This window comes from Facklamia sp. P12950, from assembly GCF_050409465.1.
Taxonomy (GTDB): Bacteria; Bacillota; Bacilli; order Lactobacillales; family Aerococcaceae; genus Facklamia.
The window spans coordinates 57,672-115,342 of sequence record NZ_JBNUPK010000006.1 but is presented as its reverse complement, the minus strand read 5'-3'; the positions used below and the strand labels follow the sequence as shown (position 1 = coordinate 115,342).

The 57,671-nt window shown below is 34.4% G+C and carries 44 protein-coding genes and 2 pseudogenes; 36 read left to right on the top strand and 10 right to left on the bottom strand.

Annotated elements, in window-relative coordinates:
- Positions 1–70: 70 nt before the first annotated feature.
- Positions 71–2,776: a cation-translocating P-type ATPase gene (locus tag ACQV2Q_RS06635; RefSeq protein ID WP_428875012.1), complete on the bottom strand. Its 2,706-nt coding sequence runs from the start codon at positions 2,774–2,776 to the stop codon at positions 71–73.
- Positions 2,777–3,191: 415 nt separating this feature from the next.
- On the opposite strand from ACQV2Q_RS06635, the gene ACQV2Q_RS06630 reads away from it, so the two are divergent.
- From ACQV2Q_RS06630 to ACQV2Q_RS06615, 4 genes are all read left to right on the top strand, one after another.
- Positions 3,192–5,951, top strand: coding sequence for a SpaA isopeptide-forming pilin-related protein (locus ACQV2Q_RS06630; protein ID WP_428882326.1), 2,760 nt, complete (start codon positions 3,192–3,194; stop codon positions 5,949–5,951).
- A 136-nt stretch (positions 5,952–6,087) separates the two neighbouring features.
- The gene (locus tag ACQV2Q_RS06625; protein ID WP_428882324.1) at positions 6,088–7,602 is read left to right on the top strand and encodes a helicase HerA-like domain-containing protein; all 1,515 of its coding nucleotides are present in this window, start codon (positions 6,088–6,090) and stop codon (positions 7,600–7,602) included.
- A gap of 119 nt (positions 7,603–7,721) precedes the next feature.
- The gene (locus tag ACQV2Q_RS06620; protein WP_428875014.1) at positions 7,722–8,570 is read left to right on the top strand and encodes an HAD-IIB family hydrolase; all 849 of its coding nucleotides are present in this window, start codon (positions 7,722–7,724) and stop codon (positions 8,568–8,570) included.
- A 12-nt stretch (positions 8,571–8,582) separates the two neighbouring features.
- Positions 8,583–8,939 (top strand): hypothetical protein, encoded by a 357-nt coding sequence (locus ACQV2Q_RS06615; protein WP_428873458.1) that lies wholly within the window; start codon positions 8,583–8,585, stop codon positions 8,937–8,939.
- A 19-nt stretch (positions 8,940–8,958) separates the two neighbouring features.
- On the opposite strand, the gene ACQV2Q_RS06610 is transcribed toward ACQV2Q_RS06615, so the two are convergent.
- A complete protein-coding gene (locus ACQV2Q_RS06610) occupies positions 8,959–9,972 on the bottom strand; it encodes a glycosyltransferase (RefSeq protein ID WP_428873459.1) in 1,014 nt (337 codons plus the stop codon).
- Positions 9,973–10,159: 187 nt separating this feature from the next.
- On the opposite strand from ACQV2Q_RS06610, the gene ACQV2Q_RS06605 reads away from it, so the two are divergent.
- The 8 genes from ACQV2Q_RS06605 (at position 10,160) to ACQV2Q_RS06570 (ending at position 21,200) form a co-directional block, all read left to right on the top strand.
- Positions 10,160–10,957: a hypothetical protein gene (locus tag ACQV2Q_RS06605; protein WP_428882322.1), complete on the top strand. Its 798-nt coding sequence runs from the start codon at positions 10,160–10,162 to the stop codon at positions 10,955–10,957.
- A 76-nt stretch (positions 10,958–11,033) separates the two neighbouring features.
- On the top strand, positions 11,034–12,674 hold the full coding sequence (gene rlmD, locus ACQV2Q_RS06600; protein WP_428882320.1) for a 23S rRNA (uracil(1939)-C(5))-methyltransferase RlmD: 1,641 nt from the start codon (positions 11,034–11,036) through the stop codon (positions 12,672–12,674).
- A 405-nt stretch (positions 12,675–13,079) separates the two neighbouring features.
- Positions 13,080–13,466: a hypothetical protein gene (locus ACQV2Q_RS06595; protein WP_428882318.1), complete on the top strand. Its 387-nt coding sequence runs from the start codon at positions 13,080–13,082 to the stop codon at positions 13,464–13,466.
- Positions 13,467–13,611: 145 nt separating this feature from the next.
- Entirely contained in the window at positions 13,612–13,827 is a 216-nt protein-coding gene (locus tag ACQV2Q_RS06590) for a helix-turn-helix domain-containing protein (protein WP_428882316.1), read from the top strand.
- Positions 13,828–13,866: 39 nt separating this feature from the next.
- Positions 13,867–14,709 (top strand): DNA-methyltransferase, encoded by an 843-nt coding sequence (locus tag ACQV2Q_RS06585; RefSeq protein ID WP_428882314.1) that lies wholly within the window; start codon positions 13,867–13,869, stop codon positions 14,707–14,709.
- Positions 14,696–17,446, top strand: a complete 2,751-nt coding sequence (locus tag ACQV2Q_RS06580) for an N-6 DNA methylase (RefSeq protein ID WP_428882312.1) — start codon at positions 14,696–14,698, stop codon at positions 17,444–17,446. Before ACQV2Q_RS06585 ends, ACQV2Q_RS06580 begins: the two co-directional genes overlap by 14 nt.
- A 17-nt stretch (positions 17,447–17,463) precedes the next feature.
- Positions 17,464–19,500 carry an ATP-dependent nuclease gene (locus tag ACQV2Q_RS06575; protein WP_428882310.1) on the top strand — a complete coding sequence of 679 codons (2,037 nt, stop codon included), beginning with the start codon at positions 17,464–17,466 and terminating at the stop codon, positions 19,498–19,500.
- Positions 19,497–21,200 carry a UvrD-helicase domain-containing protein gene (locus ACQV2Q_RS06570; RefSeq protein ID WP_428882308.1) on the top strand — a complete coding sequence of 568 codons (1,704 nt, stop codon included), beginning with the start codon at positions 19,497–19,499 and terminating at the stop codon, positions 21,198–21,200. The genes ACQV2Q_RS06575 and ACQV2Q_RS06570 overlap by 4 nt, the downstream gene beginning before the upstream one ends.
- Before the next feature lie 19 nt (positions 21,201–21,219).
- On the opposite strand, the pseudogene ACQV2Q_RS06565 reads toward ACQV2Q_RS06570, so the two are convergent.
- Positions 21,220–21,380, bottom strand: a pseudogene (locus tag ACQV2Q_RS06565) (mobilization protein); the annotation flags it as partial.
- Positions 21,381–21,589: 209 nt separating this feature from the next.
- On the opposite strand from ACQV2Q_RS06565, the gene ACQV2Q_RS06560 reads away from it, so the two are divergent.
- Positions 21,590–21,928, top strand: a complete 339-nt coding sequence (locus ACQV2Q_RS06560) for a hypothetical protein (RefSeq protein WP_428882306.1) — start codon at positions 21,590–21,592, stop codon at positions 21,926–21,928.
- A 72-nt stretch (positions 21,929–22,000) separates the two neighbouring features.
- On the opposite strand, the gene ACQV2Q_RS06555 is transcribed toward ACQV2Q_RS06560, so the two are convergent.
- Together ACQV2Q_RS06555 and ACQV2Q_RS06550 are read right to left on the bottom strand one after the other, a co-directional pair.
- Entirely contained in the window at positions 22,001–23,239 is a 1,239-nt protein-coding gene (locus tag ACQV2Q_RS06555) for a hypothetical protein (RefSeq protein WP_428882304.1), read from the bottom strand.
- A 377-nt stretch (positions 23,240–23,616) separates the two neighbouring features.
- On the bottom strand, positions 23,617–24,579 hold the full coding sequence (locus tag ACQV2Q_RS06550; RefSeq protein WP_428882302.1) for a phage integrase SAM-like domain-containing protein: 963 nt from the start codon (positions 24,577–24,579) through the stop codon (positions 23,617–23,619).
- Between the two features lie 971 nt (positions 24,580–25,550).
- Between ACQV2Q_RS06550 and ACQV2Q_RS06545 the strand changes: the two genes are divergently transcribed.
- The 17 genes from ACQV2Q_RS06545 to buk all read left to right on the top strand — a co-directional run bounded on the left by ACQV2Q_RS06545 (position 25,551) and on the right by buk (position 45,527).
- On the top strand, positions 25,551–27,230 hold the full coding sequence (locus ACQV2Q_RS06545; protein WP_428882300.1) for a recombinase family protein: 1,680 nt from the start codon (positions 25,551–25,553) through the stop codon (positions 27,228–27,230).
- Positions 27,231–27,441: 211 nt separating this feature from the next.
- Complete coding sequence (locus ACQV2Q_RS06540) at positions 27,442–28,158, top strand: cytochrome c biogenesis CcdA family protein (RefSeq protein ID WP_428873480.1); 717 nt, start codon at positions 27,442–27,444, stop codon at positions 28,156–28,158.
- Between the two features lie 11 nt (positions 28,159–28,169).
- On the top strand, positions 28,170–28,754 hold the full coding sequence (locus tag ACQV2Q_RS06535; protein WP_428873481.1) for a TlpA family protein disulfide reductase: 585 nt from the start codon (positions 28,170–28,172) through the stop codon (positions 28,752–28,754).
- A 1-nt stretch (position 28,755) separates the two neighbouring features.
- On the top strand, positions 28,756–29,871 hold the full coding sequence (gene msrB, locus ACQV2Q_RS06530; RefSeq protein ID WP_428873483.1) for a peptide-methionine (R)-S-oxide reductase MsrB: 1,116 nt from the start codon (positions 28,756–28,758) through the stop codon (positions 29,869–29,871).
- Positions 29,872–29,877: 6 nt separating this feature from the next.
- Positions 29,878–30,624, top strand: coding sequence for a response regulator transcription factor (locus ACQV2Q_RS06525; protein ID WP_428873485.1), 747 nt, complete (start codon positions 29,878–29,880; stop codon positions 30,622–30,624).
- Positions 30,621–32,306, top strand: coding sequence for a cache domain-containing sensor histidine kinase (locus ACQV2Q_RS06520; protein WP_428882298.1), 1,686 nt, complete (start codon positions 30,621–30,623; stop codon positions 32,304–32,306). Before ACQV2Q_RS06525 ends, ACQV2Q_RS06520 begins: the two co-directional genes overlap by 4 nt.
- A gap of 398 nt (positions 32,307–32,704) precedes the next feature.
- Complete coding sequence (locus ACQV2Q_RS06515) at positions 32,705–33,223, top strand: DNA-deoxyinosine glycosylase (protein WP_428873487.1); 519 nt, start codon at positions 32,705–32,707, stop codon at positions 33,221–33,223.
- A gap of 192 nt (positions 33,224–33,415) precedes the next feature.
- Positions 33,416–34,897 carry a 4-alpha-glucanotransferase gene (malQ, locus tag ACQV2Q_RS06510; RefSeq protein ID WP_428873488.1) on the top strand — a complete coding sequence of 494 codons (1,482 nt, stop codon included), beginning with the start codon at positions 33,416–33,418 and terminating at the stop codon, positions 34,895–34,897.
- Between the two features lie 1,028 nt (positions 34,898–35,925).
- Positions 35,926–36,921, top strand: a complete 996-nt coding sequence (locus ACQV2Q_RS06505; protein WP_428873490.1) for a D-2-hydroxyacid dehydrogenase — start codon at positions 35,926–35,928, stop codon at positions 36,919–36,921.
- Between the two features lie 61 nt (positions 36,922–36,982).
- Positions 36,983–37,444, top strand: coding sequence for a YopX family protein (locus ACQV2Q_RS06500; RefSeq protein WP_428882296.1), 462 nt, complete (start codon positions 36,983–36,985; stop codon positions 37,442–37,444).
- Between the two features lie 163 nt (positions 37,445–37,607).
- Positions 37,608–38,714: a pyruvate dehydrogenase (acetyl-transferring) E1 component subunit alpha gene (pdhA, locus tag ACQV2Q_RS06495; protein ID WP_428873493.1), complete on the top strand. Its 1,107-nt coding sequence runs from the start codon at positions 37,608–37,610 to the stop codon at positions 38,712–38,714.
- A 1-nt stretch (position 38,715) separates the two neighbouring features.
- Complete coding sequence (locus ACQV2Q_RS06490; protein WP_428873495.1) at positions 38,716–39,693, top strand: alpha-ketoacid dehydrogenase subunit beta; 978 nt, start codon at positions 38,716–38,718, stop codon at positions 39,691–39,693.
- Between the two features lie 14 nt (positions 39,694–39,707).
- On the top strand, positions 39,708–41,039 hold the full coding sequence (locus ACQV2Q_RS06485) for a dihydrolipoamide acetyltransferase family protein (protein WP_428876112.1): 1,332 nt from the start codon (positions 39,708–39,710) through the stop codon (positions 41,037–41,039).
- A gap of 7 nt (positions 41,040–41,046) precedes the next feature.
- Positions 41,047–42,459 carry a dihydrolipoyl dehydrogenase gene (gene lpdA / locus ACQV2Q_RS06480; protein WP_428882294.1) on the top strand — a complete coding sequence of 471 codons (1,413 nt, stop codon included), beginning with the start codon at positions 41,047–41,049 and terminating at the stop codon, positions 42,457–42,459.
- A 23-nt stretch (positions 42,460–42,482) separates the two neighbouring features.
- Positions 42,483–43,520, top strand: a complete 1,038-nt coding sequence (locus ACQV2Q_RS06475; RefSeq protein ID WP_428873552.1) for a PTS transporter subunit IIC — start codon at positions 42,483–42,485, stop codon at positions 43,518–43,520.
- 26 nt (positions 43,521–43,546) lie between these two features.
- Positions 43,547–44,455, top strand: coding sequence for a phosphate acyltransferase (locus ACQV2Q_RS06470; protein WP_428873499.1), 909 nt, complete (start codon positions 43,547–43,549; stop codon positions 44,453–44,455).
- Between the two features lies 1 nt (position 44,456).
- Positions 44,457–45,527, top strand: coding sequence for a butyrate kinase (gene buk / locus ACQV2Q_RS06465; protein ID WP_428873500.1), 1,071 nt, complete (start codon positions 44,457–44,459; stop codon positions 45,525–45,527).
- Here the strand turns inward: buk and ACQV2Q_RS06460 are convergent.
- The 4 genes from ACQV2Q_RS06460 to ACQV2Q_RS06445 all read right to left on the bottom strand — a co-directional run bounded on the left by ACQV2Q_RS06460 (position 45,524) and on the right by ACQV2Q_RS06445 (position 49,764).
- Entirely contained in the window at positions 45,524–46,408 is an 885-nt protein-coding gene (locus ACQV2Q_RS06460; protein WP_428873502.1) for a LysR family transcriptional regulator, read from the bottom strand. The genes buk and ACQV2Q_RS06460 overlap by 4 nt on opposite strands.
- Positions 46,409–46,619: 211 nt before the next feature.
- The gene (locus tag ACQV2Q_RS06455) at positions 46,620–47,492 is read right to left on the bottom strand and encodes a carbohydrate ABC transporter permease (protein WP_428873504.1); all 873 of its coding nucleotides are present in this window, start codon (positions 47,490–47,492) and stop codon (positions 46,620–46,622) included.
- Positions 47,492–48,418, bottom strand: coding sequence for a carbohydrate ABC transporter permease (locus tag ACQV2Q_RS06450; RefSeq protein WP_428873506.1), 927 nt, complete (start codon positions 48,416–48,418; stop codon positions 47,492–47,494). Before ACQV2Q_RS06450 ends, ACQV2Q_RS06455 begins: the two co-directional genes overlap by 1 nt.
- 74 nt (positions 48,419–48,492) lie before the next feature.
- The gene (locus ACQV2Q_RS06445) at positions 48,493–49,764 is read right to left on the bottom strand and encodes an ABC transporter substrate-binding protein (RefSeq protein ID WP_428873507.1); all 1,272 of its coding nucleotides are present in this window, start codon (positions 49,762–49,764) and stop codon (positions 48,493–48,495) included.
- Positions 49,765–49,874: 110 nt separating this feature from the next.
- Here ACQV2Q_RS06445 and ACQV2Q_RS06440 point away from each other — a divergent pair, with 110 nt between their 5' ends.
- The 5 genes and pseudogenes from ACQV2Q_RS06440 to mgtE all read left to right on the top strand — a co-directional run bounded on the left by ACQV2Q_RS06440 (position 49,875) and on the right by mgtE (position 54,636).
- Entirely contained in the window at positions 49,875–51,173 is a 1,299-nt protein-coding gene (locus ACQV2Q_RS06440; protein WP_428882292.1) for an alpha-amylase family glycosyl hydrolase, read from the top strand.
- Positions 51,174–51,305: 132 nt separating this feature from the next.
- A pseudogene (locus ACQV2Q_RS06435) lies at positions 51,306–51,560 on the top strand (ArsR/SmtB family transcription factor); the annotation flags it as partial.
- Between the two features lie 28 nt (positions 51,561–51,588).
- Positions 51,589–51,987 (top strand): arsenate reductase ArsC, encoded by a 399-nt coding sequence (locus ACQV2Q_RS06430; RefSeq protein WP_428873510.1) that lies wholly within the window; start codon positions 51,589–51,591, stop codon positions 51,985–51,987.
- A gap of 10 nt (positions 51,988–51,997) precedes the next feature.
- Positions 51,998–53,050, top strand: coding sequence for an ACR3 family arsenite efflux transporter (arsB, locus tag ACQV2Q_RS06425; protein ID WP_428873511.1), 1,053 nt, complete (start codon positions 51,998–52,000; stop codon positions 53,048–53,050).
- Between the two features lie 263 nt (positions 53,051–53,313).
- Positions 53,314–54,636 carry a magnesium transporter gene (gene mgtE, locus ACQV2Q_RS06420; RefSeq protein WP_428873512.1) on the top strand — a complete coding sequence of 441 codons (1,323 nt, stop codon included), beginning with the start codon at positions 53,314–53,316 and terminating at the stop codon, positions 54,634–54,636.
- Between the two features lie 211 nt (positions 54,637–54,847).
- On the opposite strand, the gene ACQV2Q_RS06415 is transcribed toward mgtE, so the two are convergent.
- Complete coding sequence (locus ACQV2Q_RS06415) at positions 54,848–56,185, bottom strand: MATE family efflux transporter (protein ID WP_428876111.1); 1,338 nt, start codon at positions 56,183–56,185, stop codon at positions 54,848–54,850.
- 189 nt (positions 56,186–56,374) lie between these two features.
- Here ACQV2Q_RS06415 and ACQV2Q_RS06410 point away from each other — a divergent pair, with 189 nt between their 5' ends.
- On the top strand, positions 56,375–57,610 hold the full coding sequence (locus ACQV2Q_RS06410) for a lipid II:glycine glycyltransferase FemX (protein ID WP_428873514.1): 1,236 nt from the start codon (positions 56,375–56,377) through the stop codon (positions 57,608–57,610).
- Positions 57,611–57,671 lie beyond the last annotated feature (61 nt).

Here is a 57,671-nt window from a genome sequence, read left to right as displayed (position 1 = left end):
TTCCAATCTAGGCTCGCTGTAAATTTTGAGGTAGCTGAGAGGTCCTTTTGTCCCAGCTTTTTTGATAGGCTTATTGATTATATTTGTCAGCGAACCCACTTAAACGCATAATAAATTTAACAATTTCTACCACCACCACAATTGAGAGGGCGGCTGCGACAACAATTCCCCATTGTCCAGCTGTTAAAGCATGAACATCAAAGAATTGACTGATACCAGGAATTAATACAACACCTAAAAGCATTGCTCCGGATACTAAGAAGGCTAAGTTTAGCCACTTGTTGTCAAAAGGATTACGGCTGAATAGGGAAGCGAAAACGGATTTGACGTTATATGAATGGAATAGTTGGATTAAACCAAGTGTAATGAAGGCCATAGTCTCAGCAAGAACGTGTCGTTCCTCTCCTATTAAGGATGTTTGCATTGGGCCTTCAGCAGCATACCAATATACGAATAGCGTAATTAAAGCTTCTAGAATCCCTTGATAAAGGATAGAGGGTGCCACCCCAAAGGATAAGAAAGAATCTTTTTTAGTACGTGGACGGTGTGACATTACATCAGACTCTGCTTTCTCCATACCTAATGCGATAGCAGGGAAGACATCCGTTACTAAGTTAATCCACAGGATATGAATTGGTTCTAAAATCACCCAACCGAATAAAGTGGCTGTAAATAAAGTGATCACCTCTCCAAGGTTAGCAGAAAGTAAGAACTGAACAGCTTTTTGGATATTAGCAAATACTTTTCGTCCTTCTTCGACTGCTACAACTATGGTTTGGAAATTATCATCAGCTAAGACCATGTCTGAAGCACCCTTAGAGACTTCTGTACCAGTGATACCCATACCGACACCAATATCGGCTTGTTTAAGAGATGGCGCATCATTAACTCCATCACCGGTCATTGAGACAACGGCATCATTGGCTTGCCAAGCACGGATAATACGCACTTTATGCTCTGGTGAAACCCTAGCATAAACTGAGTAATTTCCAACTTCTTTAGCTAACTGATCGTCTGTAATTTCATCTAATTGGGCTCCGGTCATTACGTGACGTTCATTTTCGCTGTCATTTGGGTCTAAGATAGTTAAACGTTCAGCAATGGCCTGAGCAGTCATTGCGTGGTCTCCTGTGATCATGACAGTACGAATACCAGCCATACGCGCTTTTTCAATAGAAGCTTTGGCTTCTGTTCTTTCTGGGTCAATCATACCGACTAAACCAGTGAAAACTAGGTCCTTTTCTAAGGTTTCCGTTGTAACTTCAGCGGGAATCTCATCAATTATTTTATAGGCACCTGCTAAAACTCTTAATGCTTGCCGACCTAATTTAGCATTGACTTCTATAATTTCTTCTCGATCAGCCGCAGTCATTGCAGTAACTTCTTGGGCTTTTTGAATAGAGCTTGAGCGCTTAATTAATTGATCAGGAGCTCCTTTAACAAAGACTAGATAACGGCCATCATCGGTCTCATGAATGGTTGACATTAATTTACGGCCTGAATCAAAAGGAATTTCCTCTACTCGAGGGAATTGTCTTAATTGTCCTTTGAGATCCATCCCATGGTCTAAGGCGTATTGAATGAGGGCTGTTTCAGTAGGGTCACCGTTGACATTTCCTTGAGCATCGACTTTAGAGTCATTAGGGAAAGCGAAAGAGCAAATAAATTTACCATTATTATCAAGTGGATCTTGAGCATAATGCAATTGACCATCATAATAAACCTTTTCAACAGTCATTTGATTCAGTGTTAAAGTACCGGTTTTGTCTGAACAAATAACCATAGTTGATCCTAAAGTTTCAACAGCAGGAAGAGTTCTTACCAAGGCATTTCTGGCAGCCATGGTTCGCGTGCCTAAAGATAGAATAATGGTTGAAATAGCAGGTAAGCCTTCTGGAATAGCGGCAACTGCCAATGAAATAGAAACTAATAACATTTGAATTGGCGAGAATCCTTTAAGAAAGACACCAACAATAAAAGTTATGATAGCGATTGCGATAATTAAATAGGTAAGTGTTTTACCCAATTTTTCTTGGTCTTTTTGAAGTGGAGTGAGCTGCTTTTCCGTCGAAGACAACATGGCTGCAATATGTCCAACTTCTGTATCCATCCCTGTGTGAGTGACGATTCCTAAAGCGCGCCCATAGGTAATATTGGTTGAAGAGAAAGCCATATTGGATCGATCACCAATCCCAGCTTCTTTTTCAATAACCGCTTCGGCATGTTTTTCAACCGGAACAGATTCGCCAGTTAGTGCCGCTTCTTCGACTTTTAAGGAATTGGTTTCAACTAAGCGTATGTCCGCAGGAACGATGTCACCAGCTTCTAAACTAACTACATCGCCAGGAACAAGTTCAGTTGATTTGATTTTCATATATTCTCCATCGCGTAATACGTTGGCTTCAGGTGAAGACATATCACGCAAGGCGTTAATGGCATCTTCGGCCTTAGCCTCTTGGAAAACTCCAAGCACTGCATTTAATAGGACAACAATCAGAATAATAATTGAATCAGTTGGTCCTTCTCCCTCCATATATCCAACAAATGCAGATATGACAGAAGCAACTAACAGAACAATGATCATAAAATCTTTAAATTGGTCCACAAATTTTTGTAGAAGAGACCTTGTTTCTTCTTCTTTCAAGGTGTTTTCACCGTATTGCTCCAAACGCTTTTTTACTTCTGTTTGACTTAATCCGCTCTTAATATCGGTATCTAATTCGCTTATAATCTCTTGATTTGATTTAGTATAAGCAACAAAATCTTTGCTAGACATCCACTTTCCCCCTTTAATTTAACGTGTTTATAAGATTGACTTCGAATAGAAAAAAGACTCATGCCACTTGGGCAACACAAAGCTGCGCTCAATGGCATAAGTCTCACTATTTCAGACTGTACCAGTAGTAAAACTACTTAACGTTGTTGATACAGCCAAGATATCATCTATCTTAAGTTACTCCCTTATGAACATCTAGCTAAATTATAATCAATAGCACATTTTTATGCAAATTTTTTTGTAAAGATAGTCAAAGTTTTAAATCAGGAGTAGTTGTCAAATTTGAAGAAAGATTGATGAAATTTAGTAAAAACCTTTATAAATTTTGATAATTAAGCATTCTAAGGTCGTTGGCTCTTGATTTATGGTAAAGTATAATTGTAGACGAAACATAGTATTTAAGGAGGTTATCAAGATGTTTAAGAGAAAAAATATTTTATCATTTGTTCTAGTGAGCAACCTATTGGCAGCACCAATATTTCAAACCCAAGAAGTTTTAGCTCAAGTTGAAACGCAAGCACAAGAAAATTTTGTAGAGCCTACTTTTAATATTTTTTTACAAGTAGATGAGAATGTCCCCCAAGCTCAAAAAGAGATTTCCTATGATATTATTGATATAGCAAGTCAAGAGGTTGTTTATTCTTATCGTAGTGACAATACTGAACAGCAACCAATTGAATTGACTGCTGGTGAATATATCTTCCGTTTATATGATGACGGGAAGTTTCAAAGGGGAGGACAATCAGTTCGACCTTATCAAGTTCAAATCGTTCAAGAAAAACAAGAGAAGGCTGATGAAATTGCTGAGGATTCAGGAGAAATTGTTGAGTTGGCCGATCAAACGATAGTATATGATTATGCCTTTACAATTGACGGCAATTATTTAGAAACACCTCCGATTTTTAACATTTATTTAGTCGGTGATCAAGTTCAAAACCCTCAAGTACCAAAGATTGAATCACCAACTGCAGACAGTAGTCAAGAAGCTGATAATAGTGAAGAAAACAGTCAAACAGAAGTTGCTGACGAATTAGGAAACGTTAATGTAATTCTTAAGGACAGTGTGGGTAATGTCGTTCCGAATGTAGGAATAGTGATCAATGAGCAGGAAGTTTTAACCGATGAACAAGGGATCGCTCAATTTCAAGAAGTTCCTACTGGTAACTATGTAATGAATTTTGGTCGATTACCAGAAGCAATGTCAGGATATGAAATTGAAGAAAATGTTGAGATTTACTCAGGTCAAACTTACGACTTTCCTTTGACATTGTCAGGTGTTATCGAAGATTCAACAACTTCTCAAACAACTGTAGAAGCTAAAGCTGATTTACAAATCGAAGTATATGATCAAGAGGAAGCACCGGTTGAAGGAGTTAAGATTGAATTGACCAAACGGGATGATCCTCAATTTAAACAAGAATTAGTATCCGACCAATTAGGTGTCGCTCAAGCTTCTGATATTCCCACTGGCAATTACCAATATCAAGTAATCGAAACACCGGAAACACATTCAGCTCAAGGAACATTATTAGAAACACAAGTTTCTGCTAATGAAGAAAATCGTCAAGTAATTGGTATTACCAAGTTAGACCAAGTTGGTCAACTGAATATCTTAGTTACCGATACTCAAGGTCAAGCAATTCCCCAAGCTGAAGTTCAAGTGTTAGACCAAGTTTATACGACTGATGACAATGGCTCTATCTTTATTGATTCATTGCCAGTGGGTGATTACGATGTTACCTTGGTGACGACTTCAGGAAATGCTGATTTAGAGTCCAATGTTCAAAGGGTTGAAGTTTCAGTTAATCAGCCTACTGATTTAACATTTGAAATAGAAGAGCCGACTACAACAATGGAACCGACTACAACTGCTGAACCTACTACAGAAGAGCCAACTACGACGACACAGGATCCCAAAGCGGTTTTGACGATTAAAGTTCAAGATCAAAAGGCTGAAGCGGTAGAAGGTGTGAGCATACGCTTAATCAATACTGAAGATGGCCAAGAACAGGAAATAACGACTGATAGTCAAGGTCTAGCCTCAGCTAGTGATCTTGCTCTAGGTAACTACCAATACCAAGTCAGTCAAACCCCTGAAGGATATGTAGCCCAAGGCAATCTAATAGATGTAGCTGTAGAAAATGAAGCGCCAGAGTTACAAGCTGTGACTATTCAAAAAGAAGCTGAGGTGGGTCAAGTTTCAATAGCTGTCAGCAATAGTCAAGGTCAAGCTGTTGCAAATGTGCAAATGCAAATTGGCGAGTTGACTGTTGAAACTAACAAGAATGGAATAGCTTTAATTGAAGAAGTGCCTGTAGGCAGTTATGAAGTCCAGTTTGTTTCTATTCCTGAAGTTTACCGTGCAGATCAATTCTCTCCAGAAACGATTGAAGTGGTTGCAAACCAAAAAGTTGAACTAGCTTATCAGTTGGAAGAAAATGTTACGACTGATGAGCCTTCAACTACGCCAGAGCCGACAACCACAACTGAAGAAGTGATTACATCAATAGAGCCAACAACTACGACACTAGCATCAACTACACAAGAGTCAACTACCACAACTGTTGAGGAAACGACTGTTACCGAAGAAGCGACCGTTCCTGAAATGGTCTTTAAGGACTTAGAAAATGGAGGACAAGTCCTCTTAACCAAGGCAGACGCTAAAAATGTGGAGAGGGTTCTTATTCAAAAAGTTGATTTAAATGCCGCTAATCTCCCTTCTGAATTGAAAGGTAAAGATTTTGTAGCTTATGAAATCAAAGCTTTTAATCAAAACGGTAGTGAAATAAAATTGGAAAATCCAACAATAATCAAACTTCCTACCCGTCCAATTAATAGTCAACTTTTAGCCATGAAAGTTATGGGCCAACAAGTTGAAGGATTAAAAGTACGCCTTAACCGAGAAACAGCCACTGTTGAAAGCAAAGGCCTTGGTATTGTAGCCTTAGTATACAAAGACGCCAAAACTGATCAATCAACAACCACTCAAACTCAAGAGGATAGGAAAGCAGTTGTTGTTAAAAAGTCAACCGATCGTAAAGAAGCTGAAAAAGGCAATTTACCAACAGCTGGTGAAACAACTTCAAAAGTGATTTACTTAGTCGCAGGCATTTTAGTAGTTGGGGGAGCACTACTGATTGCTCTAAGAAAAAGAAATCAATTTAAAGACAAATAGATTTTTGAAAACAATCCCTAATATTTTTAGGGGTTGTTTTTTGTGTCTAATAAATCTAATAAATGTTAGATAATTGGATGATGAGTAAATAAGAGTATGCTAAAATTGAGAGTGTGAATAGTAGAGGAGGCTTAACATGGATACACAACTTATGTTTGGATACGGCTCACAAGCGGTTGGATTAAGCTTAGACAAGTTAAATCGACATGGTCTTATAGCGGGAGCGACCGGAACGGGTAAAACGGTTACCTTAAAAGTTATAGCTGAACAGCTAAGTTTAGCTGGCATACCTGTATTTTTATCAGATATTAAAGGCGATTTGATATCTTTGGCTGAGATGGGTAGTTCTCAAGCATTTATTGAAAGATTACAAGCCACTCACTATGAAAATTATGATAATCAAGCTTTTCCTATCGAACTGTGGGATGCCCATGGGCAATCAGGGCTGCCACTGAGAGTTACTGTTTCCGAAATGGGACCCATTTTATTAGCCAACCTATTAGGTTTAAATGAGACACAAACTAGTATTTTGAATGTGGTTTTTTCGGTAGCAGACGAAAAAGGGCTTTTATTGATTGACTTAACAGATTTAAGAGCAATGCTAAATTTCGTAGGCGAACATGCCAAAGAATTAAGCGGTAGTTATGGGAATATTTCCAAAGCATCCATTGGTGTTATTTTGCGCAGTATTGTAGTTTTAGAACAGCAAGGAGCTGATGCTTTTTTTGCTGAGCCTAGTCTAGAGATTGAAGATTTATTAAGGGTAGATGAATCAGGAAAAGGCATTATAAACATTTTGAATGCCAGCAAGCTCTATCAAACTCCCACACTTTATGCCATGGTCTTGTTAGCACTCCTAGGAGAGCTCTTTGACAGTCTTCCGGAAGTGGGCGATTTAGCTAAACCTAAAATGGTTTTCTTTTTTGATGAAGCCCATGTTTTGTTTGATGGAACTCCGAAGGTGCTGGTTGAAAAGATAGAATTGATGGTTCGCTTAATTCGCTCCAAGGGGGTAGGCATCTTTTTTGTCACTCAAAACCCTATGGACCTTCCAGACAGTGTGTCTTCACAATTAGGCAATCGAATTCAACATGGCTTAAGAGCATTTACACCAAAGGAACTTAAAGTGGTCAAAGCAGTGAGCCAAACTTTCCGACAAGCAGAATCTTCAGCTGTTGATTTGGAAAAAGTGCTCCAAGCGTTAGCCACCGGAGAGGCTGTTGTTTCTACTCTAGATTCAAAAGGCACACCAAATGTTGCTGAACGAGTTATGATTTATCCTCCGATGAGTAAGTTGGGCCTTGTTGACCCTCAAACTATTTTGAAGACGATTAACCACTCACAACTCTTAGATAAATATAGTGAAACAATTAATCGTGAGTCTGCTCACGAACAATTAAATCAAGCTATGCAAGAAACACAAGAAGAAATGATTAAATCGATTGATGGCAAAGCAGAGGACCTCTCAACCAACCAACGCATTAAAGAGCTGGAAGCAGAATTAGCTAAACAGCTTAAGAAGTCAGGCAAAACAGCTTCAAGACGGACGGATTCAAATTTTGACCGCTTTACTAAAAATATGATGAGTCAGGTTGGTCGCGAGATAGGCCGAGTTATCACACGTTCGATATCTGGTATGTTCAAAAAGTAGACTTTAGCGATTAATAAAGGATGATGATTCTTAAAAAAATGTTATAATCAGTAGGGATGCAATATGATAAATGTTTAACACTTTATTCTAGCAATAATTAAAAAGGAGCATTAATTTCTATGACATTAAAACTCATCACTATTGACCTTGATGAAACACTCCTCAGGACTGACAAGACTTATGATCGGGATCGCTTTAACCGCGTTCTGAAACGGTTAAGAGAAGCAGGAGTGATCGTGGCAATTGCTACTGGTAATTCTTATCAGAAAATTGCAGATTACTTTGAAGAGTCTGTCTGGCCGGACTTATATTTTGCTTGTGATAATGGTAATTACATTGTCAAGAATGATCAGACCTTAAAGAAGATTGGCATTCCATATGAAGGTTTTACCCAAATTATCGACTTTTTAGATGAATTTCAAGCCTATTCTCCCGTTTTAGGATTAGGCGATGCGGCTTATTTTAGAGACACTAAGGGTCCATTATTTGATTTCATTTCACGCTACGCTAAAGATGTAAACTACATTCCTCAATTTTCTGAACTGCCTGAAGATTCTGTTGTAACAAAAATTGCGATTGCGACACAAGATACGCTTGACCGCAATAAAGTCTTAGCTCGTATAATCAACGAGCGTTATCAAGAAGTTACTGCAGTTACTTCAGGAGATGGATGGGTAGATGTATATAATAAAGAGGGTGGTAAAGGCAGCGCCTTGCTTTATTTACAAAACAAATACAATATTAAAGCTGAGGAATCGATGGCCTTTGGTGATTCTTTGAATGATGAAAGCATGATGGCTCAAGTCCACTACAGTATAGCAATGGATAATGCCGATAAAGACTTGGCTATGCAATGTCGCTATAAAATCGGAAATAATAATGACCAATCAGTTATTTGTGTGCTAGAAGATTATATACAATCATTTGAATTAGACTTTTTAGAAAAATACCGTACAATTAAAGAATAGTAGGTTGATTAAATGGTAAAGAGAACGCAAAAGAAAAACATCAAGAACAGAATGGACGAGATGGCTCAAATTGACGCTTTCTTAATTCCGGCTCATCAAGCAGAAATGTATAAAGTTTTAAGACAAGCAGTAGCCGAAGAAGCCATTGAATATTGGCGAGCAAAATATCCTCAGGTTTCTCGTATAAAGGATAATCCTGATGAAGGCGAGGCTATTCAAATTAAAAATGCTGAGGATCAAGAAGTTTTTCGTTTCTATCTTAATCCTTCTAATATTTCTCAAGCGCAAAAAGCAAGAGATAAAGATCAACTGGATAAGTTTTTAATCAAATTTGAAAATATAGACAAAAATTCCCCACCAATGGTTTAATCAACGGTGGGGTTTATTATTATACCTTCATTTTCAGAGCTTCTTGATAAATTGAAAATAGCTGTCGACCAATTTGAGGAAGGTCGCGTTCGATGGCAATTTCATAGGCTTTTTCTACTAATGAAGGGAGTTTGCCTTCATAGGCTAGTTGAATTTTTTCTTGAAAGGCTTTAAGGTCTATAGCTTTATGAACATTCACACCGTCTTCCAGCCAACCATCAAATACAGGGATATCACGCACAATAAAATCTGTTTTCATGGCGCAAGCTTCAATTGCAGGAATACCTTCAGTTTCTTCAAAAGTCGGGAAAATATAAAGATTGCTCGCTAACAAACCGGCTCGTATATCTTCATTAGGTACATAACCAGCAAATTTTAAGTTAGGTAATTTCGTAGTGACAGCCTTTTTTATTTCATCCGGTACATAGCGCAAGTCAAGATAGCCAAACCAAATAAATTGAATGTGAGGCATCCGTTTGGCTAATTCAACAAAGTCAAGAATCCCTTTGCGTTTTAAGTATAGTCCAATCCCCATTACAACAAAATCATCAGGCTGATAGTCGTACTTTTGACGGAAAACTTTCTTAAGTTTCTCAGTGTCTAGAGGTTGAAATCTAGATAGGTCTATCCCGTTAGAAACAGAATAAATCGGTTGATCGAGACCGTAATTTTCAAGCAGGCTCTTAGAATATGGAGTAGGGGTGATGAGAATATCACCCAAACGGTAACAAGTTAGCAGCCATTGTTTAAAACTAGGTGCTAGAAAATTTGAGAAACGGAAGGAGTTCTCAAAGTCCTCTTTAGTCGAGTGGGCATGATAAATGACTGGAATATTCTTGCGGCGACATTTGGCTGCTAAAAGATAGGATTTAGGGAAGTAGGTATTAATATGTAATAGGTCAAAAGAGTCCTTGGGATTCATGGTATAATCGATTCCCATATATTCCAATGCTTTTTGCTGATGATGAATGGCTTTGCCTAAGCCTGAGCGTTTGATTTGCTCGAGATTGCCTGAATAAAGTAAAACGCGCATCTACTTACCTACTTTCTCTTTTAAAAATCTTAAAAAACTTATTTTTAATGAATGTAATACTTATTTTATCGAACAGGCCCTATTTTAACAAGTTTTACTAAGTCTTGTTAAAGCAATTTAGTCTTTACCAATGATTTGATGTATAATCCAATAGATGAGCAAAGCGACTTTGAGAGGGGGCTTTTTAATGACAGGACATTTTGGTCAAATTTTCTTACTGCCTGGACGCTCGTTACTTGAAAAAGAAATTGAGAGGTTGCAAGTGGATTTATCGCAAGCTGTATTTGAGTATGATGAATTAATTTATAAGGATTGTTTTTATTTAGAAAAGCACTTTTATTTAAATTTTGGGAAAGAATGGCTCAATTTATTAAAAGCTCATTTTCAAGCTGTCTTCTTAGAAAGAAAGTATAGAATAATACGTCTTTATAAGGAAAAGAATCAAAAGCTAAAACTGCAACAGTTAGAAAAAGATTTATCTGTTTATCAGCAGTTAATTATTGAAACGGAAGAAAAGATACAATCAGCAGAACACTCTATCTACGAAGATACTTTAACAGAAGAAGAGGCGCGCTTGATGCGGGGAATGTACCGTCAAATAGTTTCTAATGTCCATCCTCTTCTATATCCTTTACAAACAAAACACCAAGAGTCACTTTATCAAAAAGCCTTGACTGCCTATAAAAGAGATAATAAAGAGATTCTTCAATTGATTTTAGATCATTTAAATGAAGATTATGCTCAAGCGTCTCCATTAAAATTAAGCCAACTAGTCGATGTGAGGAATGCCTTGTTAGTCTCTTTATATGAAAAGAGGAATCAATTGGCCTTAAGACGATCTGATTTTCCCTATCTCATTCGCGATTACGTTCTAAATGATGAATTAGGCGAGAAAATGCGACAAAGTCTGATGCAGAGACGAAGTCAATTTAAGCAAAAAATAAAACAATTGGAGTTAGAAATAGCTAAGTTAAAAGAGAGTTAATCCTCTATTTAGTCCTTTCACTTCAAGACCCAAACTTTTTAACCAAGACCTAAGGTAAATAACAGAGGAGCAATACATGGCAAATAATTTTGAAAAAAACCAACTCTTACAAGCAAGAGTAGAAGATTTAACTCATGAAGGGTTGGGTGTCGCTAAAATTGAGGGCTTTCCATTCTTTATTGAAGGAGCCTTACCGCAAGAAGACATTGAATTTAAAGTCATAAAAATCGGAAAAAAATATGGCTTTGGAAAGTTAGAAAAAGTCGTAAATAAAAGTCCTGACCGAGTAGCCATAACCGATGATATCGGGCGTCAAACGGGAACGATGACCTTACAACACTTGTCTTACGAGGCACAGTTAGCATTTAAAGAAAAGGTTGTGAGAGATGCTTTTGAACGTATTGGGCATTTTAAAGAATTGACCATTCAACCGACTATGGGTATGGATGATCCATGGGGATACCGTAATAAGGCTCAAATTCCAGTTCGGATGGTTAAAAGTAAGTTAGAAACGGGATTCTTTCGAAAAAATAGTCACGACCTCATTCCAGTTGAAGACTACCATATTCAAGATCCCGCTATTGATCAAGCGATTCTAATGGTTCGGGACCTTTTAAGAAAGTACCACATTCCGGCTTATGATGAGCAAGCTCACAAAGGCTGCATGCGTCATTTAATTGTAAGAAAAGGCCATTATAGTGGTCAATTAATGGTCATTTTAGTTTCTAAAGCTAAAAAAATTCCTCAACTTGAAGAATTAATGCAAGAGATGATTAAAAAAATTCCTCAGCTGGTATCAATTATTCAAAATATTAATCCCGCCAAAACAAATGTTATTATGGGAAAAGAGACTTATTGTTTATGGGGAAAAGAGTATTTTGAAGATCAGATGTTAGAGATGACTTTCCGAATATCACCACAATCTTTCTATCAAATTAATACTCCTCAAGCTGAGCGTTTATATCAGCTGGCTATTGCAGCAGCAGAACTAGATGGCAGTGAGACTGTATTGGACGCTTATTGTGGCATAGGCACCTTATCCTTAGCGCTTGCCAAACATGCTCAAGCGGTCTATGCCATGGAAGTAGTGGTTGAAGCTGTCGAAATGGCTGAGAAAAATGCCGAAATCAATCAGATAGATAATGTGCATTTTGAAGCGGGTTTAGCAGAAGATTGGCTAGCAAGATGGAATCAAGAAGCCATTCGTTTTGATGTGGTGACAGTGGATCCACCGCGCAAGGGATTGGATCCTCAGTTTATTGAAAGCTTAGTGGAACAAGATCCAGCTAAGATTGTCTATGTTTCTTGTAATCCAGCTACCCAAGCGCGTGATTGTCAACTACTTGCTCAAGCGGGCTATCAAGTCAAAAGTATTCAACCGGTTGATCTTTTCCCATTCACTAATCATGTGGAGGCGGTAGCACTTTTGTCCAAACTTGATACAGATCAACATATTGATATAGAAGTGAATGAAGAAGATTTAAAAGATATAAGGTTAAAAAAAGATGCAACATATGAAGATATTAAAAAATATGTACTAAATAAACATGGATTTAAAGTAAGTAATCTTTATATAGCCCAAGTTAAGAGAAAACTTGGTATAATAGAGAGAGAAAACTATAATAAATCGAAGAAAGAAGACCAAGTAGTACCAATATGTCCTGAGGACAAAGAGAAAGCTATTATAGAGGCTTTAGAGTGGTTTGGGATGATATAAATAATTTTAGACGATATAGCTTTGTACTATATCGTCTTTTTTAGTTACCTATATACTTGTTGTCCAAGAATTACATAATAAATATTTCGATTAATTAGATGAGTCTTGGAGAGCGGCTGATTTAAATTAATGAGATGGAAGAATCAACCGTCTAGGTAATGAGAATGACAAGGTGCATATTATAACTAAAAATACTTTTGATAGCTATTTATGATAGACGATTGAAAACAAGCAAAAATTTATATCTCAAATTATGACTTAGATATCTTATATGAGGAGTTTATGGACAATGATATACAAGGTTTATTAAGTGAAGAATTTGATTACTCAATAGAAAATCTTAAAGAACAATGATTACTACAAGAAGAAGCTATCATAAAGTAAGAAAGAGATGACCTGATAAATGTGGTAGGAAATCTTATCAAAAATCCAAAACTATTAGAGATAAAGGATAATAAAGTAGAGAAACTCAAGGTGGATAACTTTGCTTTGATTTCAAATGATAAGAAAGGAGGGAAGAAATACCACTCTTGTTCAGCATATGGGGAAAAAGCAAAAGGAATGGAAAATCTTAAACAGGGAGATTTTATCAAAGTCTTTGGGCAAACAAAGATAGGTCTTGGAGATGATGGTAAAAAATATACAAATATAAGAGTCTTATCATCAAAACTCTTAAAAGCAAAAGAGAAAGATCAGGATAAAAGTTCTAAAAAAGAATTAATCCTTGGATCAATAAAGAAATACAAGGCAGAGGATATGGGTAAAGATATGGATAAGGCAGACAAAAAATAGAAGCAGAAAGATAATATTGGCGGTGTGATCTTCGGATTCCATCGTTTTTTTGCATCAAATTCATTTAAGAGATGCTTTTTGTATTGAAAAGAAGAAGAATGTGATAGAATAAAATATATCAATTAATGATAGATGGGGGAAGAAAATGTCTTCAGATAGTTATTTTAGTTATAAAAAATTATTCAAAAAATTAATAGATGAAGAAATGAGTAATAAAGAATTAATGGACAGAGCTAATATTAGTAGGAGTACATTTTATAAAATTAAAAATTCAGAAAATGTTACTACAGATACTTTACTTAGAATTTGTGATTATTTTGATTGTGACATTTCTGATATTGTGGAAAGAGTAAAAAAATAAAGTATATTAAGGGAGTTAAATTTATAAATGGAATTTTCAATGAAAGATATTACAAATAGATTATTTGAAGGAGACTGCTTAGAAATAATGAAGAGTTTTCCTGACTATTCTATTGACATGATTCTATGTGATCTTCCATATGGTACAACACAGAATAAATGGGATTCAATAATTCCATTAGATGAATTATGGGAAGAGTATAGACGTATAATTAAAGATAATGGAGTGATTGTGTTAACTTCTCATGGATTATTTACGTCAAGATTGATGTTAAGTAATATAGATGATTTTAAATATAAATGGATATGGATAAAGTCGAAAGCAACAAACTTTTTAAACTCAAAAAAACAACCGTTGAGAAAATATGAAGAAGTTTGTGTGTTTTACAAAAAACAACCAACCTATAATCCTCAAATGATGAATGGAGAATCATACGATAAAGGCATCAGAAAAAATCAGCTAAGCGGTTCTTATGGAGATTTTGAGCCAGTTAGGGTAAAGAGTAATGGTGAAAGATATCCTGTAGATTTAATTTATTTTAAAACAGCTGAAAGTGAAGGGAGGGTTTATCATCCAACGCAAAAACCTGTGGAACTTGGGAAGTATTTGGTCAGAACATATACAAATAAAGGAGATTTAGTTTTAGATAATACTTTTGGAAGTGGTAGTTTTTTAGTCTCTGCTTTAGAAGAAGGTAGAAATTTTGTGGGGATTGAAATGAATGAGGATACTAATCAGTTTAAAAAACATAAATACGATTTAATAGAAGTAGCAACTAAACGATTAAAACAGTCTTGGGATAATAATTTATCTGATGAAGATAAAGAGTATATATGTGAAGAAAATCTAATAAAGGAGTTTATAGAATATGAGTCAAATTAAAATTAATGCTAATGAAAGAAGCTGGGCTATAAACTTAATCTCTTTGATTAATAAATTTGTTGATAATCATGACTTGTTAATTAAAAATGTAGGTGGTGAATCTACAATTCTCACCGGAACAGAACGTATGTTTCCAGATTTAATACTATATGGTGATTCAAATCAAACAATTTTTTTACAAGGCTGGGAACTAAAAATGCCTGATACCTCGATTACAGATGAAGTATTTATTAAAGATGCACAAAGAAAAGCTCACAATCTAGGTTTGAATAGTACTTTGATTTGGAATTTTACTTCTGCATTTTTATATGTTAGTGACAAAGCTGGGAATTGGTATATAAAAAAATCCTGGAATGAAAATAGTCATATAACATCGAGGTTAGATGTTATTAAATTTCAAGATGACTGGGAACAAACTTTAAAAGATGTGATATTACAAGTAAATGAATTTTTAGTTACTGGTGATATTTGTTCACAGAAAATAGATATGGTTGTTACAGATTCATTAATGGCAAATATCATAGAAAACAATAAGGAAAGCATAGGAAATGTATTAAGAAAAAAATCTAATAGTAATAGAGTTATAGAAGCATATATTATGCACTGGTGGGAAAAAGCAAGGACTGAATATGTTAATGATGAACAAGACCCATATATAGCATATGGTAAAATGATTATTTTAAATTGGTTAAACAAATTTTTGTTTGCTCATCTTATTAAAGTATACCAATCTTCTGCCAGACTAGTTGATTCTATTTCAGAAAATGAAGACATAAATTCAGTTATTGAAGTATTTGAAAAAATTACTGAAAAGTGTGACTTTTATAATATATTTTGCAAAATTGAATATAGTGAACTAATTGATTTAGATACTTGGAATCAAATTATAGAATATAATAATCTTTTAAAATCAATGAGAATTGACAAAATAGATCAAAATCAAATTCAAGATATCTTGGAGAATTCAGTTACATCATCAAAACGACTTATTAGAGGACAATTTACTACCCCGAAAATATTAGCTGATATATTGTGTAATATAACAATGTTAGATTCTGAAAAGGATTTTGTTGATTGTTGTTGTGGTACTGGAACAATAGCAAAAGCTGGTTATGATTTGAAATCAGATAAGATGAACGTTGAAGATGCTTTGAGTTCTACTTGGGCATCAGATAAAGATACTTTTCCACTACAATTAGCCACAATAGCTTTATCTTCAGTAGAAACAATGAATAAACCACTAAAGGTATTTAACAGAAATGCACTAAATTTAAAAGTAAGTGATGAAATCAATGTCACGGATCCGTCTAATGGTGAAATTATTAAATATAATCTTCCTAAAATGGGAACTATCTGTTCTAATTTACCTTTTATTGCTTTTGAGCGACTAGATGATAAAGATAAAAGATTAATAGAAAAAATAATTGTAAAAGTAAAAGATGAAACAAATATTGTTTTAAGTAAAAGAGGTGATATTTACACCTACATTCCTTTCGCCTTACATGATTTGTTAGATGATAATGGAAGATTAGGAATAATTACATCTAATTCATGGTTGGGAACAAAAAGTGGGAAAATATTTTATAGTGCTTTAAAAGAATATTATGAAATAGAACATTTGCATATCAGCGGGAATAAAAAATGGTTTAATAATGCTGATGTAATAACTGTAATATTAGTTTTAGAGAAAAAAGAAGTTTCATTATCAAGAAAAGATTATGATACTAGTTTTTTCATTTGGAATAAAAATTTAGAAGAATTGAGTGCTACAAAAGAATATAAAGATAATATAATTCAAAGTTCCATTCTTAAAATTGAACCTAAAGAAGAAGTAGCTAAAAAGACCATTTACAGTCAGTGTCAAATCGATAGTATTCTTGATTTGAATGTATCTCTTAATTCTCTTTTTCATGATAATAAATGGTTGATTAACACAAAGAATTATTTGCTACCAATTACTGATTTTTTTGATATATTTAGAGGAAGTCGACGTGGATGGGATCAATTATTTTATCCACAAGGTAACCATGGTATAGAAGAAATTTTTATTAAAAAGGTATTGAAGAATGCAAGAAACGTAAATTTTTTAAAAACGGAAGCACAGGATGATGTTTTTTGTTGTTCTAAAACTAAAAAGGAATTGCGTGAAAGCAATCATTTGGGTGCGTTAGCTTGGATTGAGAAGTTTGAAAATGAAGTTAATGGAGTAGGTAAGCCAATTCCAGAGGTTTTAAGTAGAAAAAATTTGCAATGGTATGAGATTGAAACTAGTGAGCTGGCTGATTTCTTTACTATGATGAATCCTGATAAAAGGCTCTTCTTTGGAAAATTTGAAGAAAAAAGCTTCATAAATCAGAGGTTAATTGGATTAAGAGTTCAGGATTTGAATATGGATCGTGAGTTATTGCATGCTTTATTAAATTCAATATTATCTATTTATTACATTGAGGCTTTAGGTTTTGGAAGGGGATTGGGAGTTTTAGATATTAATAAAGATAGTATAGCTTCAATGTATATACTCAATCCAAATAATCTTAATGAATGTCAAAAACAAAAAATTAAAGAATTGTTTTCTCCAATTCTTGAAAGAGAAATTTATGATTATGAACAAGAATTAAATAAGGAAGACAGAATTGCTTTTGATAAGTATGTATTAGACTGCTATGGATTGTCCAGTATATATGCAGATATAAAGAACTCATTTTTATCTATGCACAAATCTAGAAGAAATATATAAAGTTGAGGGCTAGTTGAATGTATATAAAGAATATTATTATAAAAAATTTTAGACTATTGAAGCACACTAAGATTTCATTAAGTCAAACAAAAACAATTTTTGTAGGGAAGAATAATACTGGTAAAACAACTGTGATGAATGTGTTTGACCTCATTACTAATTGCGTTAAAAGATTGAGATTTGATGATTATCCATTGAGCTGTAGAGCTAACCTATATAGTCAGATTAAAGGATATTTCAATAAAGAAATATCTGTAGAGGAGTTAAAATTAAAAGTTGAACTTACTCAGTTTCTTTTAGAGATTGAATATAGTGATAGAAATGAAAATGATTCGCTGGGAGAACTTTCAAATTTTATTATTGATTTAGACGAGACGATTACTGTAGCTAAAATTAAATGTATTTATGAATCGGTTTCTAATATAGAGACAGTATTATTAGATTTAAAGGAACAGTATGAGAATTTAATTACAAATATTGGATCTGATGATAATTTGCAAATATTACAACAAATTATAAAAAGAGAATTTCATCGACTATTTGAGTTAAAAATTTATGCTATAAATCCAACAAATGAAGATGATTTTCAGTTAAAAAGTTATGAAAATTTGAAGGGACTTTTCAATTTAAGGAAAATAACAGCTGAACGTAATTTAGGAGAATCAAATGAAGAACCTCAATTAAATCCATTAGGAAGAGTTTTAAATTCACTGTTTAACACAGAGATTTCAGAAGCAGAAAGTTCTATACAGCCTGCAATATTAAGCTTGAAGAAAACTATTAATTTGACTAAATATAATTTGCAGAATGATATTAGTGTCCATATGGATTCAATTGTTGATTCAATGTTACAGTTTGGATACCCATCAGACGAGGATTTGTTGTTAAAAGCTTACACTGATCTGGATATAGAAAATAGTATCATATCTGGAACAAAATTGAATTATAGGAGCCATGATAATATTGAAGAATTGCCTGACACATATAACGGTTTGGGATATAAAAATTTAATAAAAATTTCTTTGATTCTACAAGATTATTTGCGTTCTTTAAAACAAGGGGATTTAAGGATTCATCTATTGTTTATTGAGGAGCCAGAGGCACATATGCATCCACAATTACAAGCAACTTTTATAGAATATATAGAAAGCTTTCTTAAAGTAGAAGATAGTAAAGTTCCGATACAAATAATTATCACAACACATTCTTCTCATATTGCAAATACAGTACCTTTTTCACAAATAAGATATTTTAAAAAAGGTTCTCATAATGTTGTATGTAAAAATTTAGATACTTTTAAGTTAAAAGATGAAGATCCTTCTGAAAGAAGAACAACTATTGAATTTCTGCAACAATATATCAAGTTAAATCATTGTGATTTGTATTTTTGTGATAAAGCGATATTAGTTGAAGGTACATCGGAGAGGTTGCTTATTAAGGACATGATAATTAAATGCTTTGATTTAGATAAGTATGGAAATGAAAATCCTTCTTTACAATCACAGTATTATACAATTATTGAAGTTGGTGGTGCGTATGCTTTTAAGTTTTTTGACTTTTTAAACTTTATTGAAATCCCCACATTAATAATTACAGACATAGATTTTGTTGATAAAAATGGCAAAGCTTGTAGAAGGGCAGAAGCCAAAAGAAGTTCTAATGGAACAATAAACAGATGGTATAGAAATAAATTTGATTTAAATAAGAAAGACAAAGTGTTAATTAATAAAATAACAGATATGTTAGAAAATGAAGATGAATTAATAGATTGCAATTTAAGGTTAGCTTGTCAAGAACGTGAGAATGATATTCACCCACGAAGTTTTGAAGAGGCAATTATGAACGTGAATCGAGAATTATATGGGATTGAAGAGAATGTTAGTGAAATTGAGTTTGATTCTAATAAGGAGAGCAAAACAGATTTTGCATTTAATCTGCTTTTTAATAAAGACTTCTCTAATTACACTATCCCTTCATATATTTCAAAAGGTCTAGTATGGCTAAGCTCTCAAAAAAACACTGCTAATAATTTGGGGGTGGAAACGACTAAATGAAACAAATAAGTAATTATGAAAAAGCAAAAAAAATAGCAGATAGTATCGATAGGGAAATTATAGAAGTTCTGAAATCAAAAAGAAGTTTTTGTGTAGAAGCTGGGGCAGGTTCAGGTAAAACACACTCTTTGTTAAATGTTATTAATTGGTTAGAAGAAAATGCTAGTTCATTTGACAAGGCAGTAGCATGTATAACATATACGAATGTTGCTGTAGACGAAATAAAAGAAAGAATATCAACTTCTAGTGCAATAATCCCTTGTACAATTCACGCCTTTGCTTGGGAAGCTATAAAAAGATTTCAGAAAGATTTGATAGTTTCATTGAATTCACTGGAGTTATTTAACTGTTTCTCTCAAGAAGAAATAGAATCTATAAATAAAGTAAATTATACATTAGGAACACGTCATATTGAAGATTCTATTATGTATTTACACCATGATGATGTTATAGAAATAATTGCATTATTTTTAAATAAAATCAAATTTAGAAAATTATTAAGCCAGAAATACTCACTAATTCTAATTGATGAATATCAGGATTCATCAAGAATAATTATGGAGAAATTTTTAGAATTCTTTATAAATCAAAATAAAGGACCACAGTTTGGTCTATTTGGTGATTATTGGCAAACCATATATTCACTTGATAAGGTCTGTGGTGAAATTAAAAGTGAAAATATTGTGGAGATAAAGAAAAAATCTAACTTCCGTTCTCAGGAGATAATAGTAGAAGTACTTAATAATATCAGACCAGAATTACCACAAATATCTGCTATTAATGAAAATGATGGAGAAGTATTAGTTATCCTGACAAATAATTACTTAGGACCACGTATTCCAAAAGGATATTATAAAGACGAACTTCCAGATTTGATTCTACATGATTATATTCTTAATGTATCTGCAGAATTAAAAAAACGTGGGTGGGGAGCTAAGGAAGAGACAACAAAAATATTTATGTTGACTCATAAGATGTTATCTAAACAACAAGAGTATAGCAATTTGTTAGAAGTTTTAGAAAATGGTTTAAAAGAGCAAACTGATCCTCATGTTAATTTTTTTAACAATTACTTAGAACCAATTTATTATTCACTTAGTGAGAACAATGCTTCTTTACTATTTGAAATATTAGGGACTAATCGTCAACCTTTAGAAGCAAGAGGGAAAAAACTTGAATGGAAAAAACTTTACAAAGGTTTAGATGTATCAAGAAAAAAACAAATATATGATGTACTTAAATGTGCTTATGAAAGTAAACTAATACCTATTTCAGACAAGATACTATCTAATTTTATTTCATATGAGAAAGGAGAGGCGGACCCCAAAATTAATAGATTGTACCAAGTTAAGTACAGTGAGGTTATTAATGCATTATCTTTTTTTAATGAAAACTCAATATATGCAACAAACCATGGGGTTAAGGGTGCAGAATACGAAAATGTATTTATGGTAATGGGTAAAGGTTGGAACAATTATAGATTTGAAAACATCTTGTATAAGAAGGAAAATGAGTTATCTGGTAAACAATTAGAATCTTTTATTAGAAATAGAAATCTTTTTTATGTTGGATGCTCTCGAGCTAAGAAAAGATTGGCTATTATGATAACCATCCCCGTTGAAAAAGATTTTGTTGAATATTTACAGGATGTTTTTGGAAAAGAAAATATTGTAGAATATTCAGAGTTAGTTAAAATTTAAGGAATAAAAGAAGTAGATTTTATCTCTCTACTTCCTTATCCATATAGCTATTATAGTTCTTTTGATATAAAACAAGTTCAGAAAACTTCTCTTTATTAAGAGAATACTCTTTCATAAGGGTATTCTTTTTTTTTTTTGCAGTAAATAAAGTTTTTTAAAAATCTCTTTTGATTTAGGAATATTAAAAATGATAACAGTTAGCAAATAAAGAAAAATCATATAATGCTTATAATTTATCTTATCTAGAGTCATTAAAAAGATAAATAATTTTAATTAGAATATTTTATTATAATTCATACTTCTATTTTTATTATCTAAAAAAGTTTCTGACATATATATAATGACATCAAAAAAGATGTTCAAATTTAATAAATTAGGAGGAATTAAAGATGAATGAATTTGAAAAAAGAAATTTTTTGATTCTAAAAAAGATGCAAGAATTACTGGAGGTATGTGAGGAAAACAACAAAACAAAAAGTTTTAAATTCTTTAAGAAAAAAGACGAGGACCTTTATTTCCAAATAAACTGTTACAAACTTGAATTGAGTAACAGAAGGCTGGAAGTAAAATTATATGAAATTGGGAGATTATTTGTAATATATGAAAAGTATACAAATAAAGCATCTCAAAAGCATGATTACAACTTATCTAAGTATGAAATCAATGCTATTTCCAGTGTGTTAAATCAAATAATTAAAGATTTCAGAGAAAATGTTGTAAGATTATAGTAAAGCTACTTTAGCCCATAGAACAATGTGACTATGGGCTAAAGTATTTATTAAATAACATTTTTCTAGTATCTAATCTTTATTTACATCAAAATTAATGTATTTTCTAACAGTATTCCTTGATAATTTAAATTTTCTAGCAGTTTCAGATATATTACTATTTTCACGATAATATTCTTTGACTTTTAAAATAAGTTTTTCTTTTTCTTCTCTTTTTTGATTAACTATAGTCTCTTTTTTAGTATAAGGTTTTAGACACGACATAAACTGACTTTCTTCTTCTGAAATATCTAACCATTCCATTATTTTTATGTTTGTTAATTTCTTATATTTAGGAGCTACATTTTTTTGAGCACTATTCCACTTTGATTCTATATAACTTTCCTTTTCGAAGATTCCACCTATTAAACTTCCAATTTCATATAAAATATCTTTAGATAAATTTCCATTAAGAATTGTCCAAGCAGCCTGAATCATTATTTTGTCTCTACTGCCTACAAGTGTATCATTTTCTTTTCTAATTTTAATTAGTGTTTTATAATCAGCAATTCTTTTTAAACTTAGTTTTTCAATGCTTGTTTTATAGATATAATTATTTTCATTTACATTTTTTTCTGGCTTTAATTCATTTATCCACAAACCAAGATTATATCTAGGAAAATCTTTAATACTTATACATGTACCTTTTGCTATAGCTGATTTGTTATAGGATAAAGGTAATCTTATTATTTGCAGTACATTTGATCCAACATTTTTATCTAAATCAACATTTTTTAATGCATAGACATCTGCATTTTTTAATTCAGATATTTTTTCATATAAATTTTCTTTTAGATACATCGCACAATCTTGGTATAAACTTATTTGCTTTTCTTTTCTAGTTTTATCTTTATAGAAATACATAGGTTCAATTAAATAGAATAAATGTAATCCTCTACCTGAATTAAGGACTATATGAGGACAAAGGATATTATCAAAGACATTAAAAGTTTTTAATGCGTTATAAACAGTTTCTGCTTTTTTATAATTCCATTCAATATCTCTACTACAATCTATGTCAAATACAATGTATGAAATGCGTTTAATATTACCTAAGCCTATATTTGGTTTTTTCGTTTTATTGTTAAATGCAGGGAACCTTTCAGATACAGAAATATAAATATTTTTTATATTATAATATTGAAACCTTTCAAGTTCCATAAATTTTACGGTATGTTTTTTACTTTTTATTCTTATAGAAACAATTCTTTTTTCATCGTTTTTTGGATAGAGAAGATTTAGAATATCATCTCTAATTTTATTATCTGACATAATAATGCCTCCTTTTAATTTCTTAAAAGGTATATGTCAGAATTTTTTTTTAATAATAAAATAGTAGGTGGTAAAAATTTGTCCTATTACAGGGGTACTTTACTGATGCCATTGGCAGCTAGAAAGTTTATATGAGAGGTATATTAGTCTTAAGTTTAGAGTTAAGTATTTAGGGAGAAGGATATTTAGAACTTAAACACTAAAAACATGTTTAGAACAGATACATTGGGAATGGTTAGTTTATTTATAGAAAGAGTAATAAGGATTAAATTTAAGAGAAGGAATTGGATATTAATAAGCACTGTTTATTACTGAGAGAATATATTTATTTTTACTCTTAAGAGTTTCATTTTTTAATGAAATGTATTTTAAATTAGTTAAACTATATAATTCACTACGGTTACATCCAATCTCCAATGGCTTAGAGCCAACACTGAAACAGCCATTAAAGCTAAACGATTATAAACAACGGGTTTTCCATTTTGGATAGCTCGTTTTTTATTTTCTCCTCTTAGTATATAGGGGGAGTCATTCATATCGTTTTTAAAACGATTTAATTTAGCTTCATATTTTGATAGGTTGTCACTTTTCAAATCTCTATGACCATATTCAAAAAACCATATAAGTTTAGCTTTTAATTTTCTTTTGTATTCAATATTATTATCTAATCTTTCTTTAAAAAATTTATAACAATCCCATCCATGTTCTCTTCTTAAGGCATGTAAATGGATTTTGTTATTCATTTCTTCTGGGGTAAATATATTTTCTCCACCTGATTTTTCTAAGAAAATATTCTTAACAAGTTCTTCATCTTTAGGTAAAACAAGCTGATAAGTGGATTTTCCACCTTTACCTTTACGAACATGGACATAGATAGATCCATCCTTTTGTTTTATATCTTCACGTTTTAACTTCGCTAGCTCACTTCTTCTAATTCCTAAAACTTTTTGTAAAGATACTAATCTTTGAAATTGAGGAAGGTTGTTCTGTAACTTCCCGTATGGGTTGGCATCTTCTTTTCTACCTTTAGTTATCGTATTTGCTTTTCTTTTGGGCTTACTAATTTCTCTCATATTGACACCTATAGCTTTGCATATTGGTGCTAAATAGGTGTGAACAGTACTAGCAGAATAGGAAATAGGATCTTCTTGGAGATGATTTGAGTACTCTTGTATTAAATCTTTATCTATGTTCTCTATTTTTTTGAAGCCTTGTTCTTTAGCCCAAGATGCAAATTTTTTGCAAGCATATTTATATTGCTTTCTCGTTATATTTCCATGTAATCCTTCGGATGCTTTTTTGAATAAATCAAATTGTAAGCTATTTCTATTTCTTGCCATATTCATTCCCTCCATTTGTACTTAGAATTTCAATATTACTGTTAATTAGCCTCCTCATTTTTTTACGAGCTTAGGATGCTCAAAAAATCTAAATAATACAGGCTTAAATATTATTGTTATTTCACTTCAGTAAACACCGTTATGTCATAACTTTTAGATTTTGCCATTTGTTAAACCGTAAATTTTATTTTTTCTATTTCCTCATTTTTTTCTACATATTTTAAAAATTAATCATTAAACCGTAAATTTTTCGCCTAAACTGGTAATTTTCAAAGCTACGCTTTTTAAAAATTACCATTTAGGTTCTTTTAATTTCATTCAAAACAATTGTCAAGATTTTAAATTTTAATGGCGTCCATTTAAAACCTTCATTTATTAAGAAATAATAAAGTGACCGTATCCGGACTTTACTATTATCAAAATAGATGAGCCTAACAAGTAGGTCTACCATAATCGTGGTGCGATTTAGAGCTTTTGAATCCATCGCTTATAGTGATAAATCCTTTTTTATTCTTTTCTTTTTTCATTTTGTTTCCTCCTTTTTGTCGCTCTACATTAACTCCATATATTCAATCTTCTACTTTATGTATGTTAGAAAAGATCTTCAATAATAAAAAAGTATGAAAAATATGTAGATTTCTTTTTAATGATTTCAAAATATCCTTAAAAAAGTTTCTGACATATACATATTAGAAGGAAATTTTTAAAGGTGGAGGTTAATATATGAAGAAGAAAATACTACAAAATAACCTCCTAAAGCATTAGGAGGTTACCATTATGGACAATTCTATAGAGGATTTGGTTAAACTCCTAGAAGAATTTATTGAAAAATATGGAGATAAAATTGATTTAGATGAGCTTGAAGCACCACAAAGACCAACAGATGAAAAATGATCTGTTGGCTTTTTTATGTAAAAATATTATAATGATATACAGTCGAAATTATTTGTCCAAACTAAAAAAGGAGAACTATGAAAAAGAAAAAAGCTTATGTATATACTAGGGTCTCCACTTCGATGCAGGTCGATGGATATTCTCTGGAGGCTCAAGAAGAGCGAATCAAACAATACGCAAATGCATATAATATTGAAATTATAAATAGATATCAAGATGCAGGAAAGTCAGGAAAGTCTATTATAGGTAGAAATGAGTTTATGATGATGTTAAGTGATATTGAAGCAGAAAAAGACTCAGTTGATTATGTACTTGTATTTAAACTTTCAAGATTTGGTAGAAATGCAGCAGACACCTTAAAATCACTTGAAATAATGGAAAATCATGATGTAAACTTAATATGTGTAGATGATGGTTTAGATAGCTCTAAAGACTCTGGAAAGCTTGTTATTACTATTCTTTCAGCGGTAGCTGAAATGGAAAGAGAAAATATTTTATCTCAGACTATGGAAGGAAGAAAACAAAAAGCTAGAGAAGGAAAGTGGAATGGAGGATTTGCTCCTATTGGATACTCATTGAAAGATGGTAAACTCTATATTAATGAGGAAGAAGCTGAACCAATAAGAAAAATATTTGATATGTATGTCAATACGGATATGGGAGCAAATGGTATTGCTAAACACTTAGTTAATTTAAATATGAAAAAGCCTATAAGACAGAATGGAAATTCTCCCTATTTTTCAGCTTATTTGATAAGACAGATTTTAGATAATCCAGTTTATAATGGTAAGATTGCCTACGGTAGACGAAAAGGAAAAAGAGATAAGACAACGGGCAAAAACGTTATGATAAAATCGGATAACTATATTTTAAGTGAAGGAATACACGAGGCTTTGATTGATGATGAAACATGGGAAAAAGCACGATCTAAAAGAAAGTCACAAGCTAAAAGGTATGAGAAGGTGAATAAAGGGAAAGATGAAAAAGCTTATTTGCTTTCAAGTATTGTAAAGTGCCCTATTTGTGGAGCTGGATTATATGGAAATAAAAGTAGAAAGAAGAATAAAAACAAAGAGGGAGAGTATTATAAGGATTATTATTACTATGCTTGTAAACACCGTAAATTAATTGATGGACATAAATGTAATTTTAGTAAGCAGATTAAAATAGAATCATTGGATAGAGAAGTTCTTGCAATTATTAGTCAAATTGTTAGTAATCCCACTTTTGCTGATAGAATTGAAAAGAAAATTAATGTACAAACAGACACTAAAGAGATAGATAAAATTATTAAAAAATATGAATCTAAGCTTAGACAATTAAATGCTACAAAGATTAATTTAATTAAGCAAATTGATACTTTGGATTTTGAAGATAGAAATTATGAAAGCAAATATAAGGATTTAAATCTGAGATTAGATAATACTTATGATCAGTTAGCGGATATAGAAGACTTAATACGAGAAAATAAAAATAAAAGAGAGTTAATTTTAAAAGATAAAATGACTTCTGATAATGTATATAAAATTCTTATTAATTTTGATAGCTTACTTAATGTTATGGAAGATGTCGACAAGAAGAGATTATGTAGTTTATTAATTGATGAAATCCAATTATATGAAGAAAAACAAGAAAATGGGCAATGGATAAAATCCCTAAGTTTCAAGCTTCCTATCATAGAAGAGGATATTAATATTAGTTTGGACAACAAAAGCCATGTTGAGACGGTAGCTTTATTAACAAAACTCAATAAATAAGATTTTAAACCAATGAAATTAAGAGCTGGTCCAATTTTCTTCAATAAGGAATTGGAACAGCTCTTTTTTATATGAAAAGTATAAATTGTATTAAATAATAAATAATACAATCAAATTAAAGTTTTTTAAAACGATCTTCGATTATAATCCTTTCGTCTTACTTCTATAATTAAGCTATAAAGAAAAAATACATTTTTGAAAGGAAAACATTATGATAGGAGAAAACATTTTACTCAGTTCCGTGTTTGTTGCCGGATTATTGTCATTTTTTGCACCCTGTACCTTCCCCTTAATTCCAGTCTATATTGGTTTTATGACGGATGAAGCAGGAGAATATCAAAAATTAAAAATTGGCAAGTTCGAAATCAATAAGGGAGGCATTATTAAAACCATGTCCTTCGTATTAGGACTTTCAACCAGTTTTATTATTTTAGGTTTTGGCGCAGGATGGTTAGGCCAAGCCCTAAATAATTCTTCCATTTTAATCTTTGCAGGCTTTTTAGTTTTTTTACTGGGTGTCCACCAAATGGATATCATCCACTTTAAAAAACTGGATCGTATGCGTGGAATACAAGTGAATGTAAAACAGAAAAAAGCCTTAGGAACCTATCTGATGGGTGTTTCCTTTAGTCTTGGCTGGACACCTTGTGTAGGACCAATATTAGGAGCTGTTTTAGTCACTTCCGCCAGCGGAGACACTCAATTTTACGGAGCCTTCTTGATGTTAATTTACTCATTAGGGCTAATGATTCCCTTTTTGATTATGGCGATTCTATCCACTTATATGTTAGACCGTGTTAGCTTTTTCAAAAAACATCTGGTAACCATCAAACGAACAGGTGGCTTCTTGGTAATGATAATGGGAATCGTCCTAATGACCAATCAACTTCCCAACTTAGTCGCTTATTTTAATAACTTATTCAATTAGGAGGAAATGAAATGAAAAGATTTATATTATTACTAGCTGTCGCTTCAATCGCAAGTGGTTGTGCCTTAGCTTCCAACCAAGAGACTACAGATGGCGAATCGAACAATTCAGCCCAAGAGCTTAAAAAGACAAATAAAGTTTCAGAGGATTCAAGCATATCTTCAAAAAGAGAAAGTGCTTATGATTTCACCTTAAAAGATTTAAAGGGAAAAGATTATTCTTTAGCAGAACAAAAAGGCAAGCCAGTTTATGTCAAGTTTTGGGCATCCTGGTGTCCGGTTTGTTTAGCTGGCTTAGAAGATTTAAATACTTTAGCTGGTCAAGAAAATGACTTTGAAGTTGTAACGATTGTTTCTCCTGGTTATAACGGGGAGAAAAACAAAGAAGATTTTATGGAGTGGTTTAATTCGCTAGAATACAATAATATGAAAGTACTTTTAGATGAAGAGGGTCAGACCTTTGCTAATTATGGAGTACGTTCAATGCCAACTAATGCCTTGATTGATAGTCAAGGGGTGCCAGTAAAGATTATTCCAGGTGAAATTCGCAAAGAAACATTAACTCAATTGTTTGAAGCCTTAGCAAAGGAGAATTAAGATGAAAAAGATATTCGTTTTATTGGCGTTTGCCCTATTTTTAGTCGCTTGTTCACAAGTGAGTTCTAACAATAAAGTGAATGACAGTAAATTAGCTGAAATTGACGCCATATTGGATCAAGAGAAAGCTAAAAGCAAAGTGAACCCTAACAAAGACATCGATTATTCTTCTGCTGATTTGAAAAAAATTTATTTAGCCGGTGGCTGTTTCTGGGGTGTTGAAGCCTATATGGAAAGAGTCTACGGTGTTGCAGATGTAATCAGTGGCTATGCGAATGGAAACAAGAGGGAAGTAAGTTATGAAGAAGTGATTAAAGGATCGGGCCATGCCGAAACGGTTGAGGTGACCTATGATCCGGAGCGCATTTCTTTAGATGGACTGTTAGATTATTATCTAAAAGTAGTTGATCCAACGAGTAAGAACCGTCAAGGAAATGACCGCGGTGTTCAATACCGCACAGGTATTTATTTTACTGAAACTACTGATCAAGCGATCATTCAAGCTCGCTTAGATAAAGAACAGGCCAAATATCGTAAAACCATTCAAGTAGAAGTAGAAGAATTGAAAGATTTCTATCCAGCTGAAGAATATCATCAAGATTATTTAGAGAAAAACCCCAATGGCTATTGTCATATTGATTTGAATAAGGCTAATGAACCTTTAATTGATCCGGCTCTATATCCAAAGCCAAGTGATCAAGAGCTCAAAGATAAATTAACAGCCATACAATATAAAGTAACGCAAAAAAATGATACAGAGTCTTCTTTTTCTAACGAATATTGGGATAATGAAGCAGCGGGAATTTATGTCGATGTAGCTACGGGTGAACCTCTCTTTAGTTCAAAAGATAAGTTTGATTCTGGCTGTGGCTGGCCATCTTTTTCTCGCCCCATCGCTAAGGAAGTCGTAACATATAATGAAGATTTAAGTTATAATATGAGTAGAATCGAGGTTAGAAGCCGTGCAGGCGATTCACATTTAGGTCATGTGTTTGAAGATGGGCCTGAAGAATTAGGCGGTTTGAGGTACTGTATTAATAGTGCTTCAATTGATTTTATCCCATTAGAAGAAATGAAAGCTGCAGGCTATGAGTCCTTAATAAATTTTGTGAAGTAGGTTATTATGTTGAAATTATTGATAGCTGATGATGAATCAATCATTCGCAGGGGTATTAAACAATTAATTCCATTAGAAGATTTAGGCATTTCAGACGTTTATGAAGCAGAAGATGGTGAAGAAACTTTAAATGTGGTAGAAGACTTTCAACCTGATATTTTGCTTCTAGATATTAATATGCCTAAGCTGGATGGCTTGAGTGTGGCTGAATCTGTCAAGGCTAATTATCCCAAAATTTATATTATTATCTTAACAGGTTACGATTATTTTGAATACATGCAAAAGGCTATTCGAGCTAAAGTGGATGATTATATTTTGAAACCAGTATCCAAAAAAGACATTGAGTTCATCTTACAAACAGCGATTACTAAGATAAAAGAAAAACGTCAAAAAGATGAAATTCAGGCATTAGTTCCTGAAGAAGTCGATAGGGTTAAACGCTCAGATTTGATTGAAGACTATTTGGATAAACATATATTTCAAGCTGATTTGTCGCTTAGTCAGATGGCGGAAGCAATCGGCTATAATAGTAATTATTTGTCTGTTTTGATCAAAGATTACTATGGAATGAGCTTTCAGGACTATATCAATAAACGACGTATGGAGAAAGCAAAGCTACTTTTACTATCAAGCGATAAAAAGAACTATGAGATTGCGCATGAGATCGGAATCGAAGATGTCAATTATTTTATCACTAAGTTCAAAAAATATTATCAAATCACCCCCAAACAGTTTAGGCAGGCAAAAAAATGAAAACAATGCGCAACCGATTTGACCGAAAAATCAGTGTATACTTTTTCAGTATTTCAATGATGATCGTTTTAATATTATCTTATGCTAATTATAGGTCTTCAGTTAAAATTATTAAGCAAAATATCGAAATGGAAAACAGTCAGCAGTTGAAGACGGCTAGTTTATATATTGCTTCTTATCTTGAGAAGATGAAAAGTTTAAATAGTTTATTAGCCATGACCCCCGAATTAAATAGTGATCAGGAGCAAGCAATTGATGAGCGTGCTTTAAAAAGCACGCTTGATTTAATAAAATCGAGCGATAACATTATAAAAAATATTATGATAATTACTCAATCCGGTCAGTTAATTACTCAAACCGGAAGTGTAATGGAAAGTAAAGCGTCGGTGTTGAATGAAGACTGGTACCAAACAGCTTTAAAGTCGAATAACATGGCTCAAATTACTCGTGAAAATCATTCGGGCTTTACCATGAATAAAAGTGAACGAGTCATTTCCTTGAGTCATAAAATCGAAGATGCTAATAGACAATTTCAAGGACTTTCTATCATAGATGTCTCCTATAAGTTTATTGAAGATTATATTTCTACGGTAAATTTAGGGGAAAATGGTTTTGCCTTTATTGTAGATGAAAATAAGCAGCTGATTTTTGATTCTGAACAGATGAATGGTGATTCGCTAAAAGAAAAGGCCAATTACCTTGCTATTATTGAAGATTCGAGTGCTTTTAACAAAGAAGATTATATTATTTCATCAATCTATGTTCCGAATACAAATTGGCAATTGACGCAAGTTAGAAGTCCTGAAGAAATTTACATTCTAAATAGAAAGCTGATTACCGAAATGCTTATCTGGGCTTTTTTAATTCTACTTTCAAGTATTTTTCTTTCGATTTTCGTATCAAAAAAAGTCACCAATCCTATTGTGGACTTAATTGATGAGATGAAAAAAGTGAATCAAGAATTTTCGAATATCCCGGTAAACCAACAAGCTTCTCTAGAAATCAGAGAACTGACCTTGGAGTATAATTTGTTATTAAATCGGGTAAAAAAATTGACAGAGGCAATTGAAGAAAAGGAAAAAGCTAAGCGTACTTATGAATTAAAAGCCCTTCAAAGTCAAATTAACCCACATTTTATCTATAACACTTTGGATACTATTTTATGGCTGGTTGAACTAGGAGAAAAAGATCAAGCTGTCGAAGTTATTCAATCTTTAGGTAGTTTATTACGGACCACCTTGAGTGTGGATGAGGACGTTATTGAATTGAAGAGAGAAGTAGAGCAGGTTAAAAATTATATGAACATCCAAAAGATTAGGTATGATGATAAATTTGATTACGATATTTCGCTTGGAGCAAATACAGGTGAAATTTTAGTACCTAAGTTAATTATTCAACCGATTGTTGAAAATGCTATTTATCATGGTATTAAAACTAAAAAAGGCCAGTCGCATATCCAAATTACTTCCAGGATTGGAGCGAACGCTTTAATGATTCAAGTGGAAGATGATGGGATAGGATTTAAAGGTAAAGAGCATTCAAACAAGCCAAAGCCTAAACTAGGCGGTATAGGTATGGCTAATGTGGATCAAAGACTGAAAATCCTCTACGGAGAAGCTTATGGCCTAAGCTATACCAGTGATGATCAATTAACTAGGGTAACATTAAAGATAAAAATCTAAAAAGTATTTCTATCCTAAATTTCTACAAGACCGTTAAAAGAATTGAACCAGCGACACTGTAAAACGTTCCTGGTTCTTTTTGACTTGACAGTCCTAACCGTAAAATTTGTTATCAAACAATCAATCATTTAAAATGTAAATAAGAAAAGATAGCAATTTATTGACGCATTAAAAGTCAAAAATAGGATTAGTTAGAAGCTATTATGTATTTCATCAAAAAACAAATCCTGAGCTTACTCAAGTAAGTAGAAGGGAGAAGATCTGAAAGTAATTCAACAATAAGTCTTGTGCCTTTTTGCTAAAGGAAAGCCTTTTTGATTAAGTGAGAAAATGTGAGCTAGAAATGATAGACAGCAAGTTAGATGGATAATAAAGTCATCGAGAGGAGGAAATATTCAATGACTAAAGACAGCAAAAAGGATTATCAAACAATTATTCATCCCTTGAAGCCATTCTATAAAAAGGACTCTAAAATCTTAATCTTAGGCTCATTCCCTTCAGTGAAAACGAGAGAGTATGGTTTTTTCTATGGACATCCACAAAACCGTTTTTGGCCTTTAATGGAAAAACTATTTAATGAAGCATTAAGTTCCAATATAGAAGAAAGAAGAAAATTTTTAATGAATCATAAAATTGCCGTTTATGATTCGATATATCAATGCGATATTGTCGGTTCGAGTGACGCTAGCATTAAAAATGTAATTCCTTCTAATTTAAAAATGATTTTTGACAAAGCATCTATTCAGCAAGTTTTCTGTAATGGAACTACTTCTTATAAGTATTATCAAAAATATCATGCAAAAGATATGGGTATTAGGGGAATTAAATTATCTTCTACTAGTCCAGCCAATGCGCGATTTCGTTTAGATGATTTGTTTTTAGAATGGAAAAAAATAATCACCTATCTAGATGAATAAAGGATTAGTGAAAAATGGGCCAGAATGGGTATAATGAACATACTCTATTAAGGATGGGAGAAAATATAAAGTAGAGCAGACTCAAGATAATGGTATAAGTCATGGTTGACTATTACTAATAGATGAGTGGGGAAGGACTGAATGTAAAAGAACAAGCAATATAAACAAATGATTAAATCAAAGGAGGAAAAGATGGAACGTTCAAGTGGGGTTTTAATGCATATATCTTCGCTACCCAACGATTATGGAATTGGATCCTTTGGGCAAGCAGCTTATGATTTTGTTGATTTTCTATCGGATACTAAACAAAAATACTGGCAAATATTACCTCTAACAACGACTTCTTATGGAGATTCACCTTATCAATCTTTTTCAGCTTATGCCGGAAATCCTTATTTTATTGATTTAGACATACTGCAAAAAGAAGATTTATTAACGTTAGAAGATATAGAAGGAATCGACTTCGGTCAAGATAGAAAGTCAGTGGACTATGCTTTAATCTTTAAAAGTCGCCAAACTATCTTGGAAAGTGCCGTTCAACGTTTTAAAAACAAGAATCTAAGTGATAGCTACCAACAATTTATACAAGAAAATCAGGATTGGTTAAATCCTTTTGCTGAATATATGGCGATTAAAGAAACGTTTGATCTTAAAGCTTGGTATGAGTGGGATGAACCAGCAAGAAAACGGGAGGCTGATGCTATAGCTAGCTATCGTTTAGATTTAGCTGAACGACTTGATTATTATCGAATAACCCAATTCTTTTTTTACCAACAATGGCAATCCTTAAAAGCCTATGCCAATCAAAAAGGGATTGAGATTATTGGAGATATGCCGATCTATGTCTCGAGAGATAGCGTAGAAATGTGGACCCATCCAGAATTATTCAAAGTCGATAGAGAGGGCAATCCGACTCTAGTAGCAGGAACGCCACCTGACAACTTTTCCACCGATGGACAACTTTGGGGCAATCCAATTTATGACTGGGAATATCATCGTCAACAAAATTATAAATGGTGGGTCCAACGTTTTAAAGAGAGTTTTAAACTTTACGACTGGGTGCGAATCGACCATTTTAGAGGGTTTGAGTCTTTTTGGCAAGTTCCGCTTTCGGCTAAAACATCCGCTGAAGGAGCATGGTCTAAAGGACCAGGTTGTGATTTGTTTGCTGCTGTCAATGAAGCGTTAGGAGACTTAAATATTATCGCTGAAGATTTAGGTTTTATGACAGCTGACGTGATTGCTATGCGAGAAGCGACCGGTTTTCCTGGGATGAAAATCTTACAGTTTGGTTTTGAGGAAGTGGGTGACTCACCAGATCTCCCCCACCACTATCCACACAATTCAATAGCTTATGTTGGCACTCATGACAATGAAACAGCTAGGGGATGGGCACAAGATACAGCGAGTCCGGCGTCTTTAGATAAAATAAAAAATTATCTAGGAGAATTAAAAGACGAAAGTATAGCTGATTGTCTAAATCGTGGAATTGCTATGTCACGATCTTACTTAGCAATTTTTCGTATGCAAGATCTTTTGGACCTAGATAACCAATCACGAATGAACACTCCTGCAACATTAGGAGGAAACTGGAAATGGCGTATGACGAAAGAACAATTAACAGAAACTGTCAAGACTAAATTGTTGAAACTCACCCAAACTTATTATCGCTAAGGACAGTATTAATATTTCAACAGTAAAAGAAATGGCTATCCTGTTTCTTGCGGATGCTTATCATTGATTTTTTTCAGAAAGATTCTTGCTAATAGTTTCTGGCAATAATGCATTTCATGGATCAAAGAATTTAATTACTTTGCCTTTCAAAGATTTTAGAAGGGAGTCAATTTTATTATGATTTTCTTAGTGTCAAATTAATAGTGTAAGCTAGATCGCAAAATTATAATAAACAGACCAGCATTTTTACTCTTTTCTAATAGTCAGCTCGCATTTTGATGAGCTGTCGATTGCATTGATATGATTGAATATTTGCCTTGCAAGTATGCTCAGCTAAAAAGCGAGGGAAGCAAAGGGCGCTGACTCATCCATTCAAGCTACTTAGCGCATTGTTAGCTCTCTTTTTATTTTTTTGTGAACAGCTCCTTTTTGATCCACAAGGTGTTGAAGTTTGAAGCGGACTTTATCAAAGCTTCATGTATCCGATGTCTGAACTTTGCATCATACTCTGTGATATAACAAAAAATCGTTTTCTCCAGAGCTGCTGTATGAGGAAATTGTTCTTTCACTTTGCTGATTCGCTGGATTTGTTGATTAATTGCTTCTTTTGAATCATTTCCACGTATAATAGGAGCAAAAGCAGGGCCACAATGAAGACAAACATAATCTTTTTATGGGGTGTTTTTGTTAGCCTTCGGCTTCCTATTTTTTAAATTAAGAAGGATCGACCGCTCTTTCTTCAGCAAAAAGTTAATGGCATCTTCTAAGGCTAGGCGCAAAATTACTGAACAGACTCACCTTGTGCGAGTGCAGTCATTCGTTTTGTGTTAAATTTTTCTATAAGGGACCTCCTGTTTGTGATTGTTTTGTGGCCATCACAATCTTATAAAAGGAGGTTTTTTCTATTGAGACTTCGAGCTTAGACCAAAAATTTTAGGCTGTGGAGATACTTTGTAAAAAAAGAGTAATTGTTTGTATTTAAAAACGTTTATTTATAGAATAAGTGTGAAAAAGAAAGGAGAGTCATTATGACAAAAATAATCGCATTTGGTATCCGGGATGAAGAAAGACCGATAGTTGAGGCTTGGGCCAATAAAGCCAATGTAGAAGTTAAGATGTTGCAAGATATTTTAACTGAAAAGACAATTTACCAAGTAGAAGGGTATGATGGGGTCACCTTATCCCAAGTGGCTCCTTTAGAGCAATCGATTTATGCTAAGTTAGAGGCATTTGGCATTAAACAGATCGCTCAAAGAAGTGCTGGAGTGGATATGTATGATTTGGAAATGGCTAAACGTCATCATTTGATCGTTTCCAATGTCCCTACTTACTCACCAGAATCAATTGCAGAATGGTCAGCTTTGACGGCGATGAATCTTATTCGGCATTATGATGCTATTCAAGAACAAGTGAAGAAGCATAATTTTTCTTGGACACCAAATATTAGAGGTCGAGTAATCGGAAATATGACCGTTGCAATTATCGGTACCGGTCATATTGGCCAATGTGTCGCACAAATTTTTAAAGGGATGGGCGCTAAAATAGTTGGATATGATTTATACCCAAATGATGAACTGAAGGATTTATTAGAGTATCAATCTTCGATAGAACAGGCAGTAGAACAAGCAGATATTGTTTCTTTACACATACCTGCTATTGAGGAAAATCACCACTTATTTGATGAGAAGATGTTTAAGAAGTTTAAGCAAGGAGCAGTCTTATTAAATATGGCAAGAGGATCAGTAATTGATACGACGGCACTACTAAATGCTTTAGATGAGGGCATCCTATTAGGAGCTGGACTGGATACCTATGAACATGAAGCGCCTTATATTCCCAAAGATTTTTCAGACAAGGAAATTGAAGATGAAGTCTTTGTAAAAGTATTAGACCATCCTAAGGTGATTTATTCTCCTCATATTGCATTTTATACGGATGAATCAGTAAAAAACTTAGTAGAAGGCGGCCTAAACGCTACATTAGATGTCATTAAAACTGGAACAACCAAAAATCGAGTAAATTAAGATAAAAATTAGATATACAATTTTGTATATCTAATTTTTATATAGGGGGTAGGAAGGAAAAATGAAAGCAAGAGTTTGGTTTGATGAAAAACGTCAAATGAGTTATTTTGATCAAGTTATTGAGAAGGGGACAAATCAATTTGAGGGGGTATTAGCCGGTCAAAGTGAAGCAAATCTATGGAAATTATCAGAAGGTGACTGCTTGATGTATTCGACGGCTTTGTTTGAAAAGACAGCTAAAAAGAGTGGTAAACTGATCTATGAAGGAGACATTGTTAAGAGCCGATATATTCATGAACGATTAAATTGTGGAGGACTTAATACACCAGAAAATATCGGAGTGGTTGTTTTCAGACAAAATGAATGGCAATTGAAAGTTAAAGTAGGGAAAAATTTAGCTTATTTAAGGGATAACTATTTTTATTTTTCTTTGGATGATCCTTATAGCTATCGTCAAGTCATTGGAAATGAATTAGAAAATGATCTCGATCAATTAGTCGAGAAACACACCACCAAAATGTAAACCAAGAGAAGACAGCTCTTTGTCAATTATTTTAAGGGTTTTGTTTAGCTTGAGGATAAAATCAATAGCATCATAGATTTTATGTATTTTACCTTTATTGAAACAAAACTTATAATAAAATTGTAAGCGCTTAATAAAAAATATAATGGAAGGTAGTGAAAACATGGTGAAGAAGCTAAGTAGTGTTGACTTTAACCAAGTTGTTGATCAGTATGCCAAACCTTTTGAAATGGTTCAAGTTTTAGACGAAAATGGAAAAGTTGTTGATCCAGAAACATTGAAATCAATAACAGATGAAGAGTTAGTATCTTTGATGGAAGATATTGTTTGGGGTCGTGCTCTTGATGAGAGAACAATTATTTTAAATCGCCAAGGAGCCTTGGGAAATTATGCAACGGCAGGAGGGCAAGAAGCGAGTCAATTCGGCTCATTAGCTGCCTTAACTCGTGATGATTTCTTAGTTCCGACTTATAGAGATTTAGGAGTATTGATTCGTCACGGATTGCCTATGTATCAAGGGTTCCTATGGTATAAGGGCCATGTTGCAGGTAACCAATTTGAGCAGGATTTTAATGCATATGCTCCCCAAGTAATGGTAGGAGGAACTTTACCTCCAGCAGCGGGTGTAGCCATTGGTAAAAAATTCAACGATTCAAAATCAGTTGTACTGGCTCTTTGTGGAGATGGAGCAACGTCACAAGGTGACTTCTATGAAGGAATCAACTTCGCAGGAGCTTATCAAGCACCATTAATTACAGTTGTTCAAAACAATAGATATGGTATATCTGTTCCAGTGGCACAACAAACAGCTGCTCAAACCTTGGCTCAAAAAGCGGTTGCAGCAGGTATTACTGCTGTACAAGTAGACGGCATGGATCCAGTCGCAATGTATGCAACAGTCAAGAAAGCACGTGAATATGCGATAGCGGGTAACGGTCCTGTATTAATTGAAGCCTTGACTTATCGTTTTGGACCGCATACGATGTCGGATGATCCAAAACGTTATCGTGGAGACGATGAACTAGCAGAATGGATGGCAAAAGATCCACTTATTCGTCTTCGCAATTATTTAACAGAAAAAGGCTTATGGTCAGAAGAAAAAGAAAATCAAGTCATTGAAGATTTGAAGAGTGAAGTGAAAGAAGCGATGGCACGTATGGCACAAGAGCCTGCTCAAAAAGTTTCTGATTTCTTGAAGAACATGTTTGAAGTGACTCCGCCAAGTATTTTAGAACAAATTAAGAAGTATGAAGCAAAGGAGATGAGATAAGATGGCAGTATTAACACTAGCACAAGCAATTACAGCAGGACTTAAAGAAGTTTTAAGCCGTGACAACAAAACCTTAATATTTGGTGAAGATGTCGGTTTAAACGGAGGTGTTTTCAGAATTACCGATGGATTACAAGAAGAATTTGGGAAAAATCGTGTGTTTGACACACCGTTAGCAGAATCAGCTATCTTAGGCATGGCAACAGGTTTGGCTACAGAAGGTTTTCGTCCTATTCCAGAAATACAATTTTCTGGTTTTATCTTAGAAGCAATGGATCCTCTAGTGGCTCAAATTTCTCGTTTTCGCTTTCGTTATGGTGGAACTCGTCAAATGCCTGTAACCATTCGTGCTCCATATGGTGGGGGAGTTCACACACCTGAATTACACTCTGATTCATTGGAAGGAATGATGGCTCAAGTTCCTGGCTTACGTGTAGTTATTCCTTCTTCTGCTTATGACGCAAAAGGTTTACTCATTTCATCTGTTGAATCGAACGATCCAGTTGTTTTCTTAGAACATTTAAAATTATATCGCTCAGTTAAAGGCGAAGTACCTGAAGAATATTATACTGTACCGTTAGATAAGGCGAATGTAGTCCGTAAAGGAAAAGATATTACTTTAATTGGCTATGGACTAATGGTAGGGTTGGCAGTTAAGGCTGCTGACAAATTAGCACAAGAAGGAATTGAAGCAGAAGTAATCGATTTACGTACCGTAGCTCCTTATGACTTTGAAACAATTCAGTCTTCGATTGCAAAAACTCATCGTGCAGTTGTTTTACAAGAATCGCAACGACTTGCAGGAATTGCTGGTCAGATAGCTTCAGATATTAGTGAACGTTGCTTTATGGATTTAGATGCACCTGTTGCGCGTGTAACCTCACCTGATACTGTTTATACCTTTGGGGCAGCGGAGTCAGTTTGGATACCAGATGAGAATGATATCTATGAACAGGCTCTAGAAACATTTAAATTCTAAAAGGAGGCATTTTGATGTATCAATTTATATTACCTGATGCTGGTGAAGGTACTCATGAAGCAGAAGTGCTCACCTGGCATGTTAAAGTTGGAGATAAGGTTGAAGAAGACCAAATCATTTTGGAAATACAAAGTGATAAAGCTGCTGTTGAATTGCCTTCACCTGTATCCGGAACAATTTCTAAGCTATATGCTGAAGAAGGTGAAATTGCTTTAGTAGGCAAGCCTATTGCCGATATAGCTCTTGAAGGAGAGGAAGTGGGGAGCCAAGTAGAAAATGTTGCTCAACCAGATTCTCAAGATAATCTGGTTGAAGAAAACAGCTCCAATACATCAGATACAGTGGATCTAGTGGAAGAAAAAGATACTAATAGAACGGAAGCTGTATCGGATGATATTCGTAAGATGGCTATTCCTAGAGTACGTAAATATGCTCGTAGCAAGGGGGTTGACCTTTCGAAAGTAATCGGCACAGGAAATCACGGTAAGATTACGATAGAAGATATCGATCATTTCTTAGAAACAGGTCAAACTGTAGCCCCTAGCGAAGAAACTTCAAATAAACAAGTAAGTCAAGCAGTCGTTGAAAATCAAGTGTCTACTTCTAGCGCGACTCCAGTAGCTACTGAAGCAATGGCTGAAGATCGAGTGGAAAAACTGAGCATGATGCGTAGAGTAATTGCTAAAGCCATGGTTGAAAGTAAGCGAGTTTCACCTCACGTAACGGTATTTGATCAAGTAGAAGTTTCAGCTTTAGTGGAACATCGTAATCGAATGAAACAAATTGCTAAGAATAAAGATATTAAGTTAACCTATTCTGCATATTTTGTGAAAGTTCTAGTGGCTATGTTGAAACGTTTCCCAGAACTAAACGCTTCTATGAATCTTGAAAAGGGAGAAATATATTACCATAATTACTATCATATTGGCGTAGCTACCGACACTCCTAAAGGCTTATATGTTCCTATGATTCGTAACGCAGAAAGAAAGAGTCTATTTGAAATAGCTCAAGAAATCCAAACTCTAGCGGATAAAGCTCAAAATGGAGAGTTAGAAACAACAGATATGGATAATGGCTCTATGACTTTAACCAATGTGGGTGGCTTAGCAACAGGTGGAGTTTGGTCTACACCTATTATTAACCAACCTGAAGTAGCTATTTTGGGTGTAGGTCGAATTGAAGAACAATTCTTACCAGATGAAGAGAAGAATCCAGTATTAAAACCTGTGTTAAAATTATCTTTTGCTTTTGACCATCGAGTAGTGGATGGTGTAACCGCTCAAAAAGCAATTAATTTAATGAAAGAATACCTAAATAATCCAGATTTATTATTATCGGAAGGGTGATTGACAAATGGTAGTAGGAGATTTTGCAAAAGAAGCTGATACGATTGTAATTGGATCTGGACCGGGAGGATATGTTGCCGCCATTCGAGCGGCACAAACAGGTCAGAAAGTACTCATCATTGAGAAAGATCAAATAGGGGGAGTATGCTTAAATGTTGGTTGTATTCCTTCAAAAGCAATGATTACGGTCGGAAATGAATACGTTAAGACTAAAAACAAAACGCCTTATGGATTAGAATATGGAGACGCAAGTCTGGATTTTACGGCTCTACAAGATTGGAAGAATAATGAAGTAGTCAAAAAACTAACAGCTGGCGTTCAAGCCTTATTGAAAAAGAATAAAGTGGAAATAATCCATGGCGAAGCAATGTTTACTTCTGACCAGACTGTTCATGTTGTAAAAGAAGGAGAAATGGGCGAGACCTATCAGTTTAAGAATGTGATTATAGCTACTGGTAGTCGTCCAATTGAACTTTCAGGTCTACCATTTAGTGAAAACATTATTGATTCGACAGGACTACTTAATTTAAAAGAACTTCCAGCATCCTTAATTATAATTGGTGGCGGCTATATCGGAATGGAATTGGCCGGAGCCTATGCTAATTTAGGTACTAAGGTAACAGTCATTGAAGCAAGTGATCGAATTCTTAATGGTTTTGAAAGTGATTTGACCAAGCCAGTTATTAAACAGATGAAAAACAAGGGTATTGACATAATTACTAAAGCAACCGTTGAATCAGCAGTAGACAAAGAAGGAAAAGTGACCGTTTCATATTCTGTTAAAGAGAAAAAAGAAGACCTTTCAGCTGATAAAGTAGCGGTTTTAGTAGGAAGAGTTCCTAATACGGATCTCTTAAGTTTAGAGTTGGCCGGAGTTAAGGTTGATGATAAAGGTTTAATTCCAGTTAATGAGAAAGGACAAACCAATAAAAATAACATATACGCGATTGGCGATATTGTCGCAGGACCGGCTTTAGCTCATAAAGCGAGTTATGAAGCAAAAGTTGCAGCTGAAGCAATTGCTGGTCATGCAGGAGTAGCAGTTGATTATTCAGTTATTCCAACAGTCTGCTATACTTATCCAGAAATTGCGACAGTCGGATTAACTGAAAAACAAGCTAAGGATCAAGGAATCAATGTCAAAAAAGCAAAATTCATGTTCCAAAGCAATGGTCGTGCTCTATCAATGAATGAAAAAGAAGGATTTGTTCGTTTAATCTCCGATAAAGAAACAAATCGTTTGATAGGGGCTCAAATGGTTGGTCCAGAAGTAAGTGAATTAATTGGAGAAATCACCTTGGCAATTGAAAATTTAATGACAGCTGAAGATTTGGTATTAACAATTCATAACCACCCAAGCCTAACAGAAACCATAATGGATGCTGCTGAAATACTTTTAGATCAAGGAATTCACCAATAGCAAATTAAAAGGAGATTTATATGATGGAAAATAAAATGACCGGTAAACAATTTGCAATGAATATTCTTAATGGTTTAGCTCTAGGTACGGTAATCGTATTAATTCCTGGCGCCCTCTTAACAGAACTGGTTAGAGCTATCGCGCCGGGATCACCTTTATTAGGTGTTCTGGCCATGTCAAACTCTATGCTAGGATTAGTCAGTGGTGTCATGATTGGATTGAATTTTAAATTTAATCCAATCCAAGCTGCCTCAATTGGTCTAGCTGCAATGTATGGAGGGGGTGCGGTTCAATTCGTTGGTGGCGCCCTTACCCTGAATGGAACAGGGGACGTCATTAATGTCGGCTTAACATCTGCATTAGCTGCTTTTGTGATATTATTAATTGGAAACAAGCTAAAATCATACACAATTATTGTAATTCCCACTTTAATGTTAGCTTTAGTAGGGAGTATAGGCCATTGGATTTTGCCTTATGTCAAAGGTATTACTGTGCTAATTGGACAAGGCGTGGCTAGCTTATTAACACTTCAACCGATTATAATGTGTATTTTAATTGCTATTGTTTTTTCGATCTTGATAGTCTCTCCAATTACAACGGTAGGAATTGCTTTAGCTGTAGGACTTTCAGGTATAGGCTCGGGAGCTGGAAACCTTGGTATTTGTGCTTGTGGTTTTGGATTAGCTATTATGGGATGGAATGTAAATGGTTCAGGAACAGCCTTGGCCCACTTTATTGGTTCACCTAAGATGTCAATGCCCATTGTGGTTAAAAATCCTAAGACAATGATTCCGATTATATGTAATGCTGCAGTCTGTGGGATGATGGCTGCTTTGTTCAATATTCAAGGAACACCGATGAGTGCAGGATTTGGTTTTAGTGGACTGGTTGGTCCGATAAATCATCTGAACTTAGTAAGTGGTGGTTTCTCATTGATAAACCTCCTAATTACTTTTGTTGCTTTTGTGGTAGTTCCTGTTAGTTTAGGCTTCGTCTTTAAATACGTTTTTACCCAAGCGGTGCCATTAGTAACCGAGGAAGATTATCGTTTAGAATTATAAAAACAAAGTAAGAAAGAAGGAAAGTTATGTCGTTCATTTCACAAATTAAGTCCTTCAAACAAAAAGAAAGATCTAGCAAAAACAAATTCGTCCTAGCTGTAGTAAAAGCTGCAGACGATGAGGTAATGAAAAGTGCAAAAAAAGCCATTCAAGAAGAAGGCTTGAAGATGATCTTTATTGATGATAAGGAGCAATTAGAAAAAATCATTGCAAATTATCAACTATCAGCAGAAGATTACGAAATCATTGACGAATCCAACGACTCACAGGCAGCTTTTGAAGCAGTTCGTTTAGTCCGTGAAGGTAAAGCTGGTGCGATTATGAAAGGGAAGCTTTCCACCGGAAAGTTATTGAAACAAGTCGTTGCTAAAGAGACAGGAATTGTCAAAAGTGGCTTATTAACCCACATGGCCGTTTTATCCATTCCCAAACTTGATCGTTTGTTAGGCATAAGTGATGGTGGCATGGTTTTGCAACCGAATAAAGAAGAGTATAAAACAATTATCCAACATGGAGTGGAAGTATTTCACAAATTAGGTGTAGAAAAGCCTAAAGTAGCTCTGTTATCTGCAGCTGAAACCTTAATTCCTAAATTGCCATCTTCTGTTAACTTTGCTGAAATCGCTGAGGAGTCAGATAATTCGCAGGCAATTATAGAAGGCCCCTTATCTTTAGATATTAGTTTATCACCGACAAGTGCAGCAGAAAAAAATTGGTCTGGAGCAATTAGAGGAGATGCTGATTTAATCATTGCTTCAGATATTGTCGCTGGTAATAGTCTATCCAAGTCACTCTTGCTATTTGGTGACGGCGAGATGGCTGGTATTATAATGGGAGCGCGCGTACCGATTATCTTAACTTCGAGAAGTGCTTCGGCTAGTGAAAAATATGCCTCTATTCTATTAGCTCAGTTAATGATGGATAAGGGGGAATAAAATGAACAAAATTATTGTCATTAATCCGGGAGCTACATCAACTAAGATAGCTTATTTTGAAAACGATCAAGAAATCTGGAAAGATGAAATTCTCTATACTAATGAGGAAATCAGTCATTTTCCACATGTTTTTGATCAGTTTGAAATGCGTTCCCAAGATGTTTTATCATTATTAGAAGAGCATCATTTAACCAAAGACCTTGACACTGCCGTAGGCCGTGGAGGGGGCATTGGTCCAGTGAAGTCAGGGGCTATTCTAGTTGATAACGAGCTATTAGATCGTCTAGAATTCCATCCAGTTATTGAACATGCTTCAAACCTAGGTGCCAAATTAGCACAAGCCGTAATCAATCACTTTGGGAAACCGGGTACCAACGCATATATATATGATCCAATTACAGTCGACTCAATGTCAGACGTAGCTAGACTGACTGGCATAAAAGGAGTGAGTCGTAAAAGTATTGGACATCATTTGAATATGCGGGCGGTTGCTAGACGAGTAGCGAGTGATATGGGGAAAAGTTATCAAGAGGCTAAAATTATAGTGGTTCATATGGGAGGAGGCTGTTCAGCTAGTGCTCATCAAGGTGGTGAAATTGTTGATTTTATTTCAGACGATGAGGTAATGTTCTCAGCAGAACGCTCTGGTGGAATTGCTATTAAAAATTTAATCCCTCTAATCAAAGAAAGGGGAGTCGATGCGTTTTATAAATTTGCTAGAAACGAAGCAGGCTTATACTCTTATTTTCAAACAAAGGATTTAAGATTGATCGAGCAACGAGCTGTTGATGGAGATGAAGAAGCTAAGTTAGTACTTGAAGCTATGGCTTTAGGGATTGCGAAAACAATCGCTTGTTTGGCAGCTACGATAGGCGGTCCAGTTGATGCCGTTTCAATGACAGGTGGAATGGCTCATTCGGAATTTTTAAGAAATGAAGTCAAGAAAAGAACAGCATTTATTGGTCCGTTTATTCCATTCCCAGGAGAATTTGAAATGATTGCCTTAGCAAAAGGTGGTAACCGCGTCTTAAATCAAGAAGAGACCGCACATCGTTTAGCAGAAATGGGTTAATTTGATTTTATGATGGATATAAATTCATTCATCGCTGGTGTCAATGTATAATTATTTCGCAAAGCAATACCAATCGGATAATAGTTATTGCGATCTTCCAAGGGAACCCAAGCGAGTTCTTCTAATTTGCTTAAAGGCTTAAACTCACTCGGTAAAATGCAGATTGAGTTTAAGCTTTTTAAGCTATGAGTAAGCACTTCCCAATCATTGTTGACTAGAACAATATTTGGATCGAACCCAACCTTGCGACAGCGTTTAGGTAACATTTCACCTAGCATAAAATTATCAGTTAGATTACAGAAATTTTCGTCTCTTAAATCTTTAAATTCAAGCGAAGCACGACTAGAGAGTGGGTTGCTTTTAGGTAGAACAACACTGACCTTATATCCTTGAGTGGTCGTGTTTAAAGGTTCAATATGAATACCTTCTTCAATCTTAGGAAAAGAAACGAGGCCAATGTCAATTGTACCCTCAGCAAGCAATTGTTGAAGATGACGAGACCCATCTTGAACTAGGACCAATTCCAAGTTGGAATGGGTAGCAATAAATTTTGATATTTGAGGCATGAATTGAATGGCAAAGAGAGAAGTTAATCCGACTTTCATTATTTCAGCTGGATTATGATTATAGCCTTGAATTTCAAGAACTAGTTCATCGAAAGCTTCGGTCAAGTTTTTCCCCCTGTCATAAAGAATTTTACCGGTATGAGTAAGCGTCATTTCTTTTTCTGAATAAGTAAAAAGTTGTGTGTCTAGTTCCAGTTCAATTTTTTTAATTGCTTGGGAAAGTGTAGGTTGAGTAATAAAAAGACTTTTAGCAGCGTGAGAAATGTTTTTTGTTTCTGCTACAGCAATAAAATATTTAATCTGACGTATATCCAAGATAGACACCTCCTTTTAGATTTTTTAAATTCATTATATCAAATGACGGCTATTTCTACTAATAAAGCTAATTTTTGTTTAATAGATTGTTTTGTTCTTTGCATTATGATTGATTTTATGAGAGCTTGAATATTGTTATAGTTTCCTCAAAAGCTAATAAAAATAGAGATCCTTCTTTGATTTGTCTGGCAGGATCTCTATTTAGTTTGTTTTATTTAATTGCTCCATCAACCATGCCTTTAAGGATTTGTTTTTGAGCAAAGAGGAAAACAATAATGATTGGAATCATAATCATTAAGGATGAAGATAAAATCATATCCCACTGTTTAGTGTAGGAACCGGCAAAGTTTGAAATAGCAATCGGTAATGTTTGAATGTCATTACCGACACCTAACAATTGCATCGGCAGTAAGAAATCATTCCAGATCCAAATGCCATTTAAAATAATAATCGTAACATAGATTGGTTTCATAATGGGCATGACTACATAAAAGAAAGTTTGTAGTTTGTTAGCACCATCTATTTCGGCAGCTTCTTCAATCTCAAGTGGGACACCCTTTAAAAAACCATGAAACATAAAGACAGACATGCCCATTCCAAAGCCAATGTAGGCCAAGATTATCCCAGGATAAGATCTCAAGAGTGAGAAATTCATTAGGGGTTCAGTTACATTCATGGATAGGATTCTAAACCAAGTAATCAGTGGATACATGACGACTTGGAAAGGGATAACCATTGAAGCCACAAACATATAAAAAATGAGTGAAGAAGTTTTTGATTTGTATCTCACTAATCCCCAAGCAGCTAATGAACTGACCAGACTAATTAGAGCCAAGGAAGTGACAGTAATAATTACTGATGATAAAAAAGAACTAGGATAATCAATAGAGGGGTTGTTCCAAATAGTAAGGAAGTTTTCCCATATTTGTCCCCAATTTTCAGGCAGTGAGAGTGGATTGACTAATATTTCGCGAGAGGACTTGGCTGAGTTAATAAATATTAACAGTAAGGGGCTGATAAATAAGACAAAAACTAAGAGGGCGAACAACTCTAAGAAAAACTTTTTCCATTTGATAATTGACATTACATTTCGACCTCCTGACGTTTTGTAATATAAGTCTGACTAAGACTAATAATGACTAGAATAACAAAAAGAATTACTGCTCGAGCTTGACCATAAGCTAAATTATTTTCAACAGAAGCAGTATTATAAATATTCATAGTGATAAACTCAGTAGACTTGATGGCTTCACTATTCCACATCATAGAAGGGCCACCACCCGTCAAGGAGTAATTGACATCGAATATTTTAAAGGAATTATTAATGGTTAAAAATAAAGAAACAGTAAATGATGGCATAATCATTGGCAAAGTAATGTGGCGTAGCTTTCCCCACCAATTGGCTCCATCTAAGGAAGCAGATTCATACAATGAACGAGGAACGTTTTGCAAGCCCGCGTAATAAATCATCATAATATAACCGGCATATTGCCAAGTTGAAGTTAAAACCAAGGCAGAAACAGCTAGACGCGGAGAACCTAAGAAGAGATTTTCAACCAGCCAATCGAAAGCCAACAATTCTCCAACTTGAGGAAAAACATTATTATAGATAAATTGCCAAATATAACCCAAGACAATTCCACCAATTAGATTAGGAACAAAGAAGCCCGCACGATAAATATCTCTACCTTTAACTTGACTAGAAACAATCATAGCTAAAGTAAAAGCGACTAAATTAATAATAATTATATTAAAAAAAGCAAAAATAAAGGTAACCATCAGAGAATAACGAAAACGAGAATCGGCAAAACTTTCTTTATAATTACCCAAACCAATAAAATCTGCAACAGGCTTAATAATCCCGCCCCAATTCGTAAATGAATAATAAATGCCCATCACGAAGGGAATGAAAATCACTAAAGTAAGTGCAATAAAAGCAGGGGCCACTAAAAAAATAAAATTGCGACGCTGCCGTTTACTACGAGATTTTTTATGAGAGGCAGATGCCATAAGAACCCTCCTTATAAATGAAGGAACTAGAAGAAACCCTCTAGTCCCTTTAAGAACACTGCTAAATTAACCTTTTATTCTGAAAGTTGTGAAATTTCTTCAGACATTAGTTGAATGAATTCATCTTTGTCAATGTTACCTTGAGCAAATTGACCATAGATAGGGCCTAGGTTATTCATACCGAAACCATCAGGCATAAAATAAGTCGAATCAAAGGAGTAAACTGGCTTTTCATCAACAATCCATTGTGCTAAGAATGCAGACATTGGCGCTTGTGGTGTTTCTTCAGTGGTTGAGAAAGGTGAGATCATATTGGCTTGGTTTACAATATAGTCTTGACCTTCAGGAGTATCCACCATGTCTTGGAAGAATTTATTGATAGATTCCATTGCGCCAGATTCTTTATTCACAACATAATATGATGGAGCACCAATAAAGAGACCATCAGCATTTGCATCAGTTCCTAGTGTTTGATAAGGAATGAAGCCCATTTTGAAATCAGCCTCTAATTCTGCTAAGTTGGGATCTTTCCAGTTTCCTTGATGAAGGAAAGCTGCTTGCCCTGTAGCAAAAGCAATATCCATGTCTTCTTGTGTACCTACTGTTAACATTTGCTTGTCAGTATGTTGGAAGAGAAGCTCTACCCAATCCGCATAGTTTGCCATACGGTCTTCATCGACTTCACCTTTAAGGGTCATTTCTGTAACAGTACGGTCACCATTTTCTAAACCGGATCCAAGATAAGCGTTGAAGTCATGATTACCCATAATCCATGTTTCGCCTTCTTTAGTAGCATTTGCTACAACTGAAGTCAGTCCTAATTCTTCTTTACGATTTTCTAAATCTTCAAAAGCAGCTTTAACTGCTTCAAAAGAATCTAAACTAGCTGGATCAATGCCTGCTTTTTCTAAAAGGTCTGCATTATAAGCTAAACCATAACCTTCAACTGAAACAGGGAAACCATAGACTTCATCGCCTTGTTTAAATTCAAATTCAGTTTGATCAATCCAATCACCTTCAAGAGGAGTGAGGAAATCAGCCCAGATATCGTAGCCTCCTTGCCCTTCAATAACAAAGACATCAGGACCGTCACCCGCTGTGAAATCTGATTTCAATTGGTCACCTAGAGTACAAGAACCAGAACAGACTTTAACTGTAACATCCACTCCATTAGCCTCACCCCATGTTTTAGCATAGTTAGTTAAAGCCTCTTGAGTTTCACTTTTGTTAGAATAGAGCGTAAAAGCATCAGGACTGTCAGACGCAGCTGAAGCGCTCGGCAGAGATATGAGAGAACTAGCCGCTAAAATCAAGCTAGCCTTAGAAATTTTTGATAGAATTGTCATGGTATTCCTCCTATAATTTTAACTTTTGTTATAATAATTATAGCTTTAAGAATAAAGGTTTGCAATCGTTTGCAAAATTAATAAAAAAAGTTACAAACAGGAGGACTAGGATGGCTAAAGAAAGTGCATTAGAGTTAAGGAAGCTGGTAATTTACAGTATATTTACCCGTAACTTTTCAAAAGAAGGTAGTTTTAAAGAGGTGGAAGCTGAAATTCCACGTTTAAAAAAGTTAGGGGTTGATATGGTTTGGTTTTTGCCTCATTATCAGATCGGAAAGATTAAACGAAAGGGCACAAAAGGATCACCCTATGCCATAAAAGACTATCGCGGCATTCACTCAGAGTTAGGTAGTCGCGAGGATTTTATTCATTTAGTGGATCAAATTCATCAAGCGGGTATGAAAGTGATGATTGATATCGTTTATAATCATACCTCTCCAGACAGTCTTTTAAGCAATCAAAAATCTCAATGGTTTTATCAAAAACCAGACGGCAGTTTTAGTAATCAGATTGGTGATTGGACAGATATTATCGATTTGGATTATAATGACAATTTTGACTTATGGGATTATCAAATTGAGACTTTAATGGACTATGCCAAAATCGTTGATGGTTTTCGCTGTGATGTAGCTTCTTTAATTCCTTTAGATTTTTGGTTGGCTGCTCGTGAAGCAGTTAAAGAAGTTAATCCTGACTTAGTGTGGTTAGCAGAGAGCGTTGAGCCTTCATTTATTCTCGAAACAAGAAAACAAGCTATGACCGGACTGTCAGACTCCGAAGTCTATCAAGCTTTTGATTTGACCTATGATTATGATATTTTTAATGATTGGGTTGCTTATTTAGAAGAAAATCAACCTTTATCTGCTTACCTTACTAGTTTAAATCGACAAAATTGGATTTATCCTGCCAACTTCACTAAATTACGTTTTTTAGAAAATCATGATCAAAAACGTATTGCAGCAAGAATTAAGGATAAGCACTCGTTAGAACAAATAACAGCCTTTAACCTCTTTTTACGTGGTGCGCATTTAATCTATAATGGACAAGAGATTCAAGCTAATCATTTACCTAATCTTTTTGAAAAAGATCCAATCGACTGGTCTAATGAGTCGACTTTTTCAGAGTATTTAGCGGACTTAATCCAAATTAAAAAGGAGTATATTCCTTGTGAAGGAAGTTTTGAAGTGGGTGGCGATGATGACTTAGAAGCTGTTTGGGTTAAGTATCAAAACCATGAAGAATGTTTGATGGGGATCTTTGCTTTGAATAAAGAAAAACATGGTTCGATTAAAATACCACTTGCTGATGGAGCATATCGTCATCTATTAGAGGATAGATGGATAAAAGTTAATGATGGAGAAATAGCCTTATCCGATAGACCTCAATACCTCACTTATAAAGAAGATTAAAGCCAAGCCTCATATCAAAACAAATTGGTATAAGGGTACATTTGTTATATGCTGAAACATCAATAAGATTTGATGTGAGGTGATAAAATGGAAGATTTAAAGGTGATGGTTGATTAAGACAAAGCGTTAAGTGATGAGAATCGTTTAGTTATTTTGCAGCTTTTGAAGAAGGGGGAACAGTGTGCTTGTGTATTACTTGAGCAACTTGACCATTCTCAATCGGGATTGTCTTACCACATGAAAAAAATAGTTGGATCAGGCATTGTTAAAGAGCGTCAGGAAGGGAAATGGGTTTACGATCGTATTTCTAATCAAGGGCGAAATCGCTTTATGTCAAATCTCAATGTTTTAACTAAGCCTACTGATAGAGAAATCAACAAGTTTTAAGCAGTTAGCTATTTAAAGGAGTTGTAAAATGAAAAAAGTAGCATTTGTCTGTGTTCATAACTCATGTCGAAGCCAAATAGCAGAAGCGCTTGCCAAACGTTATGGTCAAGGTGTAATTGAGGCATATTCAGCTGGAACGGAAGAAAAAGATCAAATTAATCAAGAGGCTGTGCGTTTAATGAAAGATATCTACCAGATAGATATGGAAGCTAACCAGCAGCCTAAATTAATCACTGAACTAGCTGAAATCGACTATTTGATCACTATGGGCTGTAATGTGAATTGTCCGTTTCTTCCTTTTAATGATCGCAAAGAGGATTGGGGCTTAGAAGATCCCAGTGGTAAATCAGATGAAGCATTTAAAGAAGTGATTGCTTCGATTGATCAAAAAGTCAAAGAATTAGTTGCCGAAATTAGTCAATTATAGGAGGTTTTTTATGAATCAAGTTGAAATGAAATCGTTTGAAAAAAACTTAACCTTATGGGTGTTGGTTTGTATGATGATGGGTGTGTTAATTGGAAAATTCATTCCTCAAATACCAGTCTTTCTCGGGCAATTTGAATTCTATAATGTTTCCATTCCTACAACTATTCTCCTATGGATTATGATTTACCCTATGATGTTGAAAATAGATTTTAATAGTGTTAAGAATATTGGAAAAAATCCTAAGGGCTTATATATTACTTGGATGGTCAACTGGGTGATCAAACCACTTACCATGTATTTTATCGCTTATTTATTCTTTAATATTATCTATGGTCGTTTCTTATCAGCTGAATTAGCTTCTGAATATGTAGCGGGTGCCGTTCTCTTAGGAGCAGCTCCATGTACTGCTATGGTCTTTGTTTGGTCGAAATTGACTCGAGGAAACAGTGCTTATACTTTGGTTCAAGTGGCAACCAATGATTTGATCCTTTTAGTAGCTTATGTGCCAATTGTTAGTTTCTTATTAAAGATGGGGAATATTGCTATTCCTTGGGAGACGCTATTATTATCTATTGTACTTTTTATTGTTATTCCGCTTTTAATGAGTATGGTTACACGTCGCATTATTATCTCAAATAAAGGCAATGATTACTTAGAGAATACCTTTATTCCATCTTTTGATCGTTACACTTCTTTAGGCCTATTATTGACTTTGATTATTATTTTCTCTTTCCAAGGTAACCATATTATGAATCAGCCGCTTAATATTCTATTGATTTCTATTCCTTTGATTATTCAAACTTTACTAATCTTTGGAATTACTTTTGCTATAGCATATAAAGTCAACCTGCCATACTCAATAGCAGCACCTTGCGGCATGATTGGTGCTTCTAACTTTTTTGAATTAGCGGTAGCGGTAGCTATTTCACTTTTTGGACTTTCTTCTGGAGCTACTTTAACGACTGTTGTCGGTGTCTTAGTAGAGGTGCCTGTTATGTTAATGTTAGTTCGCTTTGCTAATAGTAAGCAACATTGTTTTAGAAAAGAAGAGCAATCCATTTAATAGATTGCTTTTTCAGCTAGCATTCGATTAAATAAATTGCTATGATATAATGAATATAAATAATTTCAAGGGGTGAGTAAGATGGATGCTGGAGAAGATGTTCGAGTCTGGAGTAACAAGAATTATAAAAAAAGACATTCACTATCAGCATCGCTTACTCGCCTTGCTTTTAGTGGGTGTTCTTTAATTGTTTAACTATAAAAATGACAGTGATTTGTAAAATCACATATAAATGAAAGAATTTTCATTTAGGAGGGAAACAAATGAAGAAATACCAAATCGATCAAATTAATCATTTACAAGAAAAAATCAATCGCATGGACCCAATTGATATTGCTGAACAATTTGATAACTTAACGGCCTATGAAATTGCTTTAAGGATTAAATTGTTGAGTAAAGATCTATTAGCGGATACTTTTGCCGAGCTGAGTAAAGAAAAGAAAATGGAAATCATTGAGATTCTATCTGATGAAGATACTGGTGAATTGATCAAAGAACTTGATGAAAATGAACTAGTTGACACTTTGCAAGAATTACCAGCCAATATGGTAAAAAAAATCATGCAATACTTTGTCACCGAAGATCGGCGACCAATTATTAATCAATTGTTGGGTTATCCAGAAGAAAGCGTCGGATCAGTGATGACCGTTAACTTTTTAGCTGCAAAAGAACGCTTGACCCTTAAAGAAATATATAATCTGGTACTCCAATCAGACCTAGATGCCAATAAATTAGAACAAATCTGGATTACAGATGGATCGCTACGCTTGTTAGGATTTATTCATTTGGGTGATTTAATTCGTTATCCTCAAGCTGAAGTATCTGACTTATTAAAGGGCTTAACACGCACAGTATCAGCTAAAGATGATCAAGAAGTGGTAGCTAAATTGGCTCAAAAATATGACTTGTCAGAAATACCGGTTGTCGATTCAGAAAATCGTTTAGTAGGTACTGTTCCTGTTGAATGGGCCATTGATATCTTAGCAGAAGAGTACCATGAAGACTTCGGAAACATTCACGGGATCAATGACGTGGAAGAAACGCATTATTTAAAACAATCTGATTTGTCGATAGCCCGCAGTCGAATTACCTGGTTAATCATTTGTTTAATTACTGCATCTGTCACGGGTTTTATAATTCAACGCTATGAAGTGACTTTAGCTACCAACGTAGCTTTAGCCATGTATATACCGATGTTAATGGATAGTGGGGGGAATGCAGGAAGTCAGTCCTCGACTACTATTATAAGAGCCCTATATTTAGGAGAATTACAAGGTGTTTCTTTTGTGAAAATTTTACTAAAAGAACTTAGGATAGGTTTTATTGTTGGACTTGCCTTGGTTGTGGTCAATATGTTAAGAATTTTAATTTTAGATTCTGTTTCATTCCAAGTGAATCTGGTCGTATCGATCACTTTATTAATGACCGTCATGTTATCCAAAGTAATCGGTGGTTTATTACCAATTTTGGCAGACAAATTAAAGATCGACCCTACTGTTATGGCAGGTCCTTTAATTACGACGATTGTTGATACTGCATCCTTACTAGTATATTTTGAAGTGGCTAGTCGTTTATTGAATATTTAATCCAGTGAAAACCATCTTGTTGCTAAAAGACACTGCACCCCATAAATGGGACAGAATAAAAACACCTTTCACACGAATTCTGAACGGCTCCTTGTTAAGTAGATAGGTAAAAAAAGTAAATTTTATGCACCTATGGATTTTATCCGTAGGTGTTTTTATGTTGGTCTCACTATTTGGGGTCAGTTCTAAAAACAACAAGATGGTTTTTATATTAAATACGAATTTGAGTCCATTTTCCTGCCTTAAATCGGTGGCGCATAAGAAGAAAGCGTGAAAATTGATCAGATAGTACACCGATCCAAATGCCAGCGAGTCCGAGCTTAAAAATATTGACCAAAATAAGAGTAACTGCGGTACGAATAATGGATGCTGAAATAATTCCTACGAATAAGGTATATTTAACATCACCACCTGATCTAAGACAACCTGCATAAATGATTTGTGAGATCTGTAATAGAACAATGACCATAGTGAATTGAATAACAATAATAGATTGGTCAATCAACTGAGGGTCCCTGAAGTAAATACCCATTAAATCGCGTCCGAAGAAGAATAAAAAGGCTGAGAGTATTATAGAAATAACAAGTCCTATTCGTTGGCAAATTTGACCAAATTCAATCGCTACTTTAGGTTTTTCTTCACCTAAGGCCTTACCTGCAAGAGCAACAGCCGCTACCTGCATTCCATCCGCAAAAGAAAATCCTAAACCCAAAATATTCATACCAGCATTATGGATTGCGAAAGTGTTTGTTCCTAAGCTAGCAGCAGTTAATGCAGTGGCTAAGAAACCAATCCGCATCGCTAAGTTTTCGATATACATAGATGATGAGAGCTTCCCAATCGTTTTAGCAACATTGAAATCAAAATGAACTTTGTTTTTCAAGAGATACCTAACTTGAATCAAACTATGAGGTTTAAATAATGAGCGTACACTCATAAACATTGCTACGACTGAACCGAGTACAGTCGCAATAGCCGCTCCTTTAATACCTAAAGCCGGGAAGCCAAACTTACCACCAATTAATAGGTAGTTAAAGAAGACGTTCAAGACAGAAGAAGTCAGGTTAGTGACAAAAGCTATTTTGGTATTACCACTTCCTCTTTGAGCGGCATTGATCGTCATAGCAATTAAGTTAAAGACCATGCCACCCATAATAATTTGATAATAAAGAACTGCAGAAGGGTGAGTATCTGGTTGACTACCTGCTAAGTGGATAATATCACTGGCAAAGAAAACAGTGATCAAACTAAAAAGTAAACATAATATAAGAGTTAGAATCATGGCGGTAAGAAAAACGCTATTAGCACCCATTTTATCTTTTTGACCTCGACGTCTAGCAACTAAAGACGAAACGGCTATATTAATCGAAATAAAAATTGCTAAGGCAATAAATTTTGGTTGAGTGGTTAAACCAACGGCTGCAATGGCATAGCTTCCTAAACTTCCTACCATCATGGTATCTATCATCCCCGCTAAGGCAATAAAAAAAGACTCCAAGACCGAAGGCCAAGCCATTTTTAAGGCTGTTAAATAATATTTTTTGTTCATTTTAAATCATCCTTTATTTAACTTTGTAAAAAAAGTATTCAACTACAATCCTATAACTTTGCTGTCTATATTACCAGAAAATTGCCCCCTTTGTTTCTACCAACGGAGTTTGAATATGTTTGAATTAATATCAGTAGAATAGCTACTTATGCTATAATGTTTGAGAATGGACGGAGAAGGAGTGCCACAATGATTCAAAATATTAAAATTAGTGACAAAGAACATGATCAATTTGTAAAAGAACATTCTAATGGCGATATGTGCCAACTATCCTCTTGGGGAAAAGTAAAACAAGCTTTTGGTTGGAAGTGGTCAAGAGTTAGTGTGGGAACTGATGCCCAAGTGACAGGCGCCGCTTCCTTATTATATAAAGAAATCCCATTGATCAAACGGTCTATCTGTTATGTTTCGAGGGGATTCGTGGTCGATTGGTTCGATGATGAATCGGTCAAAGCATTGTTAGAAGCGGTAAAAGAAGATGCTAAAAAACACCGCGCTTTTCTAATAAAAATAGATCCTGATATAGAAGAATCAACAGCTGGTCTATTAGAACAAATTGAATCCTTTGGCTTTAAGCATCAAGGGTTCACATTTGGCTTTAAAGAGGCGGCTCAACCGCGCTTTCATATGGTAACTGATATTAATAAGAATGAAAAAGAACTCTTAAAATCCTTTCAAGGTCGAACGCGAACTAATGTCAGAAAAGCCAATAAGTATGGCTTTGATTTAGAAGATGCTCCTGAGAGTAAGATGTCTATTTTCTATGACATCATGAAAGTTACTGGTGATCGAGATGGCTTTTTAATTCGTGATCTTTCATATTTTAAACGCATTTATCAAGAAATGAATCCTCCTCATGAAGCCAAGCTCTTTTTAGTAAAATTGAATCCAGACCAAGCAATCAAAGGGCTCGAACAAGATGTTAAAAACCGCCAAAAAGAACAGAAGAATTTGTCGAAGAAAGAAATCAGTGAAGGAATTCTGCAACAGTTAGAGCAAATCGAACAGTCGATTGCAAATACTTACGATTTAATAGAATCCTTAAAGCAGGCAGAAAACGAAAGTGAAGAAACCATCTATTTATCAGGAGCAATCTACGTTCAATGTGGACGCAAGGCCTATTATTTATATGGTGCATCTTCTAACCAATTCCGTGATTTATTACCTAATTACTTTATGCAATGGGAAATGATGCGTTATGCTCAAGAACAGGGGTGTTTATCGTATGATTTTGGAGGGGTGTCGGGTATGGAGGGGCATCCAGAGGATGACGCACCTGGTTTGTTTGAATTTAAAAAGCGATGGGGAGCTAATAAAAGAGCTCGAATCGGTGAGTTTGATTACGTACTTTCGCCAATACTTACTAAATTATATCGCTTTGCCTTTTCTTTAAGAGCGCGATTGATTCAGCTTAGAAATCGGTAACGGCTTTATTTTAACGAAAGTTAAAATGGATATTAGCAAGCTACTTCTAGGGGTTCAAATT

Excerpts from the sequence above, each read along its gene's own strand:
- ACQV2Q_RS06635 (WP_428875012.1), bottom strand. The coding sequence starts at position 2,776 with ATGTCTAGCAAAGATTTTGTTGCTTATACTAAATCAAATCAAGAGATT.
- ACQV2Q_RS06630 (WP_428882326.1), top strand. The coding sequence starts at position 3,192 with ATGTTTAAGAGAAAAAATATTTTATCATTTGTTCTAGTGAGCAACCTA.
- ACQV2Q_RS06625 (WP_428882324.1), top strand. The coding sequence starts at position 6,088 with ATGGATACACAACTTATGTTTGGATACGGCTCACAAGCGGTTGGATTA.
- ACQV2Q_RS06620 (WP_428875014.1), top strand. The coding sequence starts at position 7,722 with ATGACATTAAAACTCATCACTATTGACCTTGATGAAACACTCCTCAGG.
- ACQV2Q_RS06615 (WP_428873458.1), top strand. The coding sequence starts at position 8,583 with ATGGTAAAGAGAACGCAAAAGAAAAACATCAAGAACAGAATGGACGAG.
- ACQV2Q_RS06610 (WP_428873459.1), bottom strand. The coding sequence starts at position 9,972 with ATGCGCGTTTTACTTTATTCAGGCAATCTCGAGCAAATCAAACGCTCA.
- ACQV2Q_RS06605 (WP_428882322.1), top strand. The coding sequence starts at position 10,160 with ATGACAGGACATTTTGGTCAAATTTTCTTACTGCCTGGACGCTCGTTA.
- rlmD (WP_428882320.1), top strand. The coding sequence starts at position 11,034 with ATGGCAAATAATTTTGAAAAAAACCAACTCTTACAAGCAAGAGTAGAA.
- ACQV2Q_RS06590 (WP_428882316.1), top strand. The coding sequence starts at position 13,612 with ATGTCTTCAGATAGTTATTTTAGTTATAAAAAATTATTCAAAAAATTA.
- ACQV2Q_RS06585 (WP_428882314.1), top strand. The coding sequence starts at position 13,867 with ATGAAAGATATTACAAATAGATTATTTGAAGGAGACTGCTTAGAAATA.
- ACQV2Q_RS06580 (WP_428882312.1), top strand. The coding sequence starts at position 14,696 with ATGAGTCAAATTAAAATTAATGCTAATGAAAGAAGCTGGGCTATAAAC.
- ACQV2Q_RS06575 (WP_428882310.1), top strand. The coding sequence starts at position 17,464 with ATGTATATAAAGAATATTATTATAAAAAATTTTAGACTATTGAAGCAC.
- ACQV2Q_RS06570 (WP_428882308.1), top strand. The coding sequence starts at position 19,497 with ATGAAACAAATAAGTAATTATGAAAAAGCAAAAAAAATAGCAGATAGT.
- ACQV2Q_RS06560 (WP_428882306.1), top strand. The coding sequence starts at position 21,590 with ATGAATGAATTTGAAAAAAGAAATTTTTTGATTCTAAAAAAGATGCAA.
- ACQV2Q_RS06555 (WP_428882304.1), bottom strand. The coding sequence starts at position 23,239 with ATGTCAGATAATAAAATTAGAGATGATATTCTAAATCTTCTCTATCCA.
- ACQV2Q_RS06550 (WP_428882302.1), bottom strand. The coding sequence starts at position 24,579 with ATGGCAAGAAATAGAAATAGCTTACAATTTGATTTATTCAAAAAAGCA.
- ACQV2Q_RS06545 (WP_428882300.1), top strand. The coding sequence starts at position 25,551 with ATGAAAAAGAAAAAAGCTTATGTATATACTAGGGTCTCCACTTCGATG.
- ACQV2Q_RS06540 (WP_428873480.1), top strand. The coding sequence starts at position 27,442 with ATGATAGGAGAAAACATTTTACTCAGTTCCGTGTTTGTTGCCGGATTA.
- ACQV2Q_RS06535 (WP_428873481.1), top strand. The coding sequence starts at position 28,170 with ATGAAAAGATTTATATTATTACTAGCTGTCGCTTCAATCGCAAGTGGT.
- msrB (WP_428873483.1), top strand. The coding sequence starts at position 28,756 with ATGAAAAAGATATTCGTTTTATTGGCGTTTGCCCTATTTTTAGTCGCT.
- ACQV2Q_RS06525 (WP_428873485.1), top strand. The coding sequence starts at position 29,878 with ATGTTGAAATTATTGATAGCTGATGATGAATCAATCATTCGCAGGGGT.
- ACQV2Q_RS06520 (WP_428882298.1), top strand. The coding sequence starts at position 30,621 with ATGAAAACAATGCGCAACCGATTTGACCGAAAAATCAGTGTATACTTT.
- ACQV2Q_RS06515 (WP_428873487.1), top strand. The coding sequence starts at position 32,705 with ATGACTAAAGACAGCAAAAAGGATTATCAAACAATTATTCATCCCTTG.
- malQ (WP_428873488.1), top strand. The coding sequence starts at position 33,416 with ATGGAACGTTCAAGTGGGGTTTTAATGCATATATCTTCGCTACCCAAC.
- ACQV2Q_RS06505 (WP_428873490.1), top strand. The coding sequence starts at position 35,926 with ATGACAAAAATAATCGCATTTGGTATCCGGGATGAAGAAAGACCGATA.
- ACQV2Q_RS06500 (WP_428882296.1), top strand. The coding sequence starts at position 36,983 with ATGAAAGCAAGAGTTTGGTTTGATGAAAAACGTCAAATGAGTTATTTT.
- pdhA (WP_428873493.1), top strand. The coding sequence starts at position 37,608 with ATGGTGAAGAAGCTAAGTAGTGTTGACTTTAACCAAGTTGTTGATCAG.
- ACQV2Q_RS06490 (WP_428873495.1), top strand. The coding sequence starts at position 38,716 with ATGGCAGTATTAACACTAGCACAAGCAATTACAGCAGGACTTAAAGAA.
- ACQV2Q_RS06485 (WP_428876112.1), top strand. The coding sequence starts at position 39,708 with ATGTATCAATTTATATTACCTGATGCTGGTGAAGGTACTCATGAAGCA.
- lpdA (WP_428882294.1), top strand. The coding sequence starts at position 41,047 with ATGGTAGTAGGAGATTTTGCAAAAGAAGCTGATACGATTGTAATTGGA.
- ACQV2Q_RS06475 (WP_428873552.1), top strand. The coding sequence starts at position 42,483 with ATGGAAAATAAAATGACCGGTAAACAATTTGCAATGAATATTCTTAAT.
- ACQV2Q_RS06470 (WP_428873499.1), top strand. The coding sequence starts at position 43,547 with ATGTCGTTCATTTCACAAATTAAGTCCTTCAAACAAAAAGAAAGATCT.
- buk (WP_428873500.1), top strand. The coding sequence starts at position 44,457 with ATGAACAAAATTATTGTCATTAATCCGGGAGCTACATCAACTAAGATA.
- ACQV2Q_RS06455 (WP_428873504.1), bottom strand. The coding sequence starts at position 47,492 with ATGTCAATTATCAAATGGAAAAAGTTTTTCTTAGAGTTGTTCGCCCTC.
- ACQV2Q_RS06450 (WP_428873506.1), bottom strand. The coding sequence starts at position 48,418 with ATGGCATCTGCCTCTCATAAAAAATCTCGTAGTAAACGGCAGCGTCGC.
- ACQV2Q_RS06445 (WP_428873507.1), bottom strand. The coding sequence starts at position 49,764 with ATGACAATTCTATCAAAAATTTCTAAGGCTAGCTTGATTTTAGCGGCT.
- ACQV2Q_RS06440 (WP_428882292.1), top strand. The coding sequence starts at position 49,875 with ATGGCTAAAGAAAGTGCATTAGAGTTAAGGAAGCTGGTAATTTACAGT.
- ACQV2Q_RS06430 (WP_428873510.1), top strand. The coding sequence starts at position 51,589 with ATGAAAAAAGTAGCATTTGTCTGTGTTCATAACTCATGTCGAAGCCAA.
- arsB (WP_428873511.1), top strand. The coding sequence starts at position 51,998 with ATGAATCAAGTTGAAATGAAATCGTTTGAAAAAAACTTAACCTTATGG.
- mgtE (WP_428873512.1), top strand. The coding sequence starts at position 53,314 with ATGAAGAAATACCAAATCGATCAAATTAATCATTTACAAGAAAAAATC.
- ACQV2Q_RS06415 (WP_428876111.1), bottom strand. The coding sequence starts at position 56,185 with ATGAACAAAAAATATTATTTAACAGCCTTAAAAATGGCTTGGCCTTCG.
- ACQV2Q_RS06410 (WP_428873514.1), top strand. The coding sequence starts at position 56,375 with ATGATTCAAAATATTAAAATTAGTGACAAAGAACATGATCAATTTGTA.